At 50.6% G+C, this 43,472-nt stretch carries 34 protein-coding genes; 18 read left to right on the top strand and 16 right to left on the bottom strand.

All coding sequences use genetic code 11. From position 1 onward, the window contains the following. Nucleotides 1-330: 330 nt before the first annotated feature. The 4 genes from AC5JLP_RS21660 (at nt 331) to cobT (ending at nt 3,509) form a co-directional block, all read left to right on the top strand. The gene (locus tag AC5JLP_RS21660; RefSeq protein ID WP_496070031.1) at nt 331-702 is read left to right on the top strand and encodes a hypothetical protein; all 372 of its coding nucleotides are present in this window, start codon (nt 331-333) and stop codon (nt 700-702) included. Between the two features lie 83 nt (nt 703-785). Next, the gene (locus AC5JLP_RS21655; RefSeq protein ID WP_496070030.1) at nt 786-1,277 is read left to right on the top strand and encodes a universal stress protein; all 492 of its coding nucleotides are present in this window, start codon (nt 786-788) and stop codon (nt 1,275-1,277) included. A 179-nt stretch (nt 1,278-1,456) separates the two neighbouring features. Then, nucleotides 1,457-2,302: a DUF2232 domain-containing protein gene (locus AC5JLP_RS21650; protein WP_496070029.1), complete on the top strand. Its 846-nt coding sequence runs from the start codon at nt 1,457-1,459 to the stop codon at nt 2,300-2,302. Further along, nucleotides 2,295-3,509 carry a nicotinate mononucleotide-dependent phosphoribosyltransferase CobT gene (gene cobT, locus AC5JLP_RS21645; protein WP_496070028.1) on the top strand — a complete coding sequence of 405 codons (1,215 nt, stop codon included), beginning with the start codon at nt 2,295-2,297 and terminating at the stop codon, nt 3,507-3,509. The genes AC5JLP_RS21650 and cobT overlap by 8 nt, the downstream gene beginning before the upstream one ends. A gap of 85 nt (nt 3,510-3,594) precedes the next feature. Here cobT and AC5JLP_RS21640 read toward each other — a convergent pair whose 3' ends face one another. Further along, nucleotides 3,595-3,969 (bottom strand): hypothetical protein, encoded by a 375-nt coding sequence (locus tag AC5JLP_RS21640; protein WP_496070027.1) that lies wholly within the window; start codon nt 3,967-3,969, stop codon nt 3,595-3,597. A 475-nt stretch (nt 3,970-4,444) separates the two neighbouring features. On the opposite strand from AC5JLP_RS21640, the gene AC5JLP_RS21635 reads away from it, so the two are divergent. Next, nucleotides 4,445-5,095 (top strand): phycobiliprotein lyase, encoded by a 651-nt coding sequence (locus tag AC5JLP_RS21635; protein ID WP_496070026.1) that lies wholly within the window; start codon nt 4,445-4,447, stop codon nt 5,093-5,095. A gap of 4 nt (nt 5,096-5,099) precedes the next feature. Continuing rightward, a complete protein-coding gene (locus AC5JLP_RS21630; RefSeq protein WP_496070025.1) occupies nt 5,100-6,314 on the top strand; it encodes an extracellular solute-binding protein in 1,215 nt (404 codons plus the stop codon). Here the strand turns inward: AC5JLP_RS21630 and AC5JLP_RS21625 are convergent. The 6 genes from AC5JLP_RS21625 to AC5JLP_RS21600 form a co-directional block, all read right to left on the bottom strand. Continuing rightward, nucleotides 6,256-7,062: a hypothetical protein gene (locus AC5JLP_RS21625; protein WP_496070024.1), complete on the bottom strand. Its 807-nt coding sequence runs from the start codon at nt 7,060-7,062 to the stop codon at nt 6,256-6,258. The genes AC5JLP_RS21630 and AC5JLP_RS21625 overlap by 59 nt on opposite strands. Further along, nucleotides 7,013-7,516: a late competence development ComFB family protein gene (locus AC5JLP_RS21620; protein ID WP_496070023.1), complete on the bottom strand. Its 504-nt coding sequence runs from the start codon at nt 7,514-7,516 to the stop codon at nt 7,013-7,015. Before AC5JLP_RS21620 ends, AC5JLP_RS21625 begins: the two co-directional genes overlap by 50 nt. 428 nt (nt 7,517-7,944) lie before the next feature. Next, entirely contained in the window at nt 7,945-8,532 is a 588-nt protein-coding gene (locus AC5JLP_RS21615) for a cytochrome b (RefSeq protein ID WP_496070022.1), read from the bottom strand. A gap of 159 nt (nt 8,533-8,691) precedes the next feature. Further along, complete coding sequence (locus tag AC5JLP_RS21610) at nt 8,692-9,777, bottom strand: trypsin-like peptidase domain-containing protein (protein ID WP_496070021.1); 1,086 nt, start codon at nt 9,775-9,777, stop codon at nt 8,692-8,694. 613 nt (nt 9,778-10,390) lie between these two features. Beyond that, the gene (locus AC5JLP_RS21605; protein WP_496070020.1) at nt 10,391-10,933 is read right to left on the bottom strand and encodes an FHA domain-containing protein; all 543 of its coding nucleotides are present in this window, start codon (nt 10,931-10,933) and stop codon (nt 10,391-10,393) included. Nucleotides 10,934-11,654: 721 nt separating this feature from the next. After that, nucleotides 11,655-12,854, bottom strand: coding sequence for a P-loop NTPase family protein (locus AC5JLP_RS21600; RefSeq protein WP_496070019.1), 1,200 nt, complete (start codon nt 12,852-12,854; stop codon nt 11,655-11,657). Between the two features lie 186 nt (nt 12,855-13,040). On the opposite strand from AC5JLP_RS21600, the gene AC5JLP_RS21595 reads away from it, so the two are divergent. Both AC5JLP_RS21595 and AC5JLP_RS21590 read left to right on the top strand, forming a co-directional pair. Beyond that, nucleotides 13,041-15,884: a cation-translocating P-type ATPase gene (locus AC5JLP_RS21595; RefSeq protein ID WP_496070018.1), complete on the top strand. Its 2,844-nt coding sequence runs from the start codon at nt 13,041-13,043 to the stop codon at nt 15,882-15,884. An 80-nt stretch (nt 15,885-15,964) separates the two neighbouring features. After that, the gene (locus tag AC5JLP_RS21590; RefSeq protein WP_496070017.1) at nt 15,965-17,176 is read left to right on the top strand and encodes a DNA replication/repair protein RecF; all 1,212 of its coding nucleotides are present in this window, start codon (nt 15,965-15,967) and stop codon (nt 17,174-17,176) included. A 164-nt stretch (nt 17,177-17,340) separates the two neighbouring features. Here AC5JLP_RS21590 and AC5JLP_RS21585 read toward each other — a convergent pair whose 3' ends face one another. Further along, nucleotides 17,341-17,679: a hypothetical protein gene (locus AC5JLP_RS21585; protein WP_496070016.1), complete on the bottom strand. Its 339-nt coding sequence runs from the start codon at nt 17,677-17,679 to the stop codon at nt 17,341-17,343. Between the two features lie 322 nt (nt 17,680-18,001). After that, nucleotides 18,002-18,391, bottom strand: a complete 390-nt coding sequence (locus AC5JLP_RS21580; RefSeq protein WP_496070015.1) for a hypothetical protein — start codon at nt 18,389-18,391, stop codon at nt 18,002-18,004. A 466-nt stretch (nt 18,392-18,857) separates the two neighbouring features. Between AC5JLP_RS21580 and AC5JLP_RS21575 the strand changes: the two genes are divergently transcribed. Further along, entirely contained in the window at nt 18,858-19,469 is a 612-nt protein-coding gene (locus AC5JLP_RS21575; protein WP_496070014.1) for a cyclic nucleotide-binding domain-containing protein, read from the top strand. 32 nt (nt 19,470-19,501) lie between these two features. Here the strand turns inward: AC5JLP_RS21575 and AC5JLP_RS21570 are convergent, their stop codons facing one another. The 5 genes from AC5JLP_RS21570 to AC5JLP_RS21550 form a co-directional block, all read right to left on the bottom strand. Continuing rightward, a complete protein-coding gene (locus tag AC5JLP_RS21570; RefSeq protein WP_496070013.1) occupies nt 19,502-19,882 on the bottom strand; it encodes a hypothetical protein in 381 nt (126 codons plus the stop codon). 585 nt (nt 19,883-20,467) lie between these two features. Continuing rightward, the gene (locus AC5JLP_RS21565) at nt 20,468-21,523 is read right to left on the bottom strand and encodes a glycosyltransferase family 2 protein (protein WP_496070012.1); all 1,056 of its coding nucleotides are present in this window, start codon (nt 21,521-21,523) and stop codon (nt 20,468-20,470) included. 39 nt (nt 21,524-21,562) lie between these two features. After that, entirely contained in the window at nt 21,563-22,495 is a 933-nt protein-coding gene (locus tag AC5JLP_RS21560; RefSeq protein ID WP_496070011.1) for a glycosyltransferase family 2 protein, read from the bottom strand. A gap of 67 nt (nt 22,496-22,562) precedes the next feature. Continuing rightward, nucleotides 22,563-23,627: a glycosyltransferase family 2 protein gene (locus tag AC5JLP_RS21555; RefSeq protein ID WP_496070010.1), complete on the bottom strand. Its 1,065-nt coding sequence runs from the start codon at nt 23,625-23,627 to the stop codon at nt 22,563-22,565. 89 nt (nt 23,628-23,716) lie between these two features. Next, entirely contained in the window at nt 23,717-25,078 is a 1,362-nt protein-coding gene (locus tag AC5JLP_RS21550; RefSeq protein ID WP_496070009.1) for an oligosaccharide flippase family protein, read from the bottom strand. A gap of 970 nt (nt 25,079-26,048) precedes the next feature. Here AC5JLP_RS21550 and AC5JLP_RS21545 point away from each other — a divergent pair. The 9 genes from AC5JLP_RS21545 to AC5JLP_RS21505 all read left to right on the top strand — a co-directional run bounded on the left by AC5JLP_RS21545 (nt 26,049) and on the right by AC5JLP_RS21505 (nt 39,212). Next, nucleotides 26,049-27,695, top strand: coding sequence for a polysaccharide biosynthesis/export family protein (locus AC5JLP_RS21545; protein WP_496070008.1), 1,647 nt, complete (start codon nt 26,049-26,051; stop codon nt 27,693-27,695). A gap of 111 nt (nt 27,696-27,806) precedes the next feature. Beyond that, a complete protein-coding gene (locus AC5JLP_RS21540; protein ID WP_496070007.1) occupies nt 27,807-30,143 on the top strand; it encodes a GumC family protein in 2,337 nt (778 codons plus the stop codon). A gap of 82 nt (nt 30,144-30,225) precedes the next feature. Further along, a complete protein-coding gene (locus AC5JLP_RS21535; RefSeq protein ID WP_496070006.1) occupies nt 30,226-31,962 on the top strand; it encodes a GumC domain-containing protein in 1,737 nt (578 codons plus the stop codon). Nucleotides 31,963-32,035: 73 nt separating this feature from the next. Further along, nucleotides 32,036-32,860 carry a metallophosphoesterase gene (locus tag AC5JLP_RS21530; protein WP_496070005.1) on the top strand — a complete coding sequence of 275 codons (825 nt, stop codon included), beginning with the start codon at nt 32,036-32,038 and terminating at the stop codon, nt 32,858-32,860. A gap of 90 nt (nt 32,861-32,950) precedes the next feature. Further along, nucleotides 32,951-33,883, top strand: a complete 933-nt coding sequence (locus tag AC5JLP_RS21525; protein WP_496070004.1) for a hypothetical protein — start codon at nt 32,951-32,953, stop codon at nt 33,881-33,883. Between the two features lie 277 nt (nt 33,884-34,160). Then, entirely contained in the window at nt 34,161-34,712 is a 552-nt protein-coding gene (locus AC5JLP_RS21520; protein ID WP_496070003.1) for a hypothetical protein, read from the top strand. 344 nt (nt 34,713-35,056) lie between these two features. Continuing rightward, complete coding sequence (locus AC5JLP_RS21515; RefSeq protein ID WP_496070002.1) at nt 35,057-35,617, top strand: hypothetical protein; 561 nt, start codon at nt 35,057-35,059, stop codon at nt 35,615-35,617. A gap of 79 nt (nt 35,618-35,696) precedes the next feature. Next, entirely contained in the window at nt 35,697-38,513 is a 2,817-nt protein-coding gene (locus AC5JLP_RS21510; protein ID WP_496070001.1) for a WD40 domain-containing protein, read from the top strand. Between the two features lie 225 nt (nt 38,514-38,738). Continuing rightward, complete coding sequence (locus tag AC5JLP_RS21505; protein WP_496070000.1) at nt 38,739-39,212, top strand: response regulator; 474 nt, start codon at nt 38,739-38,741, stop codon at nt 39,210-39,212. 84 nt (nt 39,213-39,296) lie between these two features. Here AC5JLP_RS21505 and AC5JLP_RS21500 read toward each other — a convergent pair whose 3' ends face one another. Then, nucleotides 39,297-41,078: an ABC transporter ATP-binding protein gene (locus AC5JLP_RS21500; protein ID WP_496069999.1), complete on the bottom strand. Its 1,782-nt coding sequence runs from the start codon at nt 41,076-41,078 to the stop codon at nt 39,297-39,299. 249 nt (nt 41,079-41,327) lie between these two features. Further along, entirely contained in the window at nt 41,328-43,028 is a 1,701-nt protein-coding gene (locus AC5JLP_RS21495; RefSeq protein WP_496069998.1) for an iron uptake porin, read from the bottom strand. Nucleotides 43,029-43,472 lie beyond the last annotated feature (444 nt).

Genomic DNA, 43,472 nt, shown 5'->3' with positions numbered 1-43,472 from the left:
GCTGACTAGCAAATATTGGCAGTAGTCCAGCCGTGTCACGGTGTCTTTCATACCTAGGACTTACGCACTTGCCCCCAAACCCCCAATGCTGGGGGCTTTAATTGGTTCTATTCCCCCAGCATTGGGGGCTAGGGGGCAAAGGTGACCGCTTTTGCGTAAGTCCTATTAATCCGCAATCCTTAGGTTATGGCTTGAAATCAGCTACCCTGCATGTTCGTGTAAATCTTGAGTTTTTTGTAGTTTTTCCTGGACTGACTTCTATTTGCGTTACACATAATGAACGTGAGGCAAACCAGACTGTCTGCCCACTGCACCCACTTCTATGAACTAATGTTTGATTTCAGCAATCTGCTTGAGTTTTCCCATCACTACTGTGTGGCAATCTGTGCCGCTTTAGTACCGGCTAACGTACTGGCAACACTGTGCGCGATCGTGCTGGTTGGGTTAAAGCGTCCGGTCGTTCAGGTTTGGCAGGCATCAGGGTTAGGCAGCGTCTTTGCCCTTTTGATGGTGCTCCATGTATTGACCTGGTTTATCATCGGCGTTGTGATGCTACCGACGTTTGTCCTGTTGCTATTAGGAGCATCTTGCCTCAGCATCAACCTATGGGCCGTGCTACATCCTGGCAGTATGCGGAAGTTGCTGGTAAATCTCAGTCGTCGTGTGCAAGTGCTGCGAGCGAGTGCTGCATCCCTTTCCTAAGCCTGGGACTGCTTGGTTCTGGACCATTCGCTTTGCAGCGAACGCTCGTAAGATGGATCTGTTGGGTGAATGGAGCAAAGCGCATGAGTTTTTACAAGATTGTAGTCGCTCTCGATGACTCCACCTTGAGCAAGGCTGTCTTTGCGCAGGCTCTTGCACTGGCCCAGAGTACCTCAGCAAGTTTGTTATTGTTTAGCGGTGTGAGCGATGCGGTGCTTGTGCAACCGCCCAACTTACCCGCCGAGGTTGGTTTGCTTGCACCCGATACAATGAGTGGCACCTATCTGGCACAGCAGCCGAGCCTTGAAGCTCATAAAGAGGCTGTGAAGGCGTTGCTTCAGCAATACAGTGAAACCGCTCGTCAAGCAGGAGTGCACTTTGAGACAACGCTGGAAGTCGGCGATATTGAAGCCCTGCTGTGTGTAACCGCTCAAGCTTGGGGCGCAGACTTGATTGTAGTTGGGCGACGAGGGCGCAAGGGTCTTTCAGAAGCCTTGCTGGGTAGCGTAAGTAACTATGCCGTGCATAATGCTCACTGTTCTGTTTTGGTGGTTCAGGGTGAAGCAGCCCCTTGAGTCTGGCATGGGTTACAAGACTGTGCGATCGACTATGAGCCATAGCCTACCAACCTACTGCTTCTCATAAACTTGCTCTCAAACCTCTGCTTTTGATTCGATGCGTGGAGGGTTTAGAACGAGAATACAACGCTCTATTCTTTTCTCGATGTTTCCTTTGCCCCCGTTCTTAAGACTACATGACTGATTCTTCTGAAGCCAATCCATCTGAAGTTAATCCAACGAAACGTGCTGACGATGCCTCTGATGCGGCTAATCTTGGGAAGGAGACGATTTCAGACGAGGCATCCTGGTTAGAAGTTGAGGCGGTGCTGGAACGACCCTATAAAGCAGTAAACGATCGTGACCCCTTGGAGGAACATCGTTTAGGCCAACCTCATGCTCATGGCTTACCGCGCACGCTTGATCCATCAGTGCCGCTGATTATGGTGGAAACTGCATTTTTAGCGAGCGCTGCCAGCCTGGTCTTTTTGGTGAACTACTACTTTCCGATCGGCCCCTTATTGCGACTCTTTTTCTCGATCCCGATCGCGCTGCTTTATCTACGCTGGGGCAGTCGTTCATCCTGGATGGGTGCGTTGATTTCTGGTTTGCTGCTGAGTGTGCTGATGGGGCCAGCGCGTAGCATTCTTTTTGTGATGCCCTACGGTTTAATGGGTGTGCTGTTTGGCGTACTTTGGCGGCGAGGCGCTCAATGGGGTGTTTCGATCGCGATTGGTAGCCTGTTGGGATCACTTGGGTTTTTCTTTCGCATCTGGCTCGTTTCGCTGCTGCTAGGCGATGATCTTTGGCTGTATGCTACCACCCAGACGACAGATTTGCTGGAGTGGCTATTTATCAAGCTGGGTTTTTTAGCTCAGCCCAGTTTAGAGCTAGTACAGGCCGCGATCGTCGGCATGATTATTTTGAACAATATTGTGTATGTCTTTGTGGTCCACCTTGTAGCGTGGCTACTGCTTGATCGTCTGGGAAATCCCATTCCTCAACCGCCTCAGTGGGTTCAAGTGCTCATGGACTATGAGTAGGGAGTTGGAAGTCGGGAGGCGGGAGGCGGAGCGGCTGGTAGGACAACTGCCATTGAACCGAGTCTATAACCAGGTAGAACAGGGAACGCAATGGTTACAGCGGCGTCGGGGCCAGCGACCGCATTTTGCTTGCATCTTGGGCTTTACAGAAACAGGGTTGGTGCCAGGAATCTCGGCAGCGGGCGCAACGCCTATAGATCGCCAGTACACCGCGCTCGCGGATGCCGAGTTTTTGCATAATGGCCCACAAGCTTCTCCAACCTATCCGTTGCCGCCACTGGATGTGGGCGCATCACCCGTTTTCATTGCGCGCGCGATCGTAGCTGGGCAGCAGATGCCACTCTCGCTGTTCAATGCGGGGTTGCCGATTTTGCCAACGGTGCCAGCGATCAATCTGAGAGGGACTCCAGCCAGGTGTTTGAGTTCTGGTCACGCCATGACGTTAGCCACCGTAGAGCATTTACTGCAACAGGGCTTACGATGGGGCGAAATGCTCGGAGCGACAACGGATTTTCTGATCCTGGGTGAATGTGTGGTGGGTGGGACGACGACAGCGCTGGGCGTTTTGACAGGCTTAGGCTTTGCAGCAACAGGCAAAGTCAACAGTAGCCACGCGGCCTGCAACCATCGCCAAAAATGGGCACTTGTAGAAAAAGGCTTACAACGATCCGGGGTGTGGAAAGCCAGATCACATCCTTTCTTGCCAAGCGCCTCGCTTTCCCAACCGTCCCCTCTCGAAATTGTGGCGGCGGTAGGCGATCCGATGCAGATCGTAGTGGCGGGCATGGCGATCGCGGCCAGCCGATCCTGCGGTGTGTTACTGGCTGGCGGTACCCAAATGCTAGCGGTCTATGCGCTGCTGCGGGCGATCGCACAAGCGCACAACCTTATATGGCAACCTGAGCAAATTGCCGTTGGCACAACTCGCTGGGTCGCAGATGATGCGACTGGCGACACGGTGGGCTTAGCAAACCTGGTGGGTGATGTGCCGCTGATTGCGACGCAGCTTAATTTTGCGACATCACGCTATCAACAGCTCCGGGCGTATGAGCAAGGCTTTGTCAAAGAAGGAGTTGGTGCGGGCGGTTGTGCGATCGCGGCACATCTATACCAGAACTGGGGGCAAGCGCAACTTGTAGCCGCGATCGACACGCTGGTAGAGCGCCACCAGCAAATCAGCCAACCATCCCCCCAACGGCCAAACTAGCTGTAACAGCCACCTGCAGTTGCCTCACCACAACCCCACACCCGGCCTCTAAGGACTGTGCTTAGCCAAGCAATCACCGCTGAAACTAGCTGTGAATCCGTCTCGAAAGCAATTGCTCTTCTAGAGCTGCAATGCGGTTGTAAGCAGCCGTTAGTTGCGCCGTCAGACGCTGTACTTGCACCTCAGGTGCAAGCTGCCTTTCGCCACTATGAGCCACTGCATCCACTCCGCTATAATCGGCTAAAACATCCTTGTGTTCCATACTGGCATCCAGACCGGCATAGGTTTGATAGGAGCGATAGCTGTTGGTTGGTTCGCTGTCAGAGCGTTGCAGTTGATCCGCTCCAAACTTGCATTCAGTTGCCACATCCGACAATTGAGTGCTTAGTTGCTCAATGAGTTGATACAGCGCATCAACCTTTGTACTCATGATATTAATCTGCTGTTGCAGGGTATCCATTCAGTGCCCCAATTTGACCTGGTCTTCTGAAGTCATTCTAAGTAGTTAATTGCTCATACGGGGGGTTACTCCTGAATCATTTAAGCTTTGAGCACAACAGTTGGAGTGCAGAATAGGCTGCGTTTAATCGTGATTAAACGTTCTAAAAATACGATTTGATCAAGCGCTAAATGGCTTAGGCCCTACGCCTTTCAATGTGTTTGACCAAGAAATGACCAATCGCTGCAAGCAGTCTCGAATCAATTTTGTCTCCGTATCGACAAGCTCTAAGCATTGCCTAGACCGAGAGCAAATGGTTCTTGACGGACCACGTTTCTGTGCTGCCACTCATGGAGGCTTGCTATAGTTGGTACAATGCGTCGATCAATCAATAATTTGGTTAGAAAATGAGTTGCGATCCCCATAAAGTTTCTCGCAGATTTTAGTTGAAAGGCGCTTAAAGAAAGAATCCATTCAGTTAGGTTTTCCATCAGAAATGCTCACCATTCAAGATTTTTTTACAACCTGTACAGGGCTTTGGACAACGGAGAGAACCTACCATTCCACTCTTCGCAGTGATGTGGAGCGATCCTACACAGAGTTTCGCGTTGCTCTACTGACTGCTGACGAAAAACAACAGACCTTGCGATCGCAACCATCTGCCACCATCCAGGCATTGTCGCTTGATGCCGCGAAATTAGCAGACGACACAACCCTGTGCCCTGGCTTTGCGATCGCGTTTGAAACCCGCTCTGAAACTGGTGAGCAGGTTTCGATGAGTTTAAAGGCGCTCTTTGTCCCCGATCATGACACTACAACTCCGCAGCCCGTCGAATTGCCACCACCCCCACTAGCAGCTCAAGTGCTTGACGAGCCGATAGGAGACCTCATTCAGGGCTTTTATCTGCGCGATAAAGGGTATTCTGAAACAGGTGCGATCGCGGGACGGTTTACCTATCAACCCACACGCCAAACGCTAGAGATGACCACTTACTATCGGCAATCGGTGGCGGTTGATCAAATGCGGCTGCTTGCGCCTGATTTGCGTCTCCGCACGATCGTGACCTATCAGCGTCCCGAAGCCAACGAGCCACCCACTGTAATCGATCTCGTTGGCTTTGGGGTTGAGCGCAAGCAATCTGCATAATGCCATGACCCGTTTCATGCCGCCGTCCCCCTCTCTGTGCAGTCGCCGTTCGTTTTTAACGGGCGCGATCAGTGTTACGCTGAGCCAGTTCGTCATGGGTTGCTCTGGTCAAAAGGCCCAAACGTTGAGCCTTCAGGTGCTAAATGGTTCGATTCCACCGCAAATTGTGGGGGCATTCCACAAGCACTTGAGGGAGTCATCGTCGTCTGGGTCTCTGAGCCTTGCGATCGAACCGCAGTTGCAACCACTCTTCGAGAAGCTGCAGACCTGGAAGCGACAAGGCCAAGCCGAAGCGCCTGCGTCTGGGGCCTTCGGTTGGATCCCCTTCCTTGGCAAGCGCTCTCATCCAGCAGCAGACCTGGTAACGTTGGGCGATTACTGGCTAGACAAAGCCATTCAGCAAGGGCTGATCCAGCCGTTGGATCCCAAGCAACTACCGGGCTGGGAGGCACTACCGCGAGCATGGAAGACGCTGGTGACGAAGCGTGACTCGGTAGCTTCTGCGGCCAAAGTTTGGGGAGCACCTTATCGTTGGGGTAGCACTGTGATTGCCTATCGCCAAGACATCTTCAAAGAGAAAGGGTTAAAACCGCCAACTGACTGGGCTGATTTGTGGCGATCGGACTTAAAAGGGCATATCTCCTTGCTGAATCAGCCCCGTGAAGTTATTGGTCTGACTCTCAAAAAGCTAGGGCAATCTTACAACACTCCCCACCCAGAAGCGGTGCCTCAACTCAAAGCGGCATTAACAGCACTAAACCAGCAGGCCAAGCTGTATAGCTCTAATGCCTATCTACAGCCGCTGCTGCTCGGTGAAACGTGGGTCGCCGTTGGGTGGTCAACAGATATTCTGCCGTTGGTGCAGCGCAGCCCAACTATTGCTGCCGTTGTGCCGAAGGCTGGTACCGCACTGTGGGCCGATCTTTGGGTACGCCCAGCTGTAGCTGCCCCTGCTTTATCCACCCTCGCTGCAGATTGGATTAGCTTTTGCTGGAGACCCGAAATTGCCAGCCAGCTATCCCTACTCAGCCGCGCAGCGTCTCCTGCGGTGTTGGAAACCTCGATCGCGGACTTGCCGCCAGCACTCCGCCAGAATACAGTACTGCTGCCAGACGCGGCGATTCGAGAAAAGAGTGAATTTCTGCAATCGCTCGATCGTGCTACGGCTGACCAGTATCAAGCCCTTTGGCTCCACCTGCGCCAGGGAGCAACTGGTTAGTACCACCCCTTAAGCCTGCTTTGCCGGAAGAGTCGAGCAAAATGTTACAGGCAATAGAGTTTTCAGGCTGAACTGATGCAGTCTCTGAAAGACTTGTATTAAGGGGATCAGTTTCGCTCAGACGCGCGGTGATCTGACGGCGTTGCAAGCTATCAATGTTGATCGCACTAAAGTCGCAGGTAGAGGCACCTAACAATGTGGCCTGCCCGTCAAACACCCGCACGTTATAGCCATAATCACGACCTGCTTCCCCAAAGGTGTGAATGAATGCATAGCGATCGAGATAGTCCAGCAAGCTCCAAGACTGACGATTAACGACGAGATCCACGCGACCGGGTTGATCTCCACTGTTGGGATATGCCAACCAATTCTCTAGCAAATTGCCGCCATAGGTATCTTCGTTGGCAATTTGTTCCTGAAGCCACCAGAGGCTTGGAATACTCAGTTGCGTCAGAGAGATGCGGGTTGCCGTCACGACGAAAGCAGGCGCACTATTGGGTTGCAGTGCTTTTACATCCAAAGGGGCTAGATTGGGCTGGAGATCAGTTTTAGCGGGTGCTAGAACGGGATCTACCGCGATCGCAGGGGTGTGCATCACCGCTATTGCCCCCAAGCTCATGACCCATGCCAGCGCTATGCTGGAGGCATACGGCATCCAATGATCAAACCGCTTAACCTGTGCGATGATCGACCACGATCTACAAATAGTAACGGCTGTCTTGCCACTCGTTGCGTTGTGCTGCTGCATTGCCTCGTTTACGCCAGGTAACTTCTCCACGAGCTGTACGGATCAGGGCATTTTCTACCGCATCCACCAGAGTACGCCAGGAAAGCTCCTCTTGCCCTAACAACTCCTTCAGTTCTTCCAGTACAAGCTGCGACTCTTGCTCAGTTCCAATTTTCAGCGGCACCATCGCCCGGAGCGGGTCACGCTGCACGGCGGCAATCGCCTGACGCACGGCTGAGACAATCTGGCTATCTAGCTCTCTGCGTGCACGGGCACCTTGCTGCTCCCACCCTTTTTCACTCGTGGCATAAAGGGCAGGTAAGCGATTCAACGCATACGCAATGACTTCAGGTTTATTCACGTACCGACTCACTTTAGCAGGCAGCTTTTGAAACTGCCGTTCCACCTCTTCAACCACTAGCGACTCCATGACATTACGGTAAGTTTGAGCCGGATTGTGTTGCGTAGTACTCATGACGATTTTCAGGAATGAAAGGGTTGAACATGCTTCTAAAAGTACTCAAGATGCATTCAGTGATTTTTCAGCGTTCTGAAGCGAGGTGACGATCGATCAATTCAATATAGCCAATCAGTATACCGCAATTTCCACAGAGGCGCAGACCTGGCAAAGCCGTGTATTTCCCTATACAAGGCGATGCTCCAAGTAATTTGATGCTTTTGCTCCGAAACTAAGGGTTTTCAGTAGACTTCCTGCATGAATCAGATTTTGCCCCCCCATCCCCCCAAATTTGGGGGGCATCAGTTTTAGCTTCCCCCAAACTTGGGGGACGGGAGGGGGCTTTTAAGTATTCGCGCAGGAGGTCTAGTGCTTCTGCCTAAGTTTTGCTGTGAAAGTACGCATGCCAAAAGATGCCTTGTGCCTTTCTTTAAAAGAAATTAACCTTAGCTCACTGTTTTTGCAATCGTCTTGTAAGAGCGACGCAGGAAAGCACGCAAGTATTTTCGCTGATCCAGGCCATGCAACAGAATGAACGCCAGGAAGGTATAGCTCAACCAAAAGTGGGCACTACGCCCCAGTTCTGCCAGGGCTTTATCGGCACCGATCAACGGCGGCATCACAAGATTGGTACCGAAAATGACGATATCTTTTGCGTTGGCGTTGGAGAATAGGTAGCCACTTAACGGCACCAGCAGCATGAATGTATAGAGGGCTGCGTGTAGGGCCGTCATGCGCCACCAGTGCGGTGTTGTTTTGGGCAAGCGGCGACGATACTTATGCAACACAACCACTAAAAGCACTGAGATTCTGGCTAAAAGCAAACTCATCACGAGAACACCCAGCGTCTTATGGATCGTGTAGAGAGAGCCACGATAGGTCACCTCTCTGGGCAGGTCAGCCATGTAAATGCCGCCGATAAACAGCATGAGGTAAACTGCTGCCATCAGCCAGTGCAAAAACCACAAGCGCTGAGCCATGCTCTTTTTGCCCCTGGGTGCTTTCGTTTGCTTTTGGGGTTGAGCGACTGCCATGCTTTAAACCGTCCTTACGCTAAGTGCCTTTTCCCTGGATTTAATGACGCACCGTTTAGTTCCCTCAAAAAGACGAGCCGTCGTCAGCGATCGGCTTTCTCTGAAGACCGATCGCTGATGACGTTCTTAACCCAGTCGCCTTAATTCGAGACTGAGTGTTTAAGAGGGAAATGCGCCGGGATTGACTGTTAGGGTCAGGGACCGACCGCCGCGATCAATCTGAATCGGCAAATTGGCACCAATTTTGCTGGCTTCAATCACCTGCTGTACATCGTCTGCTGTTTTGACCGATCGCCCGTTCACCGCTTGAATTACGTCCCCAGCTTTGAGTCCGGCGCTGGCAGCAGGCGAACGGCGAGCAATGCCAACCACCACTACACCCTGATTGGCTTTAACATTTACCCCTAAATCAGCGTCCTGGTTTAAGGCGTCCTTGGTCGCCGTTGTCAGGTTGGTCATTTGCACCCCAATATAAGGATGATCGACTTTACCCGTGGCAATCAACTGGTTAGCCACTCGCTGGGCTTGATTAATGGGGATGGCAAAACCAAGTCCTTGAGCACCACCAATGATGGCAGTATTCATGCCAATCACTTGTCCCTGCCGATTTAGCAAGGGGCCACCAGAGTTACCAGGATTAATGGCTGCATCCGTCTGAATAAAGCTGACGCGCTTGTCAGGGGCACCAACCACGCCGCTCGATCGCCCAGTGCCGCTGATGATGCCAGCCGTTACGGTGTTATCTAGCCCTAGCGGGTTGCCGATCGCGATCGCCCATTCCCCTGGCTTGATCTGCTCAGAGTTTCCAATCGGCGCGGTCGGCAAATTGGTTCCCTGGATTTTCACCACAGCGACATCCGTTAGTTCATCTTTGCCCAGCACTTTGCCTGTAAATTCGCGCCCGTCTTTAAGCGTGACGGTAACGCTGGTGGCACCATCAACCACGTGAGCATTGGTCAGCACCAAACCATCTGCTTTAACGATGAATCCAGACCCTGTTCCTCGCACCATACGCTCATTGGACTGGGGCGATCGTCGCACCGTTCGAGAGGAATCAATCCGCACAACAGCAGGACCCGTTTTGTCGGCTACGGCTGAAATGAAGGTTTCATCGGTACCAGACACCGGAGCAGCGGGTGCTTGCGCGATTGGCCCTGAGGCAGCGGGTGCTTGCGATGGCTGTGATGGCACCGCATTAGTCGGCACAAACTGTGTGCCCACCAACAGCCCACCAAGAGCACCCATAGATAATAACGACACGGACTTAAGCGATATGCGCGCAAAAGGTTGAGACATTGTAGGTTTCCTTAAAGAAAATAAGTCGTTTTAGGGCTACCCCGGTGCTGGTTCCAAGCATCCCGTTGCTGGACACAGCCTGCTAAGGCAAAGCTGCCAGCACAAGGAAACCATCACACCACGATGCCACAGCCAGTAATGGCAGCGATCGCAAACCCCAGATATGCTCAAGAAGCAAATGTTAAACCAGATCTGTGATTCAAAGTCGGCGCAGGAAGCCTGACAGCCGCAAATCAAACAGGGCGATTATCCGCTTACGCTGTGAGAGAAAGCGTTAGCTGCTAGCAATGGGCCAACAGCTAACGACTGATCGCTTCAGTTGTGTAACCGTCTCGCAAACTGAGTTTGGGTTCTAAAGTTGCTGTATCCAACTCTCCAAACTCATGCTCTTAGTGTGACGGGTGAATATGACAGAAACATGTCAGCAGTCGCCTCACTCAAAAACTCAATAGCAAAAGCCAGTCATCAGAAGGTGTTTAACCTGTTGACGACTGGCTTCTGACTTTCAACGTTTTACCTTAGAGGAGGCTTTCTACACCGCTCTCATCAATCTAGAACTGGGTTAGACCTGAGTGTCTTGATGGGCAGGCCGAGGGTTGCTGTAACCGGAGATGAAGAACTCCATGCGAGTATGGCTTAACTCAACCAAATCGCCATCGTTGAGAAAGCGTTGCTCTAAAGCAGCCAAACGGCGACAGTTGACAAACGTGCCATTGCTGCTGCCCACATCCATAATGTAGAATCCTCGATCGGGGCAATGCCCAATCACCGCGTGGCAGCGAGAAATCGATGAACTGTGGATTGAAATCGCGCAGTTGGTGCTACGACCAATGAGCCAACTTGTGCCCACCGCCGTCACATGAGTTGCACGATCGTCCGGTAAATTTGTGGTTAAAAAAGCAGTGCGCCCAGTTGTCACTGCCTGAATATAAAAAGAGCTAATTTCACAGCGGCTAGAAGCACTTAGAACAGGTTCAATAATGGTTGCGACTTGGCTCAGGTTAGGGCCGCAATCTTCAAGTAAGCACTGAGAAAGTAAAGGATTCTTCTCTAAAAAGTTGAGTGTACGTCGATCAGTGTCGCTAGAGGGCTTCAGATTCAACATGATTCCTATTTTGGAAAGACAACTTCTTTGCATTACGGTTAAATTTGGGCTATCAAACCCTAGAACCCTGATCAGTCTCGTACAGGTTACTGAAGATGCTGTGTTGGTAAGTAATCCCCCTTAAGGGTGACGAAAGTAATTATGTAGACTAAACAACATTGCAAAAGAGGATGACAACCGTGAGGGAAGGCAACTTGTTAGAGCCTTTACACAGCCCTCTAAGATGCATGCTTTTGTTAAGTACTTATTAAATTTTCTTTCGAGCGGCTTAAATATTCACTTTTTTGTAAAGTTTTGGTGAATGCCCTCAGGTACGGGCTTTTAACCGTTGCTCTTGATAATAAGGTGTCTAATGGTAACGAGGTAGTGACGATCGTACCGACCTTAAAGCGTTATCCAGTCTGTAGATTCTTGTAGAAAAAAGCGTCATTTACTTCATCTACTGCGGTTTTGGCTGGCATACAACACTCTTGCGGCTTTAAAACTTGCAAGAAAAACTAAAAGTACTACAGTACCTTTATGGACTTGTCTTTAAGCCTGCATAGCCGTGACTAAAGCACTACAGTGCATTTACGGACTCATTCTTTCTGAGTAGGACTTGCGCACACTTAGAGGTTTGAACCAGGAATCAAGCATCCTAGCCAGTGTCATCGCTTAAACCTCAGAGGTTTTAGTCAAACGCGTAAGCCTGCTGAGAAAAAATTGATATTGAAACCGTCTTTTAAGCAAGATGGTACTTCAACCAGAACGCCAGTAGCGGCATGGTAATGCGGTAACCATAATCTGGCCCATACACAAGACCTTTCTGCTCCAAACTTGCTAAAGCCCCTTGCAGCCCTCCGCCTCTAGAGAGTTGATGCTTCTGGATATAATCTCGCGAATGAGGGCTGTCTGTTGGGTCAAGCGCGAGGCTTTCAAGTACCCGTACCTGGCTGGGTGGTAGCAGCAAAATGAGTGACTCAAAGGTCAAGGACAGATCTTCCACAAGGGCCAACGTGCTGCGATAAACATGGTGAGGATAGATCATGTGGGCCTTGAGTGGTTGCTTTTGAGCGTCCAGGGAAGCATTAGGGTTTGAGAGAGTAGAGCCATTGCGTCTGGGCAAGGATGACTCATGCTCGGTGCTATTTATCAGTAGTCGTGCCTCTTCAAACGCTCGATGGTCTAACCAAAGCCGTCTGGCGAGGGCGATCGCATCGCCAACATGACCCTGTACATACGTTAAAAATAACTCCAGGGACTGACAGTCCGGATCAAACTGAAGTCCCTCAGCAGCTAAAGCCGTAACAAGCCACGGACGCAGTTCTGCATCTTCAAGCGGCCCCAACACAATGACTTTTACGTCGCTATCTTGTACCCAACTTTCCGCCACTGTCGCAATGAGCGCATAGCTAACCTGGGTTTGCTGCTGAATCTCCTGGCGTAAGTAGCTTTGCCACTTCTCTGAGCGATCCCAGGAGCGAATGTGAGAAAAGTTTAGAAAGACCATCACCACTCGGCAATTAAGCCATTCCGCCATAACCTGTGGCAGTGCCAGCAAACTTTGGAACAATACCCATTCGTTTTTTGGGGTAGGGTGCCAGACCAACCGCGCTTGTCCACTAGATGTGATGTCCAAAATGATGGGCTGCTCCTGACTCCACTGCTGCATGAGTGCTAGCTCAGTGGGTGACTCAAAAGCAGCAACGATGCCTTCCGTGAGCAGTTGGAGAAAGCGATTGCTATCAGTCGCACGCAAGCAGTCAATTTCAATGGCCCTGGCTCCAACACTACGAGCGGCATGACGTAGCAGTGTACGACGGCCACTACCAGGGACGCCTGCCAACAGTAAATCGCCATCGTCAGCAAGGATCTGGCTGACCTGCTTTAGCGCGGCTTGTCTACCAATAAGCTGTTGCGGTTTAAACGGATTCACAACCATTGTGAGAGAGAACTAACGTGCAAGCTAGTAAGGGCTAAGTGCGGGTCAGCCAGACTTAATATTGGTCTGGATTTGCACTATTTAGATTTACACTATTTAATAGTGCCAAATATGCACTTTAGACACTATGATCAGGTGCTATAGGTGTTATAACACTCCTTACGCCCCTTCCTACTAAGATTCACCATGCTTGTAAATTCGTCTGCACCCGACACCGCGTCGCTCTGGCATACATTTGATACGCATCAAACGTTAGAGCAGTTTCAGACCGATCGCCAGGCAGGCTTAACGACACAGCAAGTCGCTGACCACTTGGAGCGCTATGGCCCGAATGAATTAGTGGAAACGGGAGGGCGCAGTGCCTGGGAGATCCTGCTAGACCAATTCACCAACATCATGCTGCTCTTGCTGATTGCAGTGGCACTGATCTCTGGCGGGTTAGATTTCTTTGACTGGCGGGCTGGAAAGCTCGATCCGGGTGAGATTCCCTTTAAAGACACGATCGCCATTTTTGCGATCGTCATCCTGAACGGACTGTTGGGCTACTTCCAGGAGAGTAAGGCAGAAAAAGATCTGGCAGCCCTAAAGAAGCTGGCCTCGTCGCGAGTGCGTGTGATTCGAGACGGCAAGACGATCGAAATCGACTCAAAAGACCTGGTTCCGGGTGATGTCATGCTCCTAGAGGCAGGGGTGCAAGTGGCTGCTGATGGTCGTCTGCTAGATGCCGCAAATCTTCAAATTCGGGAGTCTGCGCTGACCGGTGAAGCGCAAGCTGTGAACAAGCGGGTCGACGCAGAATTGCCACCCGATACCCCTCTGGGCGATCGAGTCAATCTGGTCTATCAGGGAACCGAAGTGCTGCAAGGGCGGGCCACCGTTGTGGTTACAGGTACAGGCATGCAGACCGAGTTGGGCCGTATTGCCACATTGCTGCAATCCGTTGAAACAGAAGCAACCCCGTTGCAAAAGCGCATGGCGCTCTTGAGCAAAGTGCTGGTTTCGGGTGCGTTGGCGCTAGTCGCGCTGGTGGTTATCGGTGGCATCATTCACCTGGGGTTAGAGAGTTGGAAAGAATTGCTGGAAGTGTCGCTCAGTATGGCGGTCGCGATCGTTCCTGAAGGACTCCCCGCCGTCATTACCGTCACCCTGGCCCTGGGAACGCAGCGCATGGTGAAACGGAATGCGCTCATTCGCAAACTGCCTGCCGTTGAAACGCTTGGCTCGGTGACCACGATCTGTTCTGACAAAACGGGCACGCTGACGCAGAACAAAATGGTGGTGCAGTTGCTTCACACCAGCAGCACCTCCCTACGTGTGATGGGTGAAGGCTACACCCCGATCGGTGAGTTTGTGCCTGTTGCGGCCCAAACCAGCGATGCACCTGTCAATCCTCAAGAGCAGCCAGAATTACTCAATCTCTTGACGGCTTGCACGATCTGTAACGATGCTGTGTTGCAGCAGGATGGAGGGCAGTGGATTATTCTGGGTGACCCCACCGAAGGCGCATTGCTCACCCTATCGGCAAAAGCTGGCTTTGAGAAAGACCAGTGGTTGAGCAAGTTGCCTCGCGTCGCGGAGTTTCCCTTTTCCTCAGAACGCAAGCGGATGAGCGTGATTGCAGAGGTAATGGATACAGACCCAACGTTGATGGGTAGCGCTTCACACTACATGATGTTTACCAAAGGGTCGCCTGAACTGATTCTAGAACGCTGCACTCAGATTCAAGTGGGTGATGCAGGACAGCCCATTACCGATGAGCAACGCCGTCAAGTGCTTGACCAAAACAATCAAATGGCAGGACGGGGCTTGCGCGTGTTGGGCTTTGCGTGTAAGCCCCTAACCGCAATTCCCGCTGAAGGTTCTGACGAAACGACAGAGCGTGAACTGGTGTGGCTTGGCCTGGTGGCAATGCTAGATGCACCGCGCCCCGAAGTTCGGGATGCCGTTGCACGCTGTCGATCGGCGGGTATTCGGCCCATCATGATTACGGGCGACCACCAGCTAACAGCACAAGCCGTCGCCGAAGATTTGGGGATTGCGAAACCCGGCGATCGTGCCCTTAGCGGACGTGAATTAGAACAACTTAGTCTGGAAGAGTTGGCCCGCCAAGTGGAAGATGTCAGCGTTTATGCCCGTGTAGCACCCGAACACAAGCTACGCATTGTGCAGGTGCTACAGCAGAAGAAGCACATCGTTGCGATGACGGGCGATGGCGTTAATGATGCTCCTGCCCTAAAGCAAGCCGATATTGGGATTGCAATGGGGATTACGGGTACAGACGTGAGCAAAGATGCCAGCGACATGGTGCTGCTAGACGACAACTTTGCCACGATCGTAGCGGCGACTGAAGAGGGCCGTGTAGTTTACACCAACATCCGTCGCTTTATCAAGTACATTCTGGGTAGTAACATCGGCGAGCTTTTAACCATTGGGGCCGCTCCGTTGATCGGCTTAGGCGGCGTGCCACTATCACCCCTGCAAATTCTGTGGATGAACCTGGTGACCGATGGATTACCAGCTTTGGCACTCGCGGTCGAACCTGCAGAACCGGATGTCATGAAGCGTCCGCCCCATGATCCAGGTGAAAGTATCTTTGCGCGTGGTTTAGGTGCATACATGATTCGGATTGGGATCGTGCTAGCCATTCTGGCGATCGGTCTGATGTCCTGGTCTTACGGCTACGCTCATGCAAACCTCACAACCGAAGATCCAAATGGCGATCGCTGGAAAACAATGGTTTTCACCACCCTCTGTATTGCTCAGATGGGCCATGCGCTAGCCATTCGCTCTAATTCACGTCTCACGATCGAGCTTAATCCGTTTCAGAACCCCTTTCTTTTGGCAGCAGTGTTTCTGACTTCGCTGTTACAGCTAGCATTGGTCTATGTTCCATTCATGCGTAGCTTCTTCAACACTCACTTCCTGAGTGCCTCTGAACTGGGTGTGTGCTTGGGGGTTAGTGCCCTCATGTTTGTCTGGGTAGAGTTAGAAAAGCTGGTGTATCGGTGGTACGCCAAGACGAGGAAGTAAAAGTTTTGAGTTTTGAGTTTTGAGTTTTGAATGTCACCCTAACTCAAAACTTAAAACTCGTAACTCATAACTCCATTCCCATGTATCTGAAAACACTCCATCTCCGACAATTTCGCAATTATCTCGATCAGGCAGTGGAGTTGAATGCGCCCAAGACCATTCTGTTGGGCAACAATGCTCAGGGCAAGTCTAACCTTCTAGAAGCTGTTGAGCTACTGTCAACGCTACGATCGCACCGTACCGCCCGCGATCGTGACTTAATCTACACAGGCAAGACCAGCGCTCAAGTCGCAGCCCAACTCGATCGCGACATTGGCCCGATCGACCTTTCCTTTACGCTGCGGCTCAACAGCCGACGTACCGTTGCCATTAACCGCGAAACAGTGCGACGACAGCTTGATTTTCTAGGCATTCTGAACATGGTGCAGTTCTCCAGCCTGGATCTCGACCTGGTACGTGGCGGCCCAGAACAGCGGCGAAATTGGGTTGATGCGCTGCTCATTCAGCTAGAACCTGTCTATGCCCACATTTTGCAGCAGTACAATCAGGTGTTGCGGCAACGGAATGCGTTGTTGAAGCGGAGGCAGGAGGCAGGGGGCAGAGGACAGAAGGCAGAAGAGCCGAAACCGTTTGATCAAAATCTCGAACTCGAAACTCTACCCCACTCCCCACTCCCCACTCCCCACTCCCCACCCTCTCATGACGAACTCGCCCTCTGGGATGCCCAGCTTGCAGCAACAGGTACACGAGTCATCCGGCGGCGGGCGCGAGTGTTACAGCGACTGGCTCCTCTGGCGCAGCGCTGGCACCATGCCATTAGCGGCAGTACAGAAGAGTTAGCCATTAACTATGCTCCCAATGTGGCGTTAGCGAAAGACGAACCAGAGTTGGTGAAGCAAGCGTTTTTGGCGAAAATTCAGGAGCGGGCGATCGCCGAGCAATACCAGAACACAACGCTCGTAGGCCCCCATCGCGATGATGTTGACTTTACAATCAATCAGACTTCTGCACGCCAGTACGGTTCTCAAGGGCAGCAGCGTACTCTAGTGCTGGCGCTCAAACTGGCCGAACTGAAACTGATTGAAGATGTGATTGGGGAACCACCCCTCCTCTTGCTGGATGATGTGCTAGCAGAACTTGATCTCAATCGTCAGAACCAATTGCTTGAGACCATTCAAGACCGCTACCAGACTCTCATCACAACCACGCATTTAGGGTCTTTTGACGCTCAATGGCTCTATTCATCGCAGATTTTTTCAGTCAAGCAAGGGCAACTAATAGCGGGAGCCTAAGCTTCGCTGGATGACCCAGATCAGAGGTTTTTGCAGTTCCTTTAAGCAACAAAAGAGACAGAATAGAGAAGAAAATGTCCTCTCAATCCTGTCTCCCGATGTTTTTGGCGTGCTCTGGTGCCTTCGTAGTGGCATTTCAACCTGCAAAAACCCTTTAAGCAGCTTTATTTGTAGGTGTAGGAACCAAGCTCACACAAATTGATTTGACGTTCATCGAGTTTAGACCCATCGGCAAACACACCCAAAATGTCGTAGGTACATGTGGTGCGGCCATCGGCGATCGTCACAGTGCCAGCTTCTCCAGGGCTGACAGATTCGCTGAGCAGGTTTTCGCCCCAGTTGGCGTCTGCTGAAGCTTCAACATAAAACTCGACTAAGGGGCTGTTGCTGCTGTTTTTGAGTGTAAAAGCGAGATCTTCTGCTAGAGCGCTCTGACCGAGCATGGACACGACAGGTAGTGCTAGGGCTGTAGCAAGCAGGACTTTAGGCAAGGAAAGGTTCATCACTTAAGACTCCTTGTGGGTGATCAGAGCGCAGAGTTAACACTACGGCTCTATCTACCAGTTAAGTAATGTTTGACACTAACAGCCTCGCTATTTGTACGGTGTCATCAAAAAATTATTAGAGGCAAACTTCCGCAAATTGCAGCTTGACGTGTCAGAAGTTGGGGGGATTTTACAGCGGTTGTTGGTTGGGTAAGCCACATTCTGATAGCCATAAAGCGACCATCAAAAGCCAGGAACTAGCTGCTTCTGCACGCCCTACTGTCAAAGCACTGATTGCCTCCCAGCAAGACACTCAACGGGTGAATGCTTTGCGCTTGGCTTACCGATTGTGGCGTTTTACCATCGACTCGCGCAACTTGGTTTTCATGGATGAAACGGGCCGCCATCTGGGCATGACTCGCTTGTATGGTCGTGCCCCCTCGGTGAACGCTTGTCTGACACTGAGGCTCCTGGCAAGGGGGGCAAGCCGATCTCGTTGCTTGGTGGCATGCGTCTTGTTGGGCTGATTGCGAACAGGAGTCTTGGTGGCAGCATCCATACTGACGTGTGCTTGTTCGACATCCAGGAGCTTCTGCCGCCACTGTGGGTAGGGGTGACCGTGCTGAGGGCTATACTCTGCCAGTGCATTATGCTGAGGTCGTGCAAGCGGCCATTGAATCAGTGGGAGCCAAGGTTGTGTTTTAGCCGCCTTATGCCCCCAACTTGTCACCGCTTAAACTCTGTTGGTCAAAACTCAAGCAGCTACTGCGTTCAGCAAAGGCTCGAACGCACGAAGCACTCGACCAAGCTTTAACCAGGACTATCAACGAGTGTCTTTCTGCTAACGATGCCCTTGGTTGGTTCAATCACTCTGGCTTATGCATTTGATCACCGCTTTAAATGCGATCACCCTCTCTCCCATTGGTTAAGTTGAGATTATGAAAACCCAGCAACACCAACTCGCAATTCTTGATCAATTGCAAATTCCTCATTAGTGCGATCGCTCCTCTTGCTAATTTGAATTGAGCGTTACCAAGCTGTTAATCGCGATCGCGGCATTACAAGTTGATGAAGCGAATGGTTGAAAGATCTTGATAGGTCGCAAAGGCTGTCTATCATCGTTCAAATAAGGCAGGTTAAGGTAAAAGGGCTTGTAGTCTGCCTTCTATGAGTGAAACGGTTTATGTTGAAACCAGTTGCTGAATTGGAGCTACAGAAGCTTCAAGGGCAAACTGCATCTACCGATCGCGGTAGCTAACGACAGTGATCCGGTTCTGGTGACGGAAACACTGCTCAACTCGGCTTATATGGAACCGAGGGTACTGCATAACCCATCGCCCAAAGTGATTTTCAAGGGCTTTGCAGATACTTCGATGGAGTTTGAGCTGTGGGCATGGGTGGCTCAAATGGATGAGGGCATTGAGGTAGTGAGTTCCCTAAATTTCATCATTGAATATAACCTGCGCCAGATGGGACTTGAAGCACCCCTAACTGACGAAGTAACTGACAAAAGCGTTGGTCAGACACCTTCTATCCGGGATGCTTTACGACAACTGCTTCACCTCAGCGACTGCTCTGATCTGGAACTGCGGAAGGTCATTGAAATAGGCTACCGCAAGATCCTAGCCAAAGCGGATGTGCTATTCAACGAGGGGACAATGGATAGCGACTTTTATTTGATTTTGTCGGGTTCGATTGAAACCACCGTTAATCAACTGAATCAAACCATTAAGGTGTATCACGCAGGGGAGATGCTGGTTCTAGTACCCTACCACTCTAGCAAAGCGTCGATGGAAGACTCTCTTTGAAGTTAACCATCTTTGAAGTTGAAAGGCAAATGCTATAGCTCTGTAGCCAGGATTTGAGAACGGCTTTGCATCGCCTTCGCCATGCAGTAGTCACCGCTTTCCAACGGTAGACTGAAGGCATGAAAAAACTGTTTAAGTGTGCGACGATCGACACCCATTTCACACCCAACAATCTTGGAAACGGTGCGCGGACTTAGAAGTGCTCGATCGCCAAGTAGCCCATAAGTATGCCATTCTCCGTACTGGTTTTGCAGCACCTTCGTCTCCAGTAACTTTTTCCAACCGTGTTCGGTCAATACCACACCACGCTGACGCGATCGCCGTACTCCCATTCGCTTCACTATCAGTTGAGCGGAAGTGACTGACGGCGAAAGAGACATTGCGTCGGGAAAGTCAACTTGCTGTTGATTCATGAACATTGCCTCGCTATTGTTTAGAGCTTGAGAACGAACTGATGCAACTGATCATTAACTTGATCAGTTGGTCAAGCTACTCAGCAATGTAGTGAAAATCCAATTTTCTGTCACTAAGAGGAAGATAGGTTGCGAACTCGACGATAGTAGTGGCATCGGTCGTATCTCAGTCATGGATGATACTGGCAAATTTCCCAAAGCCTCATGAACTCTGTATGCAAGTGCTTTGTGCCGGTTGCCAAGAGGAAATAGTTCGAGTCTCCCTGTGAGCAGCTATCTGAGCTATACCTAACTTGTCCTGCTGTTCGCAGAGTGTCTTTGAAGGCGCAACAGCCTAAGATGTAGTGCCAGCGAAGCTATGCCGTCTGCAAAAGGAATGACAATTAATTGTTGAAAGGGAAAGTAACGATTCGCGAGCTTTTGGCATTTATTCATTTAAACTTACCTGACTGCACAATTGTGTCTTTCTGAGCTTAAAATGCTTGTCAAGTAAGCATTTTGGCTCCTAAGCAGATTTGACACTAAAAGTTTAAATGGGGCAATAGACGTTTAATGGACAGCCTTTTGTCTTTACCCTTTCCTTTTTCAACTCACTAACGCACGCAAACGCTTGAGCGTCTGCCCTACAAATTTGGGACGAAACTGGGGGGCAAAAAGCCATACAATTGCTGGCTCCGCTAATACACGCGGCATTAAACCCACCCAAACAAACCATAGGGTAAAAATAGTGCGCTTGGGCAGGTTGAAATCTGAATATCGCCACAGGGCGCGAATCCCGTAAAAACTCAGCACCAGCGAACGATCGGACGGCACAAGATGATGCTCTGGGTCGAGTTTGAGAGAGGCTAACCGCGACCAGGCTCGTCCAAAAAAGCGCAAGTTCAAATCTTCGGGCACCGTATAGCCTAGAGCGGTTGCTTTGCGAGTGAGCAGTTCGCACCGCTGCAAATCGTGCTGCACAAACCGACGAAAGCGATCGCTGCTTACCGTCACCAGCGCCCACTGATTGTTGGTGTGCAGTCGGTAAGCAGCTAATGGTTCGCTAATCGCAACGACTTCGCCATAGAGCGGAATCAGCACTGATAAATAATCATCAGCGACCGATCGATACTCATCCGGTATGGGAGTCACTTGGGCCAAAGCATGACGGCTGATCGCATTGCCACTGGTTGGCACACCGCGATAGCTGCCAATTTGCAACAGCCTTCGCCACACTTCGCCACTGGCTAAAGAAGAACCGCCCTGCGGGTAGGAAAAGCCTCGCGGTTGTCGATCGGCATCCACGACATCCAGACGATAATGCACTTTGGCAATGTCTGGTTTCCAGGCCGCGACGACGCACTCCACGGCGTTAGGCAGCAGGTAATCATCGGCATCTAAAAAGATAATAATGTCGCCGTTACTGTGGGCAAAGCCATTGTTAAAAGCGGCTCCTTGCCTGCCATTAGGTTGAAAAAGGGGAAGAATACGATCACCGTACTCAGCAATTACACCACACGAGTTATCCGTCGAGCCATCATCCACCACAATCACTTCGATGTGTGGGTACGTTTGGTTTAACGCGCTGTCGATCGCCTCTTTGAGAAAGCGATCGTAGTTGTAATTGTTAACAATAATACTGACGAGCAAATTACGGTTCATAAACGCCCCTTTTGTAGACAGTACTCAGTGAAGACGGCACTACACAGCCAAAATGTCTTTGAATGGATCTTTGTAAACGTAATACCGCACTACAGACTTGACAAAAATTTTCAAGCTCTCTAATCTGCTCGTTTGCTGAAACCCATACTTTAAGTACAGCGCATTCAGCAGGTTTCGCTCTAGGGTAGACTGCGCTATTGGTTCAACTGCAAGATTGTGAGCTTCTTGCACAATAGCGCTGCCATAACGCTTTATCAAATAAATGAAGACTGCTTGTGTGCCACGGTTATGTCTGGGTGCAAAATTAATTTTTCTGTAGGTACGTTCAAATTCGGTAAAAACACAGAGCGGCGTTGGCTCAAAAACAATTTTTTCCTGAATTTTCAATGTTCTAAACAACTCCTGGTGCCAGGAATGCTCTACTTGAGCACCAACCTGTAAATCAGAAGAAATTGTTTGCGTACTCCAAAACAAACCACCGTTCGAGATCCCCTCGCAAAAAAAGAGACGGGCATACAATTGTTCTGGAGTGTAAACTCCCTGAGCAAACCATTTGCCTCTGGTTGTGGCATTCATAGGCATTGATTCGCCGTTCTTCTCCAGTCGCTTTTCCTGATTACGCAGCAAAATACTGACCTGATTTCTGTTAAGAGAGTCAATATTTTCTTCAATGAACTCAGGAAACAAATAGTTGTCGTCCTCAAGGACAAAGGCATAAGTTCCGTCAACATATGCTTCAGGACAAAAAGCAAAGTCGATATTTTTTGAGCGCCCCAAATTAGTGGGATGAGGTTTATAGAGTATACGGCTATCTTGCAAGTCTTCAACAACCGATCGACCTTCTTGATCAGGAGAATCATCGTACACTAGTGCACACCAGTTTCGGTAGGTTTGCGACTGGAGGCTATTCAGTGCACGCTTCAGCAAGTCAGGACGCTTATAAGTTGGCACTCTAACTTCACACAACTGCATTTCCGCCCTCCTAAAATCTATGCTTGCTTGAGAGTATGATGAACCGATCTATGCCTGACATTTGAAATCAAGCCTGTGCTTCTAGCTTCCAAATTCGACGCACGGTATAAAAAAGCTTTTTCATCCAGGGTTTTCTACTGCCTGAAAAGATCAGATTATTTGACAGTGAAAGCGCCATCGATCGAGGGACAAAAAACATCATGGTAAACCAACTAGTCAGAAAAATTTTCTGATACGCATAGCCTTCAGGGTCAGTTAGGCACGTTATCACGCCATTACAGCAAAGGAGAAAAAGATGATCACTAAAGGGATGCTTTTCAGGTTCCAGTTTGAGAGAGACCATGCGACCAACAAGAAATCTAATGTCCCGATTTTCAAGGGTTTTTGAATTAAGCTTTGCAATCTCTCGTCGCTTTTCATGCAGCTTCGCAGTGTTAATTAAATTGCGTCTAAATTCAATCATGTCAATTTGATTGTAAGCGGAGGCATTATTACCGTGCTTTCTGAGTAATCCTCCTGGTTGCTCCAACGAATAAATTGAACCTAGTAGAGCAATCAAATGATTAAGATAAATATCAGGCGAGACGCGATACGGCGCTTCAGGAATCGGCATGAGTGCTTTTAATACCTGAGTTGAAAAGGCGTTGCCACTGGATGTAGGCCAGTAGTAGTTTGGAAACTTCAAAACCTGAGATCTGATATCTCCATTGGGTAACTTGCAATGTTTTGCTGGCATGACATCGCCTGTAGGCTGACCACTGCCATCCACAACCTGCAAGCGATACTGCACTTTTGCTGCTGTGGGATGAGCCTGAAAGACCTCAACAACTTGCTGAACAATGTGAGGCATGAGAGCATCATCACTATCTAGAAAGATAATAATTTCGCCTTTAGCAATGGCAAAACCTCTATTCCATGCTGAAGCTTGACCACCATTTTCCTTCAGGATTGGAATGATGCGATCGCCAAACGTAGCAATAATATCGCGCGAATGATCTTTTGAGCCATCATCAACAACGATGACCTCAATGTGAGCATAGGTCTGCATTAAAACGCTCTCAATTGCTTCAGAGAGAAAGTGAGCATAGTTGTAGCTGCTGATAATAACGCTAACGAATGGATTAAGCTGCATACTAGAGTTCCTCTGAAGATTACTTTTCAACTTAGGGTGGACTAATCTGAAGCATAAGTATTGTTCTTTTTGTAAGCAATACTGTTTATCTAACTAGCTTCAGAAACAAGCATCTTCCACCGCTTCGACATGTAATAGCTATAAATCAATAATGTTATCAAAACAGTAATTGCAGTAGCCAAGCTAACACCAGCAGGGCCAATCCAACGACCTAAAAGGATGGAAGCGGCGAGATTGAAAATACTTGAAGGTGGGCCAATAAAGGCTTGTATCTTAATTTCTCCTATCCCATTCATAAAAATATTAAAGCTACTCATAATTCCATATAGGACTGTTGTCGTAGACATACTGATGAGTAAGTCCAGTTCAGGTGATATTTCTTTGGTAGTCAGAAACCTGATGAACTGTTGACCAAAAATAACCATAAATAGGCTAGTTGTAATGCTCCAGGCTAAACCAAGCAAAACAGAATGCTTAAACGTTTTCGTCACCCATTTGAACTCTCGCCTGGAAAATGCCTCTGTATAGGCTGACCAAAATGGAAAGACTAGCGTTCCCTGAATCGTACTAATAAGACTAAAGAGCTTCAGTGCAACGCCATATCTGGCAACATCAACAGCACCAAAAAGCTGCGCTACAACCAATAAATCTGTTTGTAGCAAGATGATGACTGTAATTTGACCCAACCAGAATTGAAACCCAACCTTTAATAAAGACCATGCCTGATCCCATTTGAAGTGGGTAAAACTTGGTCTCAACCACGGACGACTCCAGAAATATAAATGTATTCCAGCCGCCACATTACCCAGCAGCGGTGTAGCAAAAACAGCAAGTGCTAAAGTCGGCAGATTAGCGTGCTGGCTCACAGCAGTAATTAAAGCAATCAGAGACGCGATCGTTGATAGAGCTGCCCAAATATTAGATAAGTATCCTTCCTGATAGGCCGAATAAATATCTAAAGGGGCTGCCAATATCAGTTGAGCTAGAAAGATTGCCGCAACCACCACCATTGCAGAACTAGCGTCTTCTTTAGCAAGAGGAGAAGAAACGTTAAAGACCTTTGACCAATCAATTTGAGGATGAAGAAACCAAAAGAGCAGTCCTACAAGTGCAACAATGACAAGGATGAGACCAAAGACGCTTGAAACTGCTGTTTTTGCCTTCTCCCTGTCGCCCTGCCCGTGAGCAGTTGCTAAGATATTTCTCAAACTGTTTGCTAAACCAAAATCTGCCAGAATCACCCAGGCTAAAAAGCTGTTTAGGATTAGCCACATGCCATATCTTTCTGCTCCCAGATATTTAGAAGTTAAGGGTACTGAAATGAGGGCGATCGCCATTCTTAGCCCTCTAATCAATAGCCCGGATGTTCCGGTTAGCCCTGCTTTCATTAAACGGCTTTGCCCACGATTAGAAGGCTTGAGTTTTAGAAAAATTTTCTTGAGAGGCATCATAGTTAAGACTTAAAATTCCTGAACTGGCTAGCTAAAAGCTCCAAGCTGATGGTCAGACTACAACTTCAGATGAATGGTACTGACTTAACGATCTGAACCGACCCTAGCCCCAATTCATAGCCCTTTGGGAAGCAAGCTACAAGAAAAGGAGAACCGAACCATAAAGTTCTTCAGAACTTGGGACTTAAAGCCCTAAAGCCTTTCAGGTATACAAGAAAGGGTATACAAGAAAAGGTGGCTGGTTTTTGTTTATTTCAGTGCCGTTTGACTCCAGATGTCTCTTGTTTGTGCTGGCAACTGAATCCTGTATAGAGAAACAAATTGCAGCTAGAATAAATGTTAGAAAAAATGTCTCTTTTTTAAGACCTTAAGGTGCTTATAGCGTATTGAAGTTTTTCTATAAAGAAGTGATTTTGAACAATACGCCGTTTCCATTTCGTTGTACAAAGTTTCTTCAAACGATCAGGAAAATCACTAGAGCAATTTGGTGACTTGCTCAAATTGTGCTGTCTAGCTACAACGTTGTAGTTTTTTATCGAGGCAAGTGGGGCAGTGGGTTTGTCGATGGGCCGCTGGTTGGTAAGTAATACCAGTTTTGAGTTTTGAGTAGCGCTGTGCGCCGACAAGCTAGAGAGTTTTGAGTGACCAAACCTGCGTAGCATCGCTGGTTGGAGTACATCATCTGTAGTTCACTTAAAGGGAAATGGTCTAACTGAGCGTAATAAAACTGGGCGTGCTAGATAGGCTGAAAGCTAACCGCTAACGCTCTAGCTTGGTAAGTTTTTGATTTTTTGTCCGGATTTAGTTGAACAGCGTTGAAACGTGAATGGATGAGAACATGGCTGAGCTTGCGATCGCTAAGCTAGCCAACAAATGGGCCGAAATACCTGCTGCTGCTGTGATGATTTACTGAGATGGAACCATGAGTCTTATGTAAAACAAGTGCATGTTTCCGGTTGTAAAGCGTTTTGTGAGTAGATCGTTTTACGGGGCTACAAACGTTAGCCAAGCTGCTAGAAAAGACTTGATTTTGTTGAAACATCTCAATCATTCGCCCGTCAAGTTGAATGCCGCCCCAACTGGTTTACTACTTTCTGGCTGTTCTACATTTCTGGGAGTGTACGACGTGATTTCGACCCACATTCGCTTAACGCCGTTGACCACTCGGTTTGCGCTGCTGGCATGCGTGCTTGCTGCGAGTCCGGCTTATAGCGCGACGCAAGGGTTGCCTGTCCAGTCGCCGTCTCAGGGAGGAGTCCCCAATTTCACTAGCCCGGCTCCGTTTGAAGAAAGTTCTTACACCCTGGGTGCGGGCGATCGCATCCAAATCGATATCTTTGATGTACCCGAATATAGCGGTGAGAATGGCAAACGGCAAGTGCTGGTCGATGGCACGATCAACCTACCCCTTTTAGGAACTGTCTCAGTGCGGGGGATGAGCATCAAGCAAACTGAAACCGAGCTTTCCAAGCGGTATGCCCGATTTTTCAAGCGGCCTTTTGTCACGGTTAGTTTGCTCGCTCCCCGTCCGCTCACCATTGGTGTGTTAGGCGAAGTCAGCCGTCCCGGTACGTATACCCTACCGCTAGCGAGTCAAGATGGTGGCACTCAGTTTCCTACATTGACCAAAGCGCTGCAAACAGCGGGTGGCATTACCCAGGCAGCGGATGTGCGTCAGGTGCAAATTCGCCGTCCGCAGCGGATCGGGTCGCCGCAAATCATTACCGTTGACCTGTGGAGCTATGTACAAAATGGCAGCTTGCAACAGGATGTGACGCTGCGAGATGGAGACTCCATTGCGGTTGTCGCTGCTGCTACCCCCAATCCAGCCGAGTCGTTGCAGTTGGCGGATACCACCTTTGCGGGTGAAAAAGGCAGACCTGTGAATGTGGCGATCGTCGGTGAGGTGTTTCGTCCGGGTTCTTACCAGGTGACGGGCACCAACCCGCGTACTGGAGCGGCTGGGGCACCAGGCTCTACACCCAATACTACGAATACCGTTGATAAGCCACCTACCATTACGCAGGCGATTCAGATTGCTGGCGGCATCAAGCCCTTAGCCGATATTCGACGGATTCAAATTCGTCGCCCTACGCGATCGGGAGCCGAACAAACGATCGACATCAATCTGTTGCAGCTTGTTCAAACAGGCGATCTAAAACAGGACATAATCTTGCAATCTGGTGACACGATTACCATTCCAACGGCCACCAACCTTACGCCAGCAGAAGCCGCTCAGATTGCCAGCGCCAGTTTTTCACCCGATACGATTCGCGTCAATGTGGTAGGTGAAGTGCGTCAACCCGGTGTGGTGCAGGTACCGCCCAACACCCCTATGAACCAGGCATTGCTAGCAGCCGGAGGGTTTGATAATCGACGAGCACGCAAGAGCAGGGTGGAACTCATTCGTTTGAATCCTGATGGGACTGTGGTGCGACGCGATATTGCAGTTGATTTTGCACAAGGCATTAATGATCAAACCAACCCCGCGATGCGCAACAACGACATCATCGTGGTAAACCGATCGGGCTTAACCAGCGTCACCGACACACTCGGCACTATCCTCAGCCCCCTATTTTCAGTCTCCAGTTTCTTGAGGATTTTTGGTGTGCCTTAGTGTCATTCGCTGCCGCACCGCTAGCGCCCTGTTGATCTACGTGAACGCTGGCAGTTTCATCCACCGTCGATCGCTGCCCATGACGTAACGCAAGAATGCATACCGTGCCCTATGACACCTAACCCCTTTCACCCGTCTGCCCTCTCTACCAATGGTTCACTGAAGCCGTCTGCTGCCTTTGCGCCCCAAAGCTTAGAGACTGATGAAGCCACCTTTGACCTCAACCAACCGTTGAGTATTGTGCGTCGTCGGCTGGGGGTTGTGTTGGGAGTGGCGATCGCGATCGCGACTATCTCCATTCCACTTTCCATCTGGGCTGCCAACCGAAAGCCGCCTCAGTATGCCGGGTCGTTTCAGCTTTTGGTCGAACCTGTCACCGCTGAAGAACAATTTAAGCGTCTGTTGCTCAACTCAGAGCAAAGTCCGGGCGAATCGCTGCAAACGGCTCCAACGGCGCTCGATTACCCCACGCAGATTCAGGTGCTGCAAAGCTCTAAGCTGCTGGAGCCGATTGTCAAAGAGGCGCAAACTAAATTTCCAGACATGACCTATGGTCGCGTGTCAAATAGCTTGACGATTGTTCGCGTACTGCCCAAAAATGCCAAAAAAGGGGATGAAGGCACCAAAATTCTGCAAATCACCTATCAAGATCCCGACCCAGCCGTCGCTGAGTACATGCTGAAGCTACTTTCGACGGGCTATTTGAACTACAGCCGTGACCAGCGGCAGACCAATATTGGGCAGGGCGTGAAATTTATCAACGAACAGTTGCCCAAACTACGGCAGCGGGTGAATACCCTGCAACAGCAGTTGCAAGATTTTCGACAACGGTATGTGATTGTCAACCCCGATACGCAAGGTCAACAGGCCGTCGGGCAATCGGGTAATCTAGAGCAGCAGCAGATGGATACAGCGGCGAAGCTGGCAGAAAGCCGCTCTAGATTAAGTTCACTGTCACGCAATGTCAATAATGCCGATGTAGCCTCAGCGCTGGCCGAAGCGCCTCAATATCAAGCGCTCTTGGGTAAATATCAAGAAGTGACGAGCCAAATTGCGTTGGAAACGGCTCGATCGCGCGAAACCAATCCCACCCTCCAGGCACTGCGCGATCGCCAGCAAAACCTGAAGCGCCTGCTCGAACAAGAATCTCAACGGGTGCTGGGTAAAGTGAATGATGAACTGGCCCTTCTGCAAGCACGCAATCAGGCGATCAGCCGCTCTAAGAACGAAGTGGATGCCCGCATTCGTCAATACCCGGCACTGGCCCGTCAATTTACCGACATTGAACGCGAACTGACCGTTGCCACGAATAGCTTAAATGAATTTCTGGCAAAACAAGAAGCTCTACAAATTGATGCGGCGCAAAAAGACGTGCCCTGGGAACTGCTATCTCCTCCGGCACTAGATAGAGACGAAACAGGTGAACCGCTCAACGTGGCTTCCAGTGCACTGTTGAACTACATCGGTCTATCCATCTTTTTGAGTCTGGCCCTGGGGATCATCGCTGGCTTCCTGGCCGATACCAGCAGCAATGCCTATCACACTGCTAAAGACATTCGGCAGGCAACCAGATTGCCTATTCTGGGGGTTATTCCCCTAGACCCCGATCGCTCCACGCCTCAGCCAGCCTGGTACACAAAACTACCCTTACTGAAACGCAAACACCGTCATCCAACCCGCGAAGTAACACCCGTGATTGCCGATCCATCCACGCTAGACTTGCCAGAAATTCGAGCGATGTTTAGCGCTGATAGGCAACCTGCATCCAGCCTTGCCGCCTCACCGTTTGTAGAAGCGTTTCGATCGCTCTACAAAAACATCTGCTTGCAGCGTCCCGATGCCTCGGTGCGATCACTCACCATCAGTTCGCCCGAACCTGGCGATGGCAAAACGACGATCGCGGTCAACCTGGCACTGGCTGCTGCCGCAATGGGTCAACGAGTGCTTCTAGTCGATGCCGATTTGCGCCACCCTCAAGTGCATCACCAAATGGACTTGCCCAATCATTTGGGGCTGAGTGAAATTATGACCACCAACACCAATGTGAGGGCGGCGCTCCAGCAATCCCCTCTGCGTGACAACCTGATGGTACTGACAGCAGGGCAAACGGTGGTTGACCCAACAGAGACGCTCACATCGGGCAAAATGCGTCTGTTAATGGAGCGCTTTCGGATGGTGTTTGACCTGGTGATTTATGACACGCCCCCGCTGGTTGGGCTAGCCGATAGCAGCCTGATTGCCTCTCAAACCGATGGCTTAACGCTCGTCGTGCGGCTGGGCAAAACCAAGCGCCCCACCCTAAATCAGGCTCTAGAAGAATTGAAAATTTCTTCAACAGTGGTCTTGGGCATGGTGGCAAATGGCGGTAAAGAGGCGCTGGTTCCCTATGCTTATCACTATCAGGCCAAGGAAGCCTCGCAGAATGGTGCTGCCCCGGTTGAAGTGTAACCTCGGCTTAAGTTGCTCCTGTTGGAATGCCCCTTGGGTTGAAAGACCCCTTTAGTTAAAACGCCCTTTGGTAGAAATAACAATGTCGGCCTCCCAAGCTATATCGGCTCCAACCACCGCTGATCTGTTTGCACTGTCTTTACTGGATCTGCCTTTACGGGATCTACAAGACAGGTTGCCTCAACCCTCGCAGAAAGCCGTCTCGTTGGATTGGGGCGATGCGACCATTGCTCCCCCGATCGCTCCCCCTAAACTGCCCAGCTTTCTCAACCGCCGGACAGGCGCATTAGCTGGAGCCGCGATCGCGACGGTTGCTGGTACCAGCCTGATTCACCTGGCTGACCAACCCAACACCTACGAAGGAAAATTTCAGCTACGGGTTGAACCGACTGGTAACCCAACCGCATCTGCGGCTCCAACGGCTGCTAATCAGGCAGCACTAGCGTCACCCAGCCTTGATTACGCCAGCCAGGTACAGGTGCTATGGAGTCCCAAGCTGCTTTCGCCCGTCGTGCAGCAACTCCAGACCCGGTACGCCGACCTGACCTACGAAACCCTCTCGCAGAAGTTAGAGATTGCGCACCGTGATGGCGAACCGACGCTAGAGATTACCTATCAGGATGCAGACCCTCAAAAAGTGCAGGCAGTGCTGCAAAAGGTATCGCACGCCTATCTGCAATACAGCCAGGAATGCCGCACCAGTCTCTGCCGTGAACTTACCTTTGTGGAGCGACGGTTGCCCCATCTGCAAGAGCAGGTGACGATCGCCCAACAAACGCTGCACCAGTTTCAACAGCAACACGACCTCACAGAACCCGCCGTACTGGGGCAGCAGTTAGCGCAACGCAGTGATGTGATCACCCAACAGCGGCACGATCTCCAAAGGCGTTTGACAGAAGCACGCACGCAGCTTGCCATTTTAGAAAAGCGGGCTGCCGAATACGTTGGTCAGCCGCAAACGGGCGTGATGGAGCAGGCGCTACAGCAGAACGATCGCTATCAGACGTTGTTGGCTCAATTTCGGACGATCGCAAACCAGATTACGGTTGAATTGGCCCGTCCGCAGCCCAACGCCATGCCGCTACAAAGTCTGAAGCAGCGTTATCAGCAGGTAGCAGGGCAGATGACCGAAGCGGTACAGCAACCTATCATCGCCCGTCGCACGCAGGCGATCGCCGACTTCCAGGCTAACAAGACAACCGACTACACACAGGTCACGCAGCAGCAAACGCTTTTAGAATGGGCAACGGCTGCCAACCAGGTACAGATGTTGGAGGTGAGTCAGCAGGCGATCGAACAAACGGAGGCGCAAATCACCCAGCAGATCAAGCAGTGGGCGGCACTGTCACGACAATATGACGCACTTAATCTGGAGTTAAGGTTTGCCACAGATAATCTAAACCTGTACGTCGCCAAACGGGCCGAACTTCGACAAGTTGTGCCGCCAAAAACGGATTGGCAATTTGCCGAAGCTCCAGCCATTGAACAGATTTCGCGCGGATTCTCGCTGTCCGATCCAGAGCACCGCCTGAGTTTGGGGCTGCTCCTATCATTCCTGCTGGTAGTATTCGTTATGTCCATCGCGGAACAGACTAAACCAAGGCAACGGCTTCGACGACAGCCCGCCATTCAGCCAGAATCCTGGCATCTGCACCCCTGGCAACCACCCCATGCCCCTACAAAGATGGCGATCGTGTCAACCTTAACCCCTTCTGCGATCGCCCTGCCGCTCCAGTATCAGCAGACAACGCTGTTTCTGCTAACCGCCGTCTCCCGCCTTGAAGCCAGGGAACGAGTTGCCATGGTTAAGTCTCGGTAAACCCTTCTAAGCTGGAGAGACTATATTCATAGGACTGTCGCTTACCCAATCAACCACCGCTGTAACACGCCCTATGCACAAACTGTTGACAGGCTCTCTGACGGTAGAACGACTGCGGCTAGCGATCGCCGATCTACCGCCAACCCTTCAGGGCGTGACACTGACCCAGTTTTCCGATTTTCACTTTGATGGCATTCGGCTTTCAGAGCGTATGCTGGCAGAGGCGATCGAGTCGAGCAATGCCCTGGAACCTGATTTAGTCGTGCTTACAGGTGATTTCGTCACGACCGATCCTGCCGCGATTCATCATTTAGTGCCCTGGCTGAAGGGATTGCAAAGTCGATCGGGCATTTACGCGGTGTTGGGCAACCACGATATTTGCTACCGACGATCGCGCCCCGAAGTCACCAAAGCCCTTACCAGCATCGGCATTCAGGTGTTGTGGAACGAGGTCGTGTATCCCTTTGGTGATGGACTGGCACTCGTTGGGCTAGCGGATTTCTGGTCAGCCTCGTTTAATCCCCTGCCCGTGATGGGCGCGATCGATCCCAATGTTCCTCGTATTGTCCTGGCCCATAATCCTGATACGGCAACTCGATTGCAAAACTGGCGGGTCGATTTGCAACTTTCTGGGCACACGCACGGCGGTCAGGTGGTCTTTCCAGGTGTGGGGAATGCTTCACAGCTTCTTTCTAAAACCTACCGGAAGCTGCCAAGACGTACCAGACGGTTCGTGCCCTGGATGAAAGAGTGCGATCGCGTCTCGAAACACTGGGAATGGGCACAGGGCTTACATACTGTTGGCAATAATCGCCTTTATGTCAACCGAGGCTTGGGCACATACCTCCCTGGTCGCTTGTTCTGCCCTCCCGAAGTAACTGTTATCACGCTTGTTTAGGAGCTATTAACGTTATTTAGCGGCGTGAAGACGTATCGAAAACAGGGTGCGTCTGCTACTTGCGCGTTTTATATTTCTCAGAGTAATTTAATGATACGCCGAGGTTCGCGTCGCGTCGCGATCGCTTGGTTGAAGGCGTGCGATTTACTCAGGGTCATCATGTGTCAGCCGATACGACTTAGTTTCTTGCTGCTGTTTCTAGCATGGGCAGTTAGCCCTGCGATCGCAACGGCGCAACGTCTGCCTGTAGCAGCAACATCAACACCACAATCCACGCCTCCCCGTTACAAAACAACCTGTTTTATCACCCGCTCTATAGATGTCTACCAAACGCCCAGTAAGGTATCGGCGCGCATCGGTACGGTGCAGAATCTTGGCGGGTTTACTCAACTCACCCTTGCAGAAGACAGTAGCGGCAGCAATCAATGGTTACATGTGGTCGAAGGAGATGTGCAGGGCAAGCGTCAGTCGCTCTCAGGTTACGTGTTGAACGATCGGGTCGCAACCCCAGCGAGTACCTCCAACGCTGTTCATGGCTGCATTGTTGAGCCAAGCTTTAAATCTCCCACCGACACTGCTGGTAAGGGTTCAGACAACCCAAGTAATGCTCAGAGCCGTCAGCCTTTGACACGACCAAAGCCACCCCAGGTTACCTCGTCACCTTCAGACGAGACAGAAGATTCATCAGTTTCATTTACCTGTTGGCTTAATCGCTCAGTCAACGTCTACAAACAGCCAAAATTGGCTGCCGAACGTATCGCTAAGATTGAAGTAGGAGAAAAAGAAGTAGACGTGAGCATAGCGGGTGCCATCGTAGAGGCGGCCTTTGGAGATCCAGGCTGGTTGCATGTTTATACGGTGAACAGATCCGTCAACGGAAAAGACCAGGTTCAACGGCTGTCAGGGTATGTGTTTGATGACCAGCAGGCGGTTCCCAAGAATCAACCCAACGCGATCAAAAGATGTGAGGTGGTATCTCCTTTTTCTGCAGGTGGCAGTCCTCAACGCAGGCGACGGCACTAGCTTTCTAAACTGTCTGTTAAGCGACTGTGCAATCAGCCATAGCTGTCGCTTTGCTATGAGTAAATACGCACCTACGATCGCTGCCAATCAATTAGCATCCCAATGATTCAGAAACTTCATTCGCAAGCAGCCAAGAGGTCACTCAGCTAAATTATTACGATATAGATTGGTTATTCCTCCATCAATAACTTTGCCGTATGCTGAGACTGGCGTGTAAGCCAATTGCGTGAACACCCGATCGCCTTCACAACGTCAAGTGCTCTACCCCAGTCAAACGATGCGTTACCTGATACAAAGCAGATTCTTACGGCTATTGTTCACAGGCATCTTGCTATTGCTTGTCAGTGGGTTCAACAGCCCGATCGCCTTTGCCGAAAATCTTCTGGTTGCCACTAATACAACGCCGCAACCGACTCTGCAAACCTTGCTGCCGACGGCAGAGCGCCCCCAAGGGGGTGTAGTAACCTGTGCGATCGCCCGCTCCATCATCCTCTACGAGCAGCCCAGTGAGACCGCCAAGCAGACGGCTACGGTGTTTACACAGGGTAAACAAACACAGCTTGTTCTTGCAGAGGGCGATGGCAATGAGACATGGCTGCATGTGGCGCAGGTCAATTACGCTTCTGGAGTGTCTCAACCGCTTTCAGGCTATGCTTTCAATGACCTAAAGGCAACTCCACAGCAGTCATCAAGTGCGATCGTCGCCTGTGCTGCATCTAAACCAGTTCCTTTGTCTATTCCAGCTTCCCAACCGTCTACTGAAGCCTGGACAACGACGATTAAAAGTTATAGTAGCTCCGGTGCTCCACAAAGACGTTACCAGCGATAGGCAGCGCTTAAGTTCGTTTTTCCCAGTTAGAGCGGCATCTTCTCAACTTGAATTATGGACTCTAAAGCTTCGATCGCCGCTACTCTTTCGATCTTTCTGGTTCAGAGTTCTCTAGCTGCCAGTCCTTTAATTCTGTGCAACACTGAATGGTCCGGAAGTTTGGATACTAGGCTTGGAGGATAACTGACACGGCTAGAGCATAGATTGCGAGAGAGTATGGACTGCGTTGCCTATCGTTTGTGAAAAAAGCATAAGGCAGGAGAAAGCATAGCTATACCTTGGTTAAGGTACAATCTCGTCACTAGTTAAAAACAGGTGTTTTACTTAAGGTGAAACGATGTGTAATGCAGCACGACTTATTCTTGCCGATGTTGCTAGCTGTGGCATTTAGTATTTTGAGCGGTTGTGGTAGGGTCTCAAAGCCTGCTACTAAACTTTCTCCTAGCCCTATCTCATCTACTCCTGTAGCACCAATGGGATATCCAGGCTGGTACTGTGATCTGAATGGCACCGCCAAAGTATATAAAGAACCTAGTAATCGTTCTCAGCTACTTGCTGAAGTTGGCAAACCTGGTGAACCGTCTGTCATAAAACTTGCAGACGACGATCAAGCACCAAGAAGCACTGAGGGGTTGTGGTTTTACATTGTAAGTGTAGGCAACCGTTCTGACGCTTTTGCCAGAAGCCAGGGTTTGCCCTTAGGTTATTATTGGGAGTTCCACGAGACGGTTGCGATTCAGGGCTATCTCTTCAATGACATTGACACAAACGCTGCTAGCACGAACCCATCCAGAGTGGTTACAGAGTGTACACCACCGCCACAGTGGCGGCGACCTTCCGTTGGTGCCCCTAAAAATTCGGGCAACCCACAAAAGCGATCGCCCTCAGCTAAAAACGCAAAGTAATGTTCATGAAGCACTGTAGAAAACAGCGGCTGATTTAAGAATCCTTCTTTGTCCTAGCAGCATCGCCCCCAAACAACTCATGGATTCTAATGCTTCGATCGCGGTTGATCAATCCTTGACGACCTCTGAGCTTCAGCAGGGGCGGCGTAACATTTTTATTTCGTATTCTCGACGTGACAAGTTCTTTGTGCGGAAGCTGTACGATGCGTTTGTCGCCAGCAATCGTAGCGTCTGGGTTGATTGGGAAGACATTCCACCCTATGCCCACTGGCGCGAAGAAATTCGTACAGGCATTTTGTCAGCCGATGCATTTTTGTTTGTGATCAGCCCTGATTCCATTGATTCGCTGGAATGCAATAAAGAACTAGAGTGCGCGATCGCCCAAAATAAGCGACTGCTGCCAATTGTTCACCGTGATGTTGATAAAGCCGCACACACGACTATCAAATTAGAGCTTGGTGAGATTAACTGGTTTCCCTTTCGTGAAACGGATGATTTTGATCAGGCGTTTCAGGGCTTGTTAAAGGCGATCGACACCGATCTCAAGCATGTGCAACTGCATACACGGGTGGCGATACGAGCGGATGAGTGGCTACAACATCACCAGGAGCAGAGCTTTCTCTTGCGCGGCAGTTTTTTAGAAACCGTTGAACAATGGCTAGCGGAAGCAACGGAAAAGCAGCCGCTACCCACCGATCTCCAGCGGCAATACATTAGCCTCAGTCGTTTAATGGAAACGGCACGGCAAAAGGTGCAGGCACGCCGACGAACCGCGATGTTTGCGATCGGCTTGCTTGCTCTCGTGTTGACCAGCGTTTCTGCGGTCATTGCCGAGTATCGTCGTCAGCAAGCGCTACGGGGCGAAATTGCAGCACTGGCCTCGTCATCAGATGCCCGCTTTGTCTCCGATCGCAAGTTTGAAGCACTCTTGCAAGGGCTACGTGCTGGCATAGCGCTGCAACAAGCAAGGTTTGCCAGGGGCGATCGCGCCCTCACAGATAACGTTACGCCCGTCCTGACGCAAGCTGTTTTCTGGGTGCAAGAGCAAAATCGCTTACAGGGACATATCGGTTGGGTGGGTGGGGTTAGCTTTAGCCCCGATGGACAAACCATTGCGACTGCCAGCGGCGATCGCACCATCAAACTCTGGCAGCGTGACGGTAGGTTGATTAAAACGCTGAAAGACCATACCGATGCGGTCTCCAGTGTCGTCTTTAGCCCCGATGGTCAGTGGCTCGTCTCAGGCGGGTTGGATAAGACCGTGCGGCTGTGGCGATCGGACGGCACCTTAGTGAAAACACTACAGGTTCCAGCCGGAATTCGCACCGTTCGCTTTAGCCCGGATGGACAAGTGTTTGCCGCAGGTGGAGACGATAACATGAGCAGACTGTGGCGCACGGATGGCACCCTGGTTGCGACCTTAAAGGGGCATGGTCAGCGGGTGAACTGCGTGCGCTTTAGCCCCGATGGACAAACCATTGCCACTGCCAGCGATGACAACACCATCAAACTCTGGCAGCGCGATGGCAAACTCATCAAAACCTTAAAAGGGCATCAGGCACAGGTCATTGCTCTGAGCTTTAGCCCCGATGGACAAGTGTTTGCGTCGGGTGCCTTAGATAAAACGATCAGGTTGTGGCGACGGGATGGCACGCTGATCAGAATCATCACCCAATTAAGCGATGGAGTCAGAGCGCTGAGCTATAGCCCCGATGGCAAACTGCTGGTTTCCGGGGGTGAAGATTACGCAGTCAAGCTGTGGCAACCCGATGGCACGCTGCTGACGACGCAGACCGGGCATCGGAATGCGATCGCAGATCTCAGCTTTAGTCCCGATGGGGCAGTGGTTGCCTCTGCCAGCCACGACAGCACCATTAAGCTCTGGCGCACCAAGAATTCTCATATCACGGTGCTGCATAACCCCGTCACTAAAGACTCGAATGACTTCGATCGCATCCCCAACACTGCTCACTTTAGCCCCGACGGTCAGCGCATCATCGTTGCGAATACAGATGGGACGGTAAAACTGTGGCAGCGCGACGGGACGCTCATCAACACGGTTGCCCACCATGACGATCGCGCCAATACTGCGATCTTTAGCCCCGACGGTCAAATGCTTGCCTCAGCCAGCAACGACAATACGGTCAAGCTCTGGAAGCCGGACGGTAAACGCATCGCTACCCTGAAGGGAAAGAATTTTCAAGATGTTGCCTTTAGTCCCGACGGACAGACGATCGCCACTGCCGATGCCGTTGGCAAAGTGCAGTTCTGGCGGCAAGATGGCAGCTTAGTGCGATCAATCAAAGGACACACGGGCTATATCTACAGCGTTAGTTTTAGCCCCGATGGTCAACAGCTTGCGTCGGTTGGAGAAGACGGCACCATGCGCCTATGGAAACTGGATGGTAGCCCGATCATGACGCTCAAAGAGACGAGTGATAAAACCTCTGTCCTGTATAGGGTGAGTTTTAGCCCGGACGGTCAATACCTGGTAGCCGCAAGTGCCGATGGTACTGTCAAGCTCTGGAGACGGGATGGCACGCTGGTGACAACGCTGGGCGATCGCACCGCTCAAATGGGCGCTGTCACTTTTCACCCCCATGAACCTCTACTGGCAGCAGCGGATGATAAAGGCACGATTTTTCTCTGGCGGCTGGACGGCACTCTGATGACCACCCTAATGGGGCATCAAAAAGGAGTATGGAGCCTAAGTTTTAGCCCCGATGGTAAAACGCTTGCCTCAGCCAGTGATGATACCCGTGTGATTGTGTGGAATCTGGATGACCTGAGCCTCGATCGTTTGATAAACCTTGGCTGTAGCTGGATGCAAGGATATCTACAGACCAACCCAATGGTTGCCGATCGCGATCGTCATTTGTGCGACAGATATCAGTGACCTCTAGAGGCTGTCATCAGTTATCAAGACATATGATTGGCAGCATCTCGCCCCCTGCTCCCGCTATCCCACGCGCTACAACGACCGCCCATAGCTTAAGAGAAACGGAAGAAGTTGAATGCAGATGTTGAAATACTTCTTTGGCTAGACCTCACTTCCAGGCTGTCAAGGTTAGATATTAAGCAGTTGAGTAAAAATTCTTTAAGCTTTAAGGCTCTTGCCACCATGTTTACAAATAAGCCGACTCAAGCGTATCGGTTGCTTGCGGTTGATGATATCCCAGACAATTTGTTTCTATTGCAAACAATCTTAGAAGCTGAAGGGTTTGCTGTGGATGTCGCAACCAGCGGGAGCATTGCTCTCAATAAAGTCAAAGCTTCACCTCCCGATTTAATCTTGCTGGATGTCATGATGCCCGATATGACTGGCTACGAAGTGACGCAGCGCATCCGGCAGGATGAGAGTTTACCTGCCATGCCGATCTTGCTCATTACAGCTCACGATAAAGCAAGCGCTTTACAAGGGCTTGAGTTAGGGGCAAACGATTTCATTAGCAAGCCGATCGACCTTAATGAACTGCTCTCGCGCATTCGAGCCTATTTGCAGTTAGAGCATACTGTTGACGTAGAGCTTGGTGGCAAAACAGGGAACACCGTGAAAGCCACCAAGCACACTTGGCGAGCAACACAGAATCGATAAGGTGAGATCGTCTTCGGCTGACTTTGTACCCACTCATGGCGACTGGCGCAGTCCCGCTAAAACGAGTGCTGACAAGGCGCTGTTTTAGGTGCTGGTTGCACCGAGTTGAAGCGCATACAAATTGGCATAAACACCCTGCTGCGCCACTAATTCAGCATGGGTGCCTCGTTCCACAATTTGCCCCTGCTGAATCACTAAAACCTGATCCGCTTGCGTGACAGTGCTAAGGCGGTGAGCAATCACGAAACTGGTGCGGCCTTTCAGCAGACGGGCGATCGCATCCTGCACCAGTGCTTCTGTTCGTGTGTCAATGCTGCTGGTCGCCTCATCCAGAATCAGAATGCGAGGATCAATCAAAACGGCGCGTGCAATACTAACCAGCTGCCGCTGTCCCTGACTCAGAGGCGCACCCCGTTCACCCAATTGAGTGGCGTAGCCTTGAGGCAGTGACGTGATAAATTCATGCACATTTGCCAGTTGAGCGGCATTTTCAATCTCAGCCTGCGTAGCGTGAGGTTTACCGAAGGCGATATTTTCAGCCACCGTGCCGCTAAACAGAATATTGTCTTGCAGAACAATGCCAATCTGACGACGTAAGCTGGCCTGCGTCACGCTACGGACATCAATCCCGTCGATTTTGACTGCACCACCCGAAACATCATAAAAGCGTAAAAGCAGATTAATAAATGTGCTCTTCCCTGCACCTGTAGGGCCAACCAGCGCAATCATTTGTCCAGGGTTCACCGTCAGGTCAACGCCATTGAGGACAAGCTTGGTGGGCGTATAGCCGAAAGACACCTGTTCAAAGGTGACGTTGCCCTGAATGGGAGGCATTTGGGTAGCATCGATCGCATCATTCAGTGACGATGGCTCATCCAGCAGGGAGAAGATCCGCTCCAAGCCGGCGATCGCCGACTGTGCCTGGGTATAAAACTGGCTGAGAATCTGGATGGGACGAAAGAACTGCTGGACGTAGAGCAAAAAGGCCGTCACCACCCCGATCGTCGCGGCTCCCGTCACAGCAAGATACCCACCATAGGCAAGTACACCCGCCGTTGCCAACGTATTGAGAAAATCGATCGACGGTAGAAAGGCCGCCGTAATCGCCACAGCCTGCACATTAGCATCCCGATTTGCTGCATTCAGCAAGTCGAATTCTCGAATGTTTATCTGCACGCGATTAAAGGCTTGAGCTTCTCGCACGCTGCCAATATCCTCCTCCAGTCTGGCAGAGAGTTCGCCGATCGTCTGGCGCGTCACCCGGAAGCGGGCGCGTGCCCACCGTGCAAACAGCCCTGTGGTGAAAATCATCAACGGTACAACCAGATTGCTCAGCAAGCCCAGTTGCAGGTTAATGGTCAGCATCGCAATAACGATCCCGATCAAGCTAAACGTATTGCCTAGCATCTGCGCGATCGTCTGCCCAAAGGCTTGATTGACCGTGTTGACATCGTTCAACAGACGGCTCATCAGATCCCCAGCTTCACTGCGATCGAAAAAGCCCAGTGGCAAGCTTTGAATTTTGGTAAAAATATCCTGCCGCAGATGGGCCAGCAGTCGCTGCATGATGAAGCCAACCCGCCAGATCTGCCCCCGAATGGCCCAAACGCCAATCAAATAGACTAATCCCAACAAGCCCAGCAGCAGCAGCAGCCCGGACAAATTGCCTTTTGCAATCAAATGGTCGATCGACCAACCCAGCAGAAACGGCCCAACAACTTGTGTTATGGCTCCAACAGTAACCAGCCCGATCGCGATCGGTAGCTCTTTCTGGTAAGGGCGTAGATATTGCAAAAAGCGTCGTAGCGTCGAACCCTGCTGCGTTGCCTTCTGCTCTGATGCCACGATCGGGCCTGTACCTCTCATGTGGTGCCTTTGCGACAGCTTGCATGCCAAACTTTCCCTAGAGTACAGCGACTCAGGAAAGATGTGGCAAAGGTTTGGTTTTTAGCTATCAGCTATCAGTTATGGCTATCAGCTTTAAATTCCAGGCTGACCGCTCTCGTACCAGCTTTTATCGAATCGCTGACCGCTTTTCTTGGATAGTTGACGGCTGATGGCTGTTTGAACTCAAAACTCAAAACTTCTCCACTGACCGCTGACTGCTGACCGCTCTTAAAAAACAAACGTCGTGCGAATCACACCAATGAGAATGTCATCGTTGCTGCTGTTGTGATCCGGTGCTGTAAGCCAGATCAGTCCCGGTGTGATGGCAATGTTGTCGGTCAGTTGGAACTGGTAAAAGCCTTCAACGTGGAGAGACGTGTCACTGTCTTCCAAAAAGTTCAGGCGGCGGCTGGCGTTGGTGACTTTAGGTTCCATCCCGACGATAATGCCTGCAATATTTCCCTTCCGAAAGAGATCGGGAAACGCCAGCGCCACTGCCCAGTTCCAGATGTCTACGCTGCCTCTAGTGCCGCTCAGCACATTGGCATTGGTATACCCAACCGAACCATTCAGCACAATTTTAGGACTGAATTTGAACGAGGCTTCGATCCCAAACGAGTCACTATTGAACGCGCTACCCAGATTGCTGAGGTTGGCATTGTTGCTGCCGCCACTGCCGTTTGCTGTGAAGTCGTTGTTGTAAGCATGGATGTAGGTTAGCCCGATCGCCAGTGGCTCGAAGGGTCTAAACGTGAGTTGGGCGATCGCGCCAAAGGGGCCGTTAAATAAGCCACTATCGGAACCTGGATTTGAGGCATCATTTGCCAGATAGCCCAAACTCAGCTCTAGCTTTTCACTAAATTCGTGCTTAATACCAATACCAGCACCGTTGAGCAAGTAGTAAATTGAGTTGCGGGTGCCAAAGTGAGATAATGCACCACTGCCACCATCCCCATCCAAAAAGGGATTGATCGTGTCTGTAAAGTCATCGATCGCGCCTGCATTTGCTTCCAGCACAATGGAGGTCTTTTCGCCCAGCTTGAACTGGTACAGCAAGGCATCAATACCAATGGTGTTTGTGCCATCAGGAGAGGCAGCGAGCCGAAGATCGCCTTCTGGCGTGAATGTAGCGTTTGATGAGAAGGGCTGTAAATTGAGTGCTTGTAGCCGCACTCGCAGCAAATCTTCGCCGTTGAAGCTGGTGTCGAAGTTAAGCCGGATGCGATCGCCCAGAACGGTGTTCTTTTGCACCGCGTTACCGTTAACCGTATCCCCTGTCGCCACACCAGCTACCGCAAAGATGGCTTCGGCATTCAGTTTTGTGGTCGTTGAAAACTGTTGTTTTTCTAGCGTGGTAGTCCGGGCTTCCAACGTATCAATGCGACCGCGCAGGGTTGCCAGTTCCGTAGCGAACGTTTCCTGCAATCTCTGTAAGACGGCCAGATCTTCTTTTTTGACCAGGTCAGCCGTTCCTGCTGCAATGAGTTCGTTGATTCGATCCATGCAGGCATTCAAACCAGCCGCAAATTCGTAGCGAGTCAGTGCCCGATTACCCCGGTACGTTTTGTCAGGATACCCCACAATGCAGCCATAGCGTTCTACCAATGATTGCAACGCTTGAAAGGCCCAGTCAGTCGGTCTCACATCCGTTAACTGAGAAACAGAAGTGACCTGATCCACGGCATCGTCTGATTCACCAGGCGTGATGGTCGAACCAGCCTGAGCGATCGTCGCTGCCTCAGGGGTTGTAGATATAGGCTTCCCATCTGCCACGATCGTCCCCTCGAGCGGTGTCGCTGCCGGGGCCGTTGGTATGGCAGCTTGTTCAGGGGCGCGATCGGGTCGAGCCGTCTGTGCAGAAGCTGCCAGCACCACAGCACTCAGCAGGACTGGGCTAATCAGAAGGGAATGAATAAAGTATTTGAACATGAATTAAGAGTCCTCACACGTTACCGAACAACCGTACAGACTAAGCCTGTACAGTGACTAGATTATCGCCGTAAACAAGAACGATAATCATTCTATTTTTTGTTTAAGCATGGCTCCGACAATAGATTAGAGCTTATGTTTTTGGCTTGCTATCCCCCGTCCCCCCTTAACGTATAAGTTTGGCTGACGCAAGTCACGCAGCTGAATAGGAATTATTAGCAACATGCTTTTTTACCGTTTAGGCGCTGTCCTTGTCAAGGTCTTCTTGATATTTATTTTCAATAAGCTTTTCAAGGTGCTGGTTAGGATGAGAGTGAACCTACTGGCCTCGAAACTAGAACGGCAACTGGCATGAGCTACAACGTGCATAGGTGCATGCAATGAAACTGGATTAGAACTTACGCATTGACAAAAAGAGTGAAATGTGGTGACTCTAGGATAGTC

This window comes from Stenomitos rutilans (assembly GCF_059505485.1).
Note: the sequence above shows the minus strand (reverse complement) of the source record. Positions and strands in the feature narration are given on the sequence as shown.

Excerpts from the sequence above, each read along its gene's own strand:
- AC5JLP_RS21660 (WP_496070031.1), top strand. The coding sequence starts at position 331 with ATGTTTGATTTCAGCAATCTGCTTGAGTTTTCCCATCACTACTGTGTG.
- AC5JLP_RS21655 (WP_496070030.1), top strand. The coding sequence starts at position 786 with ATGAGTTTTTACAAGATTGTAGTCGCTCTCGATGACTCCACCTTGAGC.
- AC5JLP_RS21650 (WP_496070029.1), top strand. The coding sequence starts at position 1,457 with ATGACTGATTCTTCTGAAGCCAATCCATCTGAAGTTAATCCAACGAAA.
- cobT (WP_496070028.1), top strand. The coding sequence starts at position 2,295 with ATGAGTAGGGAGTTGGAAGTCGGGAGGCGGGAGGCGGAGCGGCTGGTA.
- AC5JLP_RS21640 (WP_496070027.1), bottom strand. The coding sequence starts at position 3,969 with ATGGATACCCTGCAACAGCAGATTAATATCATGAGTACAAAGGTTGAT.
- AC5JLP_RS21635 (WP_496070026.1), top strand. The coding sequence starts at position 4,445 with ATGCTCACCATTCAAGATTTTTTTACAACCTGTACAGGGCTTTGGACA.
- AC5JLP_RS21630 (WP_496070025.1), top strand. The coding sequence starts at position 5,100 with ATGACCCGTTTCATGCCGCCGTCCCCCTCTCTGTGCAGTCGCCGTTCG.
- AC5JLP_RS21625 (WP_496070024.1), bottom strand. The coding sequence starts at position 7,062 with ATGCAGCAGCACAACGCAACGAGTGGCAAGACAGCCGTTACTATTTGT.
- AC5JLP_RS21620 (WP_496070023.1), bottom strand. The coding sequence starts at position 7,516 with ATGAGTACTACGCAACACAATCCGGCTCAAACTTACCGTAATGTCATG.
- AC5JLP_RS21615 (WP_496070022.1), bottom strand. The coding sequence starts at position 8,532 with ATGGCAGTCGCTCAACCCCAAAAGCAAACGAAAGCACCCAGGGGCAAA.
- AC5JLP_RS21610 (WP_496070021.1), bottom strand. The coding sequence starts at position 9,777 with ATGGGTGCTCTTGGTGGGCTGTTGGTGGGCACACAGTTTGTGCCGACT.
- AC5JLP_RS21605 (WP_496070020.1), bottom strand. The coding sequence starts at position 10,933 with ATGTTGAATCTGAAGCCCTCTAGCGACACTGATCGACGTACACTCAAC.
- AC5JLP_RS21600 (WP_496070019.1), bottom strand. The coding sequence starts at position 12,854 with ATGGTTGTGAATCCGTTTAAACCGCAACAGCTTATTGGTAGACAAGCC.
- AC5JLP_RS21595 (WP_496070018.1), top strand. The coding sequence starts at position 13,041 with ATGCTTGTAAATTCGTCTGCACCCGACACCGCGTCGCTCTGGCATACA.
- AC5JLP_RS21590 (WP_496070017.1), top strand. The coding sequence starts at position 15,965 with ATGTATCTGAAAACACTCCATCTCCGACAATTTCGCAATTATCTCGAT.
- AC5JLP_RS21585 (WP_496070016.1), bottom strand. The coding sequence starts at position 17,679 with ATGAACCTTTCCTTGCCTAAAGTCCTGCTTGCTACAGCCCTAGCACTA.
- AC5JLP_RS21570 (WP_496070013.1), bottom strand. The coding sequence starts at position 19,882 with ATGAATCAACAGCAAGTTGACTTTCCCGACGCAATGTCTCTTTCGCCG.
- AC5JLP_RS21565 (WP_496070012.1), bottom strand. The coding sequence starts at position 21,523 with ATGAACCGTAATTTGCTCGTCAGTATTATTGTTAACAATTACAACTAC.
- AC5JLP_RS21560 (WP_496070011.1), bottom strand. The coding sequence starts at position 22,495 with ATGCAGTTGTGTGAAGTTAGAGTGCCAACTTATAAGCGTCCTGACTTG.
- AC5JLP_RS21555 (WP_496070010.1), bottom strand. The coding sequence starts at position 23,627 with ATGCAGCTTAATCCATTCGTTAGCGTTATTATCAGCAGCTACAACTAT.
- AC5JLP_RS21550 (WP_496070009.1), bottom strand. The coding sequence starts at position 25,078 with ATGATGCCTCTCAAGAAAATTTTTCTAAAACTCAAGCCTTCTAATCGT.
- AC5JLP_RS21540 (WP_496070007.1), top strand. The coding sequence starts at position 27,807 with ATGACACCTAACCCCTTTCACCCGTCTGCCCTCTCTACCAATGGTTCA.
- AC5JLP_RS21535 (WP_496070006.1), top strand. The coding sequence starts at position 30,226 with ATGTCGGCCTCCCAAGCTATATCGGCTCCAACCACCGCTGATCTGTTT.
- AC5JLP_RS21530 (WP_496070005.1), top strand. The coding sequence starts at position 32,036 with ATGCACAAACTGTTGACAGGCTCTCTGACGGTAGAACGACTGCGGCTA.
- AC5JLP_RS21525 (WP_496070004.1), top strand. The coding sequence starts at position 32,951 with ATGATACGCCGAGGTTCGCGTCGCGTCGCGATCGCTTGGTTGAAGGCG.
- AC5JLP_RS21520 (WP_496070003.1), top strand. The coding sequence starts at position 34,161 with ATGCGTTACCTGATACAAAGCAGATTCTTACGGCTATTGTTCACAGGC.
- AC5JLP_RS21515 (WP_496070002.1), top strand. The coding sequence starts at position 35,057 with ATGCAGCACGACTTATTCTTGCCGATGTTGCTAGCTGTGGCATTTAGT.
- AC5JLP_RS21510 (WP_496070001.1), top strand. The coding sequence starts at position 35,697 with ATGGATTCTAATGCTTCGATCGCGGTTGATCAATCCTTGACGACCTCT.
- AC5JLP_RS21505 (WP_496070000.1), top strand. The coding sequence starts at position 38,739 with ATGTTTACAAATAAGCCGACTCAAGCGTATCGGTTGCTTGCGGTTGAT.
- AC5JLP_RS21500 (WP_496069999.1), bottom strand. The coding sequence starts at position 41,078 with ATGAGAGGTACAGGCCCGATCGTGGCATCAGAGCAGAAGGCAACGCAG.
- AC5JLP_RS21495 (WP_496069998.1), bottom strand. The coding sequence starts at position 43,028 with ATGTTCAAATACTTTATTCATTCCCTTCTGATTAGCCCAGTCCTGCTG.